The 55129-nt window shown below is 65.0% G+C and carries 56 protein-coding genes, 1 tRNA gene, 3 pseudogenes and 1 riboswitch (2 of these 61 only partly in view); of the genes and pseudogenes, 41 read left to right on the top strand and 19 right to left on the bottom strand.

Annotated features, from left to right (window positions below):
- Positions 1–16: the end of a benzoyl-CoA 2,3-epoxidase subunit BoxB gene (gene boxB / locus IVB12_RS36765; RefSeq protein ID WP_247308150.1), read on the top strand. The gene continues 1421 nt to the left of window position 1, outside the view; the window shows 16 of its 1437 coding nt (coding positions 1422–1437); the start codon falls outside the window, past its left edge; its stop codon occupies positions 14–16.
- A 166-nt stretch (positions 17–182) separates the two neighbouring features.
- On the opposite strand, the gene IVB12_RS36770 is transcribed toward boxB, so the two are convergent.
- Together IVB12_RS36770 and IVB12_RS36775 are read right to left on the bottom strand one after the other, a co-directional pair.
- Positions 183–992: an SDR family oxidoreductase gene (locus tag IVB12_RS36770; protein ID WP_247307724.1), complete on the bottom strand. Its 810-nt coding sequence runs from the start codon at positions 990–992 to the stop codon at positions 183–185.
- A gap of 132 nt (positions 993–1124) precedes the next feature.
- Positions 1125–2183, bottom strand: coding sequence for a polysaccharide deacetylase family protein (locus IVB12_RS36775; protein ID WP_247307726.1), 1059 nt, complete (start codon positions 2181–2183; stop codon positions 1125–1127).
- 164 nt (positions 2184–2347) lie between these two features.
- On the opposite strand from IVB12_RS36775, the gene IVB12_RS36780 reads away from it, so the two are divergent.
- The 12 genes from IVB12_RS36780 (at position 2348) to phoB (ending at position 13101) form a co-directional block, all read left to right on the top strand.
- The gene (locus tag IVB12_RS36780) at positions 2348–3742 is read left to right on the top strand and encodes an OmpA family protein (RefSeq protein ID WP_247307728.1); all 1395 of its coding nucleotides are present in this window, start codon (positions 2348–2350) and stop codon (positions 3740–3742) included.
- A gap of 2 nt (positions 3743–3744) precedes the next feature.
- A complete protein-coding gene (locus IVB12_RS36785; protein ID WP_247308152.1) occupies positions 3745–4044 on the top strand; it encodes a hypothetical protein in 300 nt (99 codons plus the stop codon).
- A gap of 143 nt (positions 4045–4187) precedes the next feature.
- Positions 4188–4415: a SelT/SelW/SelH family protein gene (locus IVB12_RS36790; protein WP_247307731.1), complete on the top strand. Its 228-nt coding sequence runs from the start codon at positions 4188–4190 to the stop codon at positions 4413–4415.
- A gap of 19 nt (positions 4416–4434) precedes the next feature.
- Complete coding sequence (locus IVB12_RS36795; protein WP_247307733.1) at positions 4435–4866, top strand: GNAT family N-acetyltransferase; 432 nt, start codon at positions 4435–4437, stop codon at positions 4864–4866.
- Positions 4867–5288: 422 nt separating this feature from the next.
- A complete protein-coding gene (locus IVB12_RS36800; RefSeq protein WP_247307737.1) occupies positions 5289–6344 on the top strand; it encodes a lysylphosphatidylglycerol synthase domain-containing protein in 1056 nt (351 codons plus the stop codon).
- Between the two features lie 33 nt (positions 6345–6377).
- Entirely contained in the window at positions 6378–7676 is a 1299-nt protein-coding gene (locus IVB12_RS36805) for an ATP-binding protein (RefSeq protein WP_247307739.1), read from the top strand.
- Between the two features lie 144 nt (positions 7677–7820).
- On the top strand, positions 7821–8834 hold the full coding sequence (gene pstS, locus IVB12_RS36810) for a phosphate ABC transporter substrate-binding protein PstS (RefSeq protein WP_247281833.1): 1014 nt from the start codon (positions 7821–7823) through the stop codon (positions 8832–8834).
- A gap of 159 nt (positions 8835–8993) precedes the next feature.
- Positions 8994–9983: a phosphate ABC transporter permease subunit PstC gene (gene pstC, locus IVB12_RS36815; RefSeq protein ID WP_247308154.1), complete on the top strand. Its 990-nt coding sequence runs from the start codon at positions 8994–8996 to the stop codon at positions 9981–9983.
- Between the two features lie 4 nt (positions 9984–9987).
- On the top strand, positions 9988–10833 hold the full coding sequence (gene pstA / locus IVB12_RS36820; RefSeq protein ID WP_247281832.1) for a phosphate ABC transporter permease PstA: 846 nt from the start codon (positions 9988–9990) through the stop codon (positions 10831–10833).
- Positions 10830–11651, top strand: a complete 822-nt coding sequence (pstB, locus tag IVB12_RS36825; RefSeq protein WP_008541003.1) for a phosphate ABC transporter ATP-binding protein PstB — start codon at positions 10830–10832, stop codon at positions 11649–11651. Before pstA ends, pstB begins: the two co-directional genes overlap by 4 nt.
- 11 nt (positions 11652–11662) lie before the next feature.
- Positions 11663–12379, top strand: coding sequence for a phosphate signaling complex protein PhoU (phoU, locus tag IVB12_RS36830; protein WP_091884957.1), 717 nt, complete (start codon positions 11663–11665; stop codon positions 12377–12379).
- A 14-nt stretch (positions 12380–12393) separates the two neighbouring features.
- On the top strand, positions 12394–13101 hold the full coding sequence (gene phoB, locus IVB12_RS36835) for a phosphate regulon transcriptional regulator PhoB (RefSeq protein ID WP_008143479.1): 708 nt from the start codon (positions 12394–12396) through the stop codon (positions 13099–13101).
- Positions 13102–13352: 251 nt separating this feature from the next.
- Here phoB and IVB12_RS36840 read toward each other — a convergent pair whose 3' ends face one another.
- Entirely contained in the window at positions 13353–13865 is a 513-nt protein-coding gene (locus tag IVB12_RS36840; RefSeq protein ID WP_247281831.1) for a GcrA family cell cycle regulator, read from the bottom strand.
- A gap of 468 nt (positions 13866–14333) precedes the next feature.
- Here IVB12_RS36840 and IVB12_RS36845 point away from each other — a divergent pair, with 468 nt between their 5' ends.
- From IVB12_RS36845 to IVB12_RS36855, 3 genes are all read left to right on the top strand, one after another.
- A complete protein-coding gene (locus IVB12_RS36845; RefSeq protein WP_247307744.1) occupies positions 14334–15542 on the top strand; it encodes an aspartate aminotransferase family protein in 1209 nt (402 codons plus the stop codon).
- On the top strand, positions 15542–16465 hold the full coding sequence (gene argF, locus IVB12_RS36850) for an ornithine carbamoyltransferase (protein WP_247307747.1): 924 nt from the start codon (positions 15542–15544) through the stop codon (positions 16463–16465). Before IVB12_RS36845 ends, argF begins: the two co-directional genes overlap by 1 nt.
- Before the next feature lie 154 nt (positions 16466–16619).
- Positions 16620–17627, top strand: coding sequence for an Hsp33 family molecular chaperone (locus tag IVB12_RS36855; protein WP_247307750.1), 1008 nt, complete (start codon positions 16620–16622; stop codon positions 17625–17627).
- Positions 17628–17814: 187 nt separating this feature from the next.
- On the opposite strand, the gene apaG is transcribed toward IVB12_RS36855, so the two are convergent.
- The gene (apaG, locus tag IVB12_RS36860) at positions 17815–18207 is read right to left on the bottom strand and encodes a Co2+/Mg2+ efflux protein ApaG (protein ID WP_247307753.1); all 393 of its coding nucleotides are present in this window, start codon (positions 18205–18207) and stop codon (positions 17815–17817) included.
- Between the two features lie 196 nt (positions 18208–18403).
- On the opposite strand from apaG, the gene IVB12_RS36865 reads away from it, so the two are divergent.
- From IVB12_RS36865 to IVB12_RS36875, 3 genes are read left to right on the top strand one after another with little or no spacing between them, the layout of a single operon-like run.
- The gene (locus tag IVB12_RS36865) at positions 18404–19660 is read left to right on the top strand and encodes an OpgC domain-containing protein (protein ID WP_247307757.1); all 1257 of its coding nucleotides are present in this window, start codon (positions 18404–18406) and stop codon (positions 19658–19660) included.
- Positions 19660–20439, top strand: a complete 780-nt coding sequence (locus tag IVB12_RS36870) for an SGNH/GDSL hydrolase family protein (protein ID WP_247307760.1) — start codon at positions 19660–19662, stop codon at positions 20437–20439. The genes IVB12_RS36865 and IVB12_RS36870 overlap by 1 nt, the downstream gene beginning before the upstream one ends.
- A 12-nt stretch (positions 20440–20451) precedes the next feature.
- Complete coding sequence (locus IVB12_RS36875) at positions 20452–21438, top strand: SGNH/GDSL hydrolase family protein (RefSeq protein ID WP_247307763.1); 987 nt, start codon at positions 20452–20454, stop codon at positions 21436–21438.
- 66 nt (positions 21439–21504) lie between these two features.
- Here IVB12_RS36875 and IVB12_RS36880 read toward each other — a convergent pair whose 3' ends face one another.
- Positions 21505–22692, bottom strand: a complete 1188-nt coding sequence (locus tag IVB12_RS36880) for an O-succinylhomoserine sulfhydrylase (RefSeq protein ID WP_247307767.1) — start codon at positions 22690–22692, stop codon at positions 21505–21507.
- Positions 22693–22765: 73 nt separating this feature from the next.
- Positions 22766–22845: riboswitch (SAM riboswitch) on the bottom strand.
- Between the two features lie 110 nt (positions 22846–22955).
- Between IVB12_RS36880 and IVB12_RS36885 the strand changes: the two genes are divergently transcribed.
- From IVB12_RS36885 to IVB12_RS36900, 4 genes are all read left to right on the top strand, one after another.
- On the top strand, positions 22956–24062 hold the full coding sequence (locus tag IVB12_RS36885; RefSeq protein ID WP_247307769.1) for a 2'-deoxycytidine 5'-triphosphate deaminase: 1107 nt from the start codon (positions 22956–22958) through the stop codon (positions 24060–24062).
- Between the two features lie 180 nt (positions 24063–24242).
- Positions 24243–24656: a PAS domain S-box protein gene (locus tag IVB12_RS36890; protein ID WP_247307771.1), complete on the top strand. Its 414-nt coding sequence runs from the start codon at positions 24243–24245 to the stop codon at positions 24654–24656.
- Positions 24657–24760: 104 nt separating this feature from the next.
- A complete protein-coding gene (locus IVB12_RS36895) occupies positions 24761–25819 on the top strand; it encodes a hypothetical protein (RefSeq protein WP_247307773.1) in 1059 nt (352 codons plus the stop codon).
- A 163-nt stretch (positions 25820–25982) separates the two neighbouring features.
- Entirely contained in the window at positions 25983–27428 is a 1446-nt protein-coding gene (locus tag IVB12_RS36900) for an MATE family efflux transporter (RefSeq protein ID WP_247307775.1), read from the top strand.
- Here the strand turns inward: IVB12_RS36900 and IVB12_RS36905 are convergent.
- The 5 genes and pseudogenes from IVB12_RS36905 to IVB12_RS36925 form a co-directional block, all read right to left on the bottom strand.
- Positions 27425–27889, bottom strand: coding sequence for a hypothetical protein (locus IVB12_RS36905; RefSeq protein WP_247307777.1), 465 nt, complete (start codon positions 27887–27889; stop codon positions 27425–27427). The two genes, IVB12_RS36900 and IVB12_RS36905, sit on opposite strands and share 4 nt — an antisense overlap.
- A 100-nt stretch (positions 27890–27989) precedes the next feature.
- On the bottom strand, positions 27990–28391 hold the full coding sequence (locus IVB12_RS36910; protein ID WP_247307779.1) for an SRPBCC family protein: 402 nt from the start codon (positions 28389–28391) through the stop codon (positions 27990–27992).
- 240 nt (positions 28392–28631) lie between these two features.
- The gene (locus IVB12_RS36915) at positions 28632–28991 is read right to left on the bottom strand and encodes a VOC family protein (protein WP_247307781.1); all 360 of its coding nucleotides are present in this window, start codon (positions 28989–28991) and stop codon (positions 28632–28634) included.
- A 57-nt stretch (positions 28992–29048) separates the two neighbouring features.
- The gene (locus tag IVB12_RS36920; RefSeq protein ID WP_247307783.1) at positions 29049–29888 is read right to left on the bottom strand and encodes an AraC family transcriptional regulator; all 840 of its coding nucleotides are present in this window, start codon (positions 29886–29888) and stop codon (positions 29049–29051) included.
- A 9-nt stretch (positions 29889–29897) separates the two neighbouring features.
- Positions 29898–30472 (bottom strand): annotated as a pseudogene (locus IVB12_RS36925) (methylated-DNA--[protein]-cysteine S-methyltransferase).
- 171 nt (positions 30473–30643) lie between these two features.
- On the opposite strand from IVB12_RS36925, the gene IVB12_RS36930 reads away from it, so the two are divergent.
- Positions 30644–30717, top strand: a tRNA-Gly gene (locus IVB12_RS36930).
- A 4-nt stretch (positions 30718–30721) separates the two neighbouring features.
- On the opposite strand, the gene IVB12_RS36935 is transcribed toward IVB12_RS36930, so the two are convergent.
- Complete coding sequence (locus tag IVB12_RS36935) at positions 30722–31714, bottom strand: alpha/beta hydrolase (RefSeq protein WP_247307785.1); 993 nt, start codon at positions 31712–31714, stop codon at positions 30722–30724.
- Between the two features lie 177 nt (positions 31715–31891).
- Between IVB12_RS36935 and IVB12_RS36940 the strand changes: the two genes are divergently transcribed.
- Together IVB12_RS36940 and IVB12_RS38565 are read left to right on the top strand one after the other, a co-directional pair.
- Positions 31892–32473, top strand: a complete 582-nt coding sequence (locus IVB12_RS36940; RefSeq protein WP_247307786.1) for an XRE family transcriptional regulator — start codon at positions 31892–31894, stop codon at positions 32471–32473.
- A gap of 37 nt (positions 32474–32510) precedes the next feature.
- Positions 32511–32973, top strand: a pseudogene (locus tag IVB12_RS38565) (GNAT family N-acetyltransferase).
- Positions 32974–33004: 31 nt separating this feature from the next.
- On the opposite strand, the gene IVB12_RS36955 reads toward IVB12_RS38565, so the two are convergent.
- On the bottom strand, positions 33005–33535 hold the full coding sequence (locus tag IVB12_RS36955) for a DUF1003 domain-containing protein (protein WP_247307789.1): 531 nt from the start codon (positions 33533–33535) through the stop codon (positions 33005–33007).
- Positions 33536–33645: 110 nt separating this feature from the next.
- Between IVB12_RS36955 and IVB12_RS36960 the strand changes: the two genes are divergently transcribed.
- The 8 genes from IVB12_RS36960 to IVB12_RS36995 all read left to right on the top strand — a co-directional run bounded on the left by IVB12_RS36960 (position 33646) and on the right by IVB12_RS36995 (position 42361).
- Positions 33646–34689 (top strand): LacI family DNA-binding transcriptional regulator, encoded by a 1044-nt coding sequence (locus IVB12_RS36960; protein ID WP_247307790.1) that lies wholly within the window; start codon positions 33646–33648, stop codon positions 34687–34689.
- 81 nt (positions 34690–34770) lie between these two features.
- Positions 34771–36225 carry a xylulokinase gene (gene xylB, locus IVB12_RS36965; RefSeq protein ID WP_247307791.1) on the top strand — a complete coding sequence of 485 codons (1455 nt, stop codon included), beginning with the start codon at positions 34771–34773 and terminating at the stop codon, positions 36223–36225.
- A complete protein-coding gene (gene xylA, locus IVB12_RS36970) occupies positions 36226–37548 on the top strand; it encodes a xylose isomerase (protein ID WP_247307792.1) in 1323 nt (440 codons plus the stop codon).
- 12 nt (positions 37549–37560) lie between these two features.
- On the top strand, positions 37561–38319 hold the full coding sequence (locus tag IVB12_RS36975) for an ATP-binding cassette domain-containing protein (protein WP_247307794.1): 759 nt from the start codon (positions 37561–37563) through the stop codon (positions 38317–38319).
- On the top strand, positions 38319–39401 hold the full coding sequence (locus IVB12_RS36980; RefSeq protein WP_247307797.1) for an ABC transporter permease: 1083 nt from the start codon (positions 38319–38321) through the stop codon (positions 39399–39401). Before IVB12_RS36975 ends, IVB12_RS36980 begins: the two co-directional genes overlap by 1 nt.
- Positions 39402–39496: 95 nt before the next feature.
- The gene (locus tag IVB12_RS36985) at positions 39497–40429 is read left to right on the top strand and encodes a sugar-binding protein (protein ID WP_247307798.1); all 933 of its coding nucleotides are present in this window, start codon (positions 39497–39499) and stop codon (positions 40427–40429) included.
- 108 nt (positions 40430–40537) lie between these two features.
- Positions 40538–41515, top strand: a complete 978-nt coding sequence (locus IVB12_RS36990; protein ID WP_247307800.1) for an aldo/keto reductase — start codon at positions 40538–40540, stop codon at positions 41513–41515.
- Between the two features lie 3 nt (positions 41516–41518).
- On the top strand, positions 41519–42361 hold the full coding sequence (locus IVB12_RS36995) for an amidohydrolase family protein (protein WP_247307801.1): 843 nt from the start codon (positions 41519–41521) through the stop codon (positions 42359–42361).
- A 210-nt stretch (positions 42362–42571) separates the two neighbouring features.
- Here IVB12_RS36995 and IVB12_RS37000 read toward each other — a convergent pair whose 3' ends face one another.
- The 4 genes from IVB12_RS37000 to IVB12_RS37015 form a co-directional block, all read right to left on the bottom strand.
- Positions 42572–42937: a nuclear transport factor 2 family protein gene (locus IVB12_RS37000; RefSeq protein ID WP_247307803.1), complete on the bottom strand. Its 366-nt coding sequence runs from the start codon at positions 42935–42937 to the stop codon at positions 42572–42574.
- A gap of 110 nt (positions 42938–43047) precedes the next feature.
- Positions 43048–43398, bottom strand: coding sequence for a RidA family protein (locus IVB12_RS37005; RefSeq protein ID WP_027575148.1), 351 nt, complete (start codon positions 43396–43398; stop codon positions 43048–43050).
- A gap of 132 nt (positions 43399–43530) precedes the next feature.
- Positions 43531–44448 (bottom strand): PHB depolymerase family esterase, encoded by a 918-nt coding sequence (locus tag IVB12_RS37010; RefSeq protein ID WP_247307805.1) that lies wholly within the window; start codon positions 44446–44448, stop codon positions 43531–43533.
- 3 nt (positions 44449–44451) lie between these two features.
- The gene (locus IVB12_RS37015) at positions 44452–46110 is read right to left on the bottom strand and encodes an FAD-binding dehydrogenase (protein WP_247307807.1); all 1659 of its coding nucleotides are present in this window, start codon (positions 46108–46110) and stop codon (positions 44452–44454) included.
- Between the two features lie 265 nt (positions 46111–46375).
- Here IVB12_RS37015 and IVB12_RS37020 point away from each other — a divergent pair, with 265 nt between their 5' ends.
- The 5 genes from IVB12_RS37020 to IVB12_RS37040 all read left to right on the top strand — a co-directional run bounded on the left by IVB12_RS37020 (position 46376) and on the right by IVB12_RS37040 (position 50799).
- Positions 46376–46846 (top strand): hypothetical protein, encoded by a 471-nt coding sequence (locus IVB12_RS37020; RefSeq protein ID WP_247307809.1) that lies wholly within the window; start codon positions 46376–46378, stop codon positions 46844–46846.
- Between the two features lie 194 nt (positions 46847–47040).
- A complete protein-coding gene (locus IVB12_RS37025) occupies positions 47041–47235 on the top strand; it encodes a hypothetical protein (protein WP_247332360.1) in 195 nt (64 codons plus the stop codon).
- Between the two features lie 23 nt (positions 47236–47258).
- The gene (locus IVB12_RS37030; RefSeq protein ID WP_247307814.1) at positions 47259–47849 is read left to right on the top strand and encodes an SCO family protein; all 591 of its coding nucleotides are present in this window, start codon (positions 47259–47261) and stop codon (positions 47847–47849) included.
- A 179-nt stretch (positions 47850–48028) separates the two neighbouring features.
- Positions 48029–48964, top strand: coding sequence for a transporter substrate-binding domain-containing protein (locus IVB12_RS37035; RefSeq protein WP_247307817.1), 936 nt, complete (start codon positions 48029–48031; stop codon positions 48962–48964).
- A 191-nt stretch (positions 48965–49155) separates the two neighbouring features.
- The gene (locus IVB12_RS37040) at positions 49156–50799 is read left to right on the top strand and encodes a lysine--tRNA ligase (RefSeq protein WP_247307819.1); all 1644 of its coding nucleotides are present in this window, start codon (positions 49156–49158) and stop codon (positions 50797–50799) included.
- A 220-nt stretch (positions 50800–51019) separates the two neighbouring features.
- Here the strand turns inward: IVB12_RS37040 and IVB12_RS37045 are convergent, their stop codons facing one another.
- Entirely contained in the window at positions 51020–51673 is a 654-nt protein-coding gene (locus tag IVB12_RS37045) for a helix-turn-helix transcriptional regulator (RefSeq protein WP_247307821.1), read from the bottom strand.
- A 281-nt stretch (positions 51674–51954) separates the two neighbouring features.
- Here IVB12_RS37045 and IVB12_RS37050 point away from each other — a divergent pair, with 281 nt between their 5' ends.
- Positions 51955–52299, top strand: a complete 345-nt coding sequence (locus tag IVB12_RS37050; protein ID WP_247307823.1) for a DUF952 domain-containing protein — start codon at positions 51955–51957, stop codon at positions 52297–52299.
- Entirely contained in the window at positions 52296–53393 is a 1098-nt protein-coding gene (locus IVB12_RS37055; protein ID WP_247307825.1) for a quinone-dependent dihydroorotate dehydrogenase, read from the top strand. Before IVB12_RS37050 ends, IVB12_RS37055 begins: the two co-directional genes overlap by 4 nt.
- Before the next feature lie 129 nt (positions 53394–53522).
- On the opposite strand, the pseudogene IVB12_RS37060 reads toward IVB12_RS37055, so the two are convergent.
- Positions 53523–54847 (bottom strand): annotated as a pseudogene (locus IVB12_RS37060) (MATE family efflux transporter).
- A gap of 1 nt (position 54848) precedes the next feature.
- A protein-coding gene (locus IVB12_RS37065) for an MBL fold metallo-hydrolase (protein ID WP_247307827.1) crosses the window boundary here: on the bottom strand, positions 54849–55129 show its end. The gene runs 454 nt beyond the window's last position; 281 of the gene's 735 nt are visible here — the last part of the coding sequence; its start codon lies off the right edge, out of view; its stop codon occupies positions 54849–54851.

Below are 55129 nucleotides of genomic sequence, written 5' to 3' on the forward strand. Positions count from 1 at the left end.
GAAGATCGAGTCGTAACCGCCAGGGCCTGAGGCTCGCGCAACACAAACGGTGTCATCACCCGCGAAAGCGGGTGATGCAGTATTCCAGAGGCGTCGGTGTTGAACCGAGAAGCCGCGGCGTACTGAATGCCCTGGTCAAGCCGGGGCATGACGGCGCGAAAACATCGAGCCCCCGCAGCCCCTCAGCTATCCCATCCGCTCCCCTTGATCCCCGGATTCGCATAGACGATGCCGCCGTCGACCGCGATGGTGGTGCCTACGACGTAATCCCCCGCGCGCGAGGCGAGATAGATCGCGGCGCCCGCCATGTCCTCGTCGGTGCCGATGCGCCCGGCGGGCACCCGCGTTGCGACCTCGTCGCCATGGTCGCGCGCGGCGCGGTTCATGTCGGACTGGAACGGCCCCGGCGCGATCGCCGTGACCACGACGTGGTCGGAGATCAGCTTGACCGCCATGCGCCGGGTCAGATGGATCAGTCCGGCCTTGCTCGCGGCATAGGAATAGGTCTCCATCGGATTGACGAAGATGCCGTCGATCGAGGCGATGTTGATCACCTTCGCCGGCCGTTCGGCGGAGGCTGCCGCGCGCAAGGGGCTGGCCAGCGCCTTGGTCAGGAAGAACGGCGCCTTGACGTTGAGGTTCATCACTTTGTCCCAGCCGCTCTCCGGAAACTCGTCGAAATCCGCACCCCAGGCCGCGCCCGCATTGTTGACGAGGATGTCGAGCTTCGACTCACGCTTGCTGAACTCGGTCGCCAGCAGTTCGGCGCCGGCAACCGTCGAGATATCGATCGGCAGCGCGATGCATTCGCCCTCATATCGCGCGGTGAGCTCCTTGGCGGTCTGCTCGCATGGTCCTGCCTTGCGCGCGGTGATGTAGACCTTCGCAGCACCTGCACTGAGAAAGCCCGCCGCGATCATCTTGCCGATGCCGCGCGAGCCACCGGTCACGAGCGCAACGCGGCTATTGAGCGAAAACAGATCGTTGAACATGGTGCCTCCCTTCGGTTGTCACGCGTTGTGGGCGCGGCCGGGAGGGGAGTCAATCTTGTCGTCTCGGAGCGCTTGGGCGCATTGATCCGCTCGGTGTCGTCCCGGCCGCCGCCCGGACGGATGCGGTTGATGCTAGGCCGCCGCAATCCTGCGAAAGCCGTTCCACATCGCGGTCGCGGCGCCCGAGGTCAGCACCGGCAGAATTCGTGTGTCCTGGTAGTTGCCGTTGAGCGAGACGCGCGGCAGCGCGGTCATTTGGCCGGCGTTTTCGGCGAACAGCATGCCGGGCCGCGTGGTCACTGCCGTCTTGAACCCGGCTGCCGCAGCGAGCGCGAATTCACGCGCGCCCGCCGCTTCACGGTCGCCATAGGGATAGGCGAAGTGCTGCACGGGACGGCCGAGGGTTTGCTCGATCCGTGCGCGGCTCACCGCCATCTCGTGCGCGGCGATCCCCTCTGCCTGTTTGGCGAGATTGCAATGGGTGATGCTGTGTGCGCCGATCGTGACCAGGGGATCGGCGGCCAATGTCTTCACCTCGTCCCACGACAGGCAGAGGCTGCGGCATAGAGCTTCCATGTCGACGCCGTAATTCGTGCAGAGGCCTTCGATCTCGCGCTTGAGATCGTGTTCGCCCGGCAGCGCGCGCAGCCAGTCGTGCAAGCGGTTGAATGCCGCCTGCTTGGCGGCGGGCGTCGTCGCATCCAGCCGCAGCGTGGAATGGCCTATTTTCACGTCGATCTGCTCGGCCTTGGCGATCACCGCTTCCAGCGCCGTCCACCACAGACGTCCGGTGCCCTCGGCGAAATCGCTCGCGACATAGACCGCGAGAGGCGCGTCAAATTCGCGCAGCACCGGCAGCGCATGATCGAGATTGTCGCGATAGCCGTCGTCGAGAGTGAAGGCGGCGAAGCGGCGATCGAACCGGCCCTGCACCAGCCGCTCATGCAGCTCGTCCATGTCGATGATGTCGATGTCGCGCGCGCGCAGATGGCACAGCGTGGCGCGCAGGAATTCGGGCGTGACCTCGAGATGACGGTTCGGCTGGAATGCGGCCTCGCGGGCCGGCCGCACATGGTGCAGCATGAAAATGGCACCGACGCCCGACAAAAGCGGGCGCAACAGATGGTGCGCCCCGCTGAAATAGAGTGCTTCCAGCCCGGCGCGGATGACGTTGTTACGCAGTTGCTTCATGGCCGGCTGGCGGACTCTGGCATTCCGCCTTCAACTTACGGGAGAACCCTTGAACAAAAAGTTATTCCAATTGTCGACGCCGGGCCGCCAGAAGGGCACCATTTCCGGTTTGACAGCCTGCCAAGGGTTTGTTTTGTCTCCGGTTCCAGAGTTCGGGTCGTCGAATGCAGAAGCTTTTCAGGTGGGCCAGCAAATGGTGGCCGGGGCTGATCCCCCTTGTCGTCATGTGGGGATTTGCGGCCTGGAACAACACGTTGCCGGTCGAGGCGGACCTGTCGGCCCGCAGCGCGGCGGCGCTCAAGGATACCGTTTTGGACAAGACCTGGATCGCGGTCGACGGCCGCGACGTCAGCCTGGCGGCGGATGCGTTCTCCGAGGAGGGACGCCGCGACGCCGTGATGGCGGTCGAAGCCGTCCCCGGTGTGCGGCTGGTCGACGACCGGACCCGTCTTGTTCCCGAGGCCAAACCCTTCGTCTGGAATGCCGAACGTGACGTGGTGCGGGTGACCCTGTCGGGCTCCGCGCCGCTGCCCTCGATGCGGGCGCGTCTGACCGAGGCAGCGCGCAAGGAAGTCGCCGGCGTCGAGGTGACCGATCGGATGGGCCTGGCGCGCGGTGCGCCGCCACGGTTCGAGGCCGCCGCGACCTTGCTGCTCGATCAGATCGGCAAGCTCAAGGACGGCAAGATCACGATAACGGACACCAAGGTCAACCTGTCGGGCATGGCGCGCGAACTCGGTGGTCGCGAGGCGATTGCGGCCGCACTGAAAAACCTGCCAGAGGGTTTTTCGATCGCCGCCAACGACGTCAAGGCGCCGCCCTACATCTTCCAGGCCTACAAGGATCCGGTGGCCGCGACGGTGACGCTGACAGGCTATGTCCCGGACAGCAATGTGCACGCGGCAATCGCAACCAGCGCCTCGCGAAAGTTCTTCAACGAGAAGGTCGTGGACAATCTCAAGGCCAGCATCGGCGCGCCCGGCTCGTTCAACACCGCCGTTGTCGCAGCGCTCGGCGCGCTGTCGCGGCTGTCCACCGGCACGCTCGTGGTCACGGATCGCGAGGTGAAGCTGTCGGGCGATGCACTCTATGAAGGTGCCGCCAACGACATCCGCGCAGGGCCAGGCAAGGACTTCCCGAAGAACTGGCAATACAAGCCGGAGATCACGGTGAAGCCTGCGGCAGGCCCCGTCGACGGCACCGTGTGCCAGCAATTGTTCTCGGATCTCCTGGCCAAGGGCAAGATCCGCTTCACGGCGAAGCGCGCCGATATCGATCCGGATTCCGCCGGCATTCTCGACCATCTGATCGAGACGGCGTTGCGCTGCCCCACCGCCAATATCGAGGTCGTCGGGCATACCGACGGCGACGGCGAGGATTCCTTCAACCTGGCTCTCTCGGAGAAGCGCGCGCAGGCGGTGATCGATTATCTGGTCAAGGCAGGCCTGCCCGCCAGCCGCTTCACTGCGGTCGGCCACGGCAGCACGCAGCCCCTCGCCGGCAACGACACCGACGAGGGCAAGGCGCAGAACCGCCGCATCGAATTTCTGGTGAGGTGATGATGCCCTACCTGGCTTCGTTCCATATGGGTTGGCTGGTCGGCTCGCTGCTGCTGGGCTTCTGCATGGGCTGGATCTCCGTGGTCCAGCGCGGCAACGGCACCTCGAAGGTGACCGCGCGGTGGCTCGCCGCGCTTGCCGCCGCCATGGTCGCGGCTTCGTTTGCGCACGTGGTCCCCGGCCGCTTCGGCTATTGGCTCGACCTCGGCCTGATCATGTTCGCGTGTTATCTCGTGGGTTGCACCATCGGTGCCTGGCTGCGCGACAGGGTGGTCTCGCGAAGCACGCCGCCAGCGGCCTGAAGCCCCTGACCGATTGGCGGAGCTTGCCTCTGTCATCACTATCTTCAGGAGGATCACGCTGAAGCGATTGGCCGCTCGGTCGCCGGCTGGATCGCCGGCATCGAAGCGGTGCGTCCGCAACTCGCGGCTTGAAGGAGGACGAGATGTCTGACGTGACCATCATTTGTTGCCGCCCGTGCGGATACGAGAAGCGCGCCAGAGACGTGGCTGCGGCGCTCCGCCGGCAACTGGCGCTGGAGTCGGACCTCGTCCCCGGCAAGAGCGGGATCTTCCAGATCAGGCTCGGCGACCGGATCGTCGCCAGCCGCAGCAAGGGGCACTTTCCCGACGACGATGATATCGTCGCGGCGGTCGCGGCCGCGCGGCACTGACGCGGGGAGGGCTTTGCAAATGTCGATTGCCTGGACCGACGATCTCGCCGCCGTGGATTGGCATGAGCTTTCCGAGCTCTATCGCATCGCGCCGCTCGGCCACAAGACGCCGGCCGATCTTGCGCTCGTGTTCGGCAACAGCATGTTTCGCACCTTTGCCTGCGACGAGGGGCGGCTGATCGGTGCCGGGCGCGTGCTGGCCGACGGTCGCGACTGCGCCTATCTCTGCGATGTTGCCGTGCACCCTGATCGTCAGGGACAGGGCCTCGGCCGCGAGATCATCGAGCGCTTGCTTGTGCGATGCCGGACCCATCGCAAAATCATCCTCTACGCGGTCCCCGGCAAAGAGGGTTTTTACGAACGTCTGGGCTTCCGGCGGATGACCACGGCCATGGCGATTTTCGAGGATCAGGCCGGCGCTCATCGCCGCGGCTATGTAACCGCGCCTTGAGTCCATTCTGCGCCCAGCACCCTCCGGCGCATTCGAATCCGTGAACAATATCCGGGTCGGCCCCTCTTTCAACAGGCCGGCGTGCCCAATAGATTGACGTCGGCTTAAGCCGTGACGGAACATTGTGCGGTTGAAATCATCAAAACTTCATGGCGTCTGCGCAGGATTGCCAAGGAGATTCGCATTAAGCCTTGCCGCCGAAAGCGCCAAACCTTGCATCAGGAGCCCCCAACCTGCCTAAAACATTGAAGGCACGTGTTTTTGTTCGAATTGGCGAATTCCACTTCGTCCGAAAACGCGCTAGTGGAGGGGCAGGGGGCATGCGCGATGCCGGAGCCGGCGGCGAGGCTTCGTCGAGTGCCCGTGCGTCGTCCGCCTGTCCGCCGGCCACCCTGGCCGCTGAAGCGTTGTTCGAGGTCTAGATGCTGGAAGCCATCCGCAGGGCGATGACGTTTCTGCGCCAGAAGCAAGTCCTGCATAAGCTTGGAGTTGCGATCAGCGTCGCGGTCATCGGCATCGCTTGCTATGTGCTCTACCACATGCTGCGAGGCATCGATCGCAACGAGGTCATCGAGGCGATCAAAAGCACCGAGCCGAGCCAGATTGCGATGGCGGCGCTGTTCGTGGCCGCGGGCTATTTCACCCTGACCTTCTACGACATGTTCGCCACGCGGGCGATCGGGCACGCCCACGTGCCCTACCGGATTAACGCGCTTGCCGCCTTCACCAGCTATTCGATCGGCCACAATGTCGGCGCCAGCGTCTTCACTGGCGGTGCGGTGCGCTACCGCATCTATTCGGCCTATGGGCTGAACGCGATCGACGTCGCCAAGATCTGCTTCCTCGCCGGCCTGACCTTCTGGCTCGGCAATGCCGCCGTGCTCGGCCTCGGCATCTCCTACCATCCGGAGGCCGCCGCCGCGATCGACCAGCTGCCGGCCTGGCTGAACCGGACGCTGGCGCTGATGATCATCGTGGGGCTGGTCGCCTATGTGGTCTGGGTCTGGACCCAGCCGCGGGTGGTCGGCCGCGGGCCTTGGACCGTGGTGCTGCCGGGCGGCCCGCTGACGCTGCTCCAGATCGCGATCGGCATTGTCGATCTCGGTTTCTGCGCGCTCGCGATGTACGTGCTGGTCCCGGACGAGCCCAATCTCGGCTTCGTCGTGGTCGCAGTGATCTTCGTCTCGGCGACACTGCTCGGCTTTGCCAGCCATTCACCCGGAGGTCTTGGCGTGTTCGACGCCGCCATGCTGGTCGGCCTCTGGCAGATGGACCGGGAGGAGCTTCTGGGTGGGATGCTCCTGTTCCGCGTCCTCTATTATCTGTCCCCCTTCGTCATATCTGTAATCTTGCTGACGTTTCGCGAAGTTATAATCGGCGCACGTTCGAAGCGCTTGCAGCAGGCGGCGCTCAAGCTCGACCCCGGACCGGCGCGTGAGGCCGCCTATGTGAGAGAGCGCAGCGACAGCGGCGCCTGACCGGCGCAGGCCTTTTAGGAGAAGCCCTCCCCGATGGCGATCGACGCCCCATCTTCTCCCTCCAGCCAGCCCTGGTCCGACCGGCTGCGACACTCGACCATCGTCCTGATCGCCGCGGCGCTGGCGCTGTCCGTCGTGGTTTCGCTCGGCGAATTGTCGGTGCTGCACGCTGCCATCGTATTCCTCTGCATTGCAGCCGCGGCGCTGATTCCCTGGCGCCTGCACGATCCCGCCGCCTCGCGCGACGACGTCAGGCGCATCAATCCGGTCGAGAGCGCGGCGGTGGCCGCAGTCGTCGCCGGCATGCCGGATCCTGCGGTGCTGCTCGACCGCGCCGGCCGCGTCATCCACCTCAATGCCGCCGCCGCCCAGCTCGCGCCGGCGCTGCGCAGGAACGAGCTTGCCCAATTCGCGCTGCGCTCGCCGGAGATTATCACGGCCTTGCGCGAGGCGATCGCGACCACCGAGCCGCGGCGCGCGACCTATCTCGATCATGTTCCGGTCGATCGCTGGATGGAGCTCATGATCACGCCGGTGCCGGTGCCGACCACCTTCGGCGGCGCCGACAAGTGCATGCTGATGACCTTCCACGACCAGACGCCGCTGCGGCGCGTCGAGGAGATGCGGGCCGATTTCGTCGCCAATGCCAGCCACGAGCTGCGCACCCCGCTCGCCGCACTGTCGGGCTTCATCGACACACTCCAGGGCCAGGCCAAGGACGATCCAAAGGCGCGCGAGCGCTTCCTCGGCATCATGCACAACCAGGCCACCCGCATGGCGCGCCTGATTGACGATTTGCTGTCGCTGTCGCGGGTCGAGCTGTCGGCCCATGTCCGCCCCGACACCCTGGTCGACCTCTTGCCGATCATCCGCCAAGTCGCGGACGGGCTCGAACCGCTGGCGCGGGAGCGTCAGGTCGATGTCGAGACCCATCTGCCGGAAGCCGCCGTGATGATCGCGGGCGACCGCGAGGAGCTGCTCCGCCTGTTCGAGAACCTGATCGAGAACGCGCTCAAATACGGCGCATCGGGCGGACGCGTCATTGTGTCGCTGACCTCAAGCGCGGTCACTGATGGGGCTCAGGAAATCCGCGTCATGGTCCGGGATTTCGGCCCCGGCATCGCACCGGAGCACCTGCCCCGGCTGACCGAGCGCTTCTATCGGGTCGACGTCGGCGACAGCCGCGCGCAGGGCGGAACCGGGCTCGGATTATCGCTGGTGAAACATATTCTTAACCGTCATCGCGGCCGGCTTCTGATCGAAAGCGTCCCCCGGCAGGGCGCCACTTTTACAGCCTGTTTTCCCCAGACTAGGACTTCGGTTGCGACGTAAAAATCAAGCGATTCCAATCGCTTGAGGGTGTCATCCAGCTGTCACGAAACCTTCGTAAAAGCACAGCCGACCGCTCCTAAAGGGGCGGCGCGGGGAGCGCGATCGGGCGCGGATGGCGCTTCGCTCCCCTGTATGGAGACCAGCATGAATTTCCTCAAAACGATCGTCGCGGCCGGCTTGGTCGCCGCCTCGGCGACGGCGGCCTTTGCTGCCGATATCACGGGTGCCGGTGCGACGTTCCCGTTCCCGATCTATTCGAAGTGGGCTGATGCCTACAAGAAGGAGACCGGCAACGGTCTGAATTACCAGTCGATCGGCTCCGGCGGCGGTATCAAGCAGATCCTGGCGAAGACCGTGACCTTCGGCGCCAGCGACGCGCCGCTCAAGGCCGAGCAGCTCGAGAAGGACGGCCTCGTGCAGTGGCCGATGGTGATGGGCGCCATCGTCCCCGTCGTCAACCTCGAGGGCGTGAAGCCCGGCGAGCTGGTGTTCGACGGCGAGACGCTGGCCAACATCTATCTCGGCAAGATCACCAAATGGGACGACGCCGCGATCAAAAAGCTCAACCCGAACGTGAAGCTGCCCGCGGAGGCGATCACCGTGGTCCGCCGTTCCGACGGTTCGGGCACCACCTTCAACTTCACCAACTATCTCTCCAAGGCCAGCGCGGACTGGAAGAGCAAGGTCGGCGAAGGCACCGCAGTGGAGTGGCCGGTCGGCGTCGGCGCCAAGGGCAACGAAGGCGTGTCGGGCAACATCAGCCAGACCAAGAACTCGATCGGCTATGTCGAGTACGCCTATGCCAAGCAGAACAAGCTGACCTACACCGGTCTCGTCAACAAGGCCGGCAAGCCGGTGCAGCCGACCGTCGAGGCCTTCCAGGCCGCCGCCTCCAACGCCGACTGGGCCAAGGCTCCTGGCTATTACGTCATCCTGACCGACCAGCCGGGCGAGAAGTCCTGGCCGATCACTGCGGCGACGTTCATCCTGATGCACAAGTCTGCGACCGACAAGGCCGCCTCCCAGGAAGCCATCAAGTTCTTCCGCTGGGCGTTCAAGAACGGTGGCAAGGCGGCTGAAGAACTCGACTACATCCCGATGCCGGACAGCGTCGTCCAGCTGATCGAGAAGACCTGGGCCGCCGAGATCAAGAGCTGAGGCGAACGGCTCTCATGTCCCGGACGCGCAGCAGCGTGAAACGCTGCTGCGCAGCGCCGGGACAACAACCGGGCCCCGATCAGCGTCGTGCTGTGTCGGGGGCGCGGGACCGGCAACAAGCGTCTATAAATCTGGGTACAGGGGATCGGCGTGGCAGAGATGGCCGTTCAGAGCGATGTAATCGACGACGCCGGACCATATGACCGCGCCAAGGCCTTGAGCGCGTTCAAGCTCGGCGACGTCACCTTCTACTGGATCACGCGACTTTCCGCGATCTCGGTGCTGCTGATCCTCGGCGGCATCATCATTTCGCTGATCGTCGGCGCCTTCCCCGCGATGAAGGAATACGGCCTCTCGTTCCTGTGGACGCAGCGCTGGGCGCCGTCGGCCGATCCGCCCGTGCTCGGCGCGCTCGGGCCGATGTATGGCACGCTCGTCACCTCCTTCATCGCGATGCTGATCGCCATTCCGGTCGGTCTCGGTATTGCGATCTTCCTCACCGAGCTTTGCCCGCAATGGCTGCGCCGCCCGATCGGCATGGCGATCGAGCTGCTCGCCGGCATTCCCTCGATCATCTACGGCATGTGGGGCTTCTTCGTGCTGGGCCCGTTCCTGGCCAACACCTTCCAGCCCTTCATGATACGGGTCTTCGACGGCGTCCCCGTGCTGGGGGCGATCTTCGCAGGTCCGCCGTCCTATCTCAGCCTGTTCAATGCCGCGCTGATCCTCGCCATCATGGTGCTGCCCTTCATCACCTCGATCTCGGTCGACGTGTTCAAGACGGTGCCGCCGGTGCTGAAGGAAGCCGCCTACGGCGTCGGCTGCACCACCTGGGAAGTCGTCCGCAGCGTGGTGATCCCCTACACCCGCATCGGCATCATCGGCGGCGTCATGCTGGCGCTAGGTCGCGCGCTCGGCGAGACGATGGCGGTGACCTTCATCATCGGCAACTCGTTCCGCATCTCCTCGTCGATCTTCGCTCCGGGCACCACGATCTCGGCGGCGATCGCCTCCGAATTCGCCGAGAGTGACGGCCTGCACCAGTCCGGCCTGATCCTGCTCGGCCTGCTCCTGTTCGTACTGACGTTCTTCGTGCTCGCCGCCGCGCGGCTGATGCTGATGCGGCTGGAAACCAAGGCCGGAAAGTGACGCCATGAACCCGATCTATTCGCGCCGTCGCCGCTGGGACATCGTCATCCGCGGTCTCTGCATCGCAGCCGCCGCCTTCGGCGTCACTTGGCTCGCGTTGATTTTGATCACGCTGCTTTACAATGGCCTGGCCGGGCTCAACTACCAGGTCTTCACCGAGAACACGCCCCCGCCCGGATCGAACGAGGGCGGTCTGCTCAACGCCATCGTCGGCTCGCTGATCATGACCGTGATCGGCGTCGGCATCGGCGCGCCGCTCGGCCTGTTCGCCGGCACCTATCTCGCCGAGTACGGCCGCAACGACAAGCTGACCTCGGTGATCCGCTTCATCAACGACATCCTGCTCTCGGCGCCTTCGATCATCATCGGCCTGTTCATCTACGGCGCGGTGGTGGTGCCGATGCGCGGCTTCTCGGCGATCGCCGGCGCGCTGGCGCTCGCCGTGATCGTGATCCCGGTCGTGGTGCGCACGACCGAAGACATGTTGCTGCTGGTGCCGAACCCGCTGCGTGAAGCCGCCAGCGCGCTCGGCCTGCCGCGTTCGCTGGTGATCAAACGGATCGCCTATCGTGCCGCGCGCTCCGGCCTGATCACCGGCGTGCTGCTGGCGACTGCGCGCGTCGCCGGCGAGACCGCGCCGCTGCTGTTCACGGCGCTATCGAACCAGTTCTTCAGCCTCGGTCTCGACAAGACGATGGCCAACCTGCCTGTCACCATCAACAACTTCGTGCAGAGCCCCTACGCCTATTGGAAGCAGCTCGCCTGGAGTGGGGCGCTGCTCATTACCCTGACCGTGCTTGCCCTGAACATTGGCGCGCGCATCCTTGGCGCCGAGAGGACTGCAAAATGAGTGAAATGTCTGTTTCCGTAAGTGCGCCGACCGTTCATCCCGGCTCACAGCCGCTACCCGAGGCGCCTGCCAAGGTGACCGCGCGCAACCTCAATTTCTACTACGGTGAGCACCACGCGCTGAAGAACATCAATCTGGCCCTCGGCACCAACCGCGTCACGGCCTTCATCGGCCCGTCGGGCTGCGGCAAGTCGACCCTGCTGCGCATCTTCAACCGGATGTACGATCTCTATCCAGGCCAGCGCGCCACCGGCCAGCTGTTGCTCGACCAGACCAACATCCTTGATCCCAAGCTGGACCTCAACCTGCTGCGCGCCCGGGTCGGCATGGTGTTCCAGAAACCGACGCCGTTCCCGATGACGATCTACGAGAACATCGCCTTCGGCATCCGCCTCTATGAGAAGATCTCGAAGTCCGAGATGGACGACCGCGTCGAGAAGGCGCTGCGCGGCGGCGCGCTGTGGAACGAGGTCAAGGACAAGCTCAACGCGTCCGGCCTGTCGCTCTCCGGCGGCCAGCAGCAGCGCCTCTGCATTGCCCGCACGGTCGCGGTACGGCCCGAAGTGATCTTGTTCGATGAGCCCTGCTCGGCGCTCGACCCGATCTCGACCGCCAAGGTCGAGGAGCTGATCCAGGAATTGTCCGAGAACTACACGATCGCGATCGTCACCCACAATATGCAGCAGGCGGCGCGCGTCTCTGATAAAACCGCCTTCATGTATCTCGGCGAGCTGATCGAGTTCGATGACACCAGCAAGATCTTCACGTCGCCGAGCGATCGGCGTACGCAGGATTACATCACCGGCCGGTTCGGCTGAGGAGACGGGACATGGGTACTGAACATACCGCAAAGGCCTTCGATACCGACCTCCAGGAGCTCACTCGCCTCGTCGCCGAGATGGGCGGCATCGCCGAGCGCATGATCGTCGATTCCGTCGACGCGCTGATCCGCCGCGACGTCGCGCTCGGCCAGCGCGTCGTCACCACCGATGCCGAGCTCGACGCGCTTCAGAAGCGCATCGAGGAGCGCGCCGTGCTCACCATCGCCCGCCGCCAGCCGATGGCGGTGGATTTGCGCGAGATCGTCGGCGCCATGCGCGTTGCCACCGATCTTGAGCGCATCGGCGACCTCGCCAAGAACATGGGCAAGCGCGTTGCGGCGCTGGAGACAGACTTCCATCCGCTGAAACTGTTCCGCGGCCTGGAGCACATGACCGACCTCGTGCAGCAGCAGGTCAAGTCGGTGCTTGATGCCTATGCCGCGCACGATTTGCCGGCGGCGATGGCAGTGTGGAAGGGCGACGAGGAAGTGGACGCCATCTGCACCTCTCTGTTTCGCGAGCTCCTCACTTATATGATGGAGGATCCGCGCAACATCTCGTTCTGCATCCATCTGATGTTCTGCGCCAAGAACATCGAGCGGATCGGTGATCACGCCACCAACATCGCCGAGACCGTGTTCTACATGATCGAGGGGCAGGCGATCACCGACAAGCGGCCGAAGGGCGACATGACGACCTTCGCCACGACGGTACCGAATACCTAGGGAGCGACGACAACATGGGCGCACGCATTATGGTGGTTGAGGACGAGGAAGCTCTCACCGAGCTTCTGCGTTACAACCTCGAAGGCGACGGCTATGACGTGGAGACGGTGATGCGCGGCGACGACGCCGACACCCGCCTTAAGGAACACATCCCCGATCTGATCGTGCTCGACTGGATGCTGCCGGGACTGTCCGGCATCGAGCTGTGCCGGCGGCTGCGCACCCGTCCCGAGACCAAGCAGCTCCCGATCATCATGCTGACCGCGCGCGGCGAGGAGAGCGAGCGGGTGCGGGGTCTTGCGACCGGCGCCGACGACTACATCGTCAAGCCGTTCTCGGTGCCGGAGCTGCTCGCGCGCGTGAAGGGCCTTCTGCGGCGCGCAAGCCCCGAGCGGCTCGCCACCGTGCTCGCCTATGGCGACATCGAGCTCGATCGCGACAAGCGCCGCGTCGCGCGTTCGGGCCGGCCGATCGATCTCGGCCCGACCGAATATCGCCTGCTGGAGTTTTTCCTGGAGCATCCCGGTCGCGTGTTCTCGCGCGAGCAGCTGCTCGACAGCGTCTGGGGCCGCGACATCTACATCGACGAGCGCACCGTCGACGTCCATATCGGCCGCCTGCGCAAGCTGCTCAATCTCGGCCGCGAGCAGGACCCGATCCGTACCGTCCGCGGCGCGGGTTATGCGCTGGATGATCGGTTTGCAAAGGCGGAGCAGACGTAGGCCCAGCTGCGTCAACAATCTCGGCCGTCGTCCCGGACAAGCGTAGCTCCGGCAACGCGCAGCGTTGTCCGGAGCGAAGCGCCGATCCGGGACCCGGGCCCATTGTTGCGCGAAAAAGGTAACTCCGAGGCCCCGTAACCACGGCTTGCGGTGGCTATCGGTCCCGGATCGGCGCTACGCTTGTCCGGGACGACATCGGGTTTGTTGCGCCGTCACCGCGTGACGGCTGCCGGCTCGATCTCAGGAAATAATCACCGCGTGCTCGGCTTCGGTGCCGCCCGCCGGCGATCCGCTGCCGGCTGATAGGCGACGCGCGAGTGCTGGGCGCAGTAGGGCAGGCCTGACAGCGCCTTGCCGCCACAGAAGAAGAAGTCCGGGCTGGAGGGATCGCCGACCGGCCAGTGGCACGTCGCCTCGTTCAATTCCAGCAGCGACAGCCGCTGGCTCATCGGCACCACGTTGTCGTAGGTGACCGGTTCGGCCTCCACCTCGACCTCGAAGGCCTGCGCCAGCGCGGTGTTGCCGCGCGAGATCGGCCGGGTCACCCGCATCATATGCTGCGCGGGCCGCGCCTTGCGCGGCCGCGGCGCTGCCGATGAAGGGCTCTTGGCGCGGCCCGACAGGCCAAGCCTGTGCACTTTGCCGATCACGGCATTGCGGGTCACATTGCCGAGCTCGGCCGCGATCTGGCTGGCCGAAAGTCCGGCCTCCCAGAGCTTCTTCAGCTGCTCGACGCGATCATCGGACCAGGTCAAAACCGTCATTGCACCCTTTCCCTCGTTGCGCGCCGCCATCCTGGGGCCTCACAGCGAATGCTTAAGCCTTGAAAAACCCGTGCCGTCAGAATCCCTTAAGGCTCGCCGGGCGCGTGACTGACGCCCGAACGTTTACGCCGGTACATGAGGACTCTTGGGATCAGAACCGCTGCACGAGATGTCGTATCTGACAGTCCAAACGCTACAATATGGCGTGACTCCCGCGCAAGAGTCCGCCGACTCGCTTCCACATGTTCCGTGGTGAAAACCCTGCAAGATCGGCACCGCAAGACTACGGATTCGGCGTTTCGCGAGGCTTTCCGGGCGGCATTGACACCCGTCTTGCCAGGCATAAGATGGTGACGCGTGCCGCCCTTAAAAGGCGGCACGTTTCGTTTTCCGGACCGGTCAATGGTGCGCTGCGCAAGGCATGCCAGGCAGGTCTCAACGTCCAAATGCAACATCCAAGTGATGGTCATGACCAACAGCGCCGCGCCGCATCTGCTTCCCGTTTTCGCCAGGGCGGACCTTGGCTTCGAGCGCGGCGAAGGCTGCTGGCTGATCGCGACCAATGGCGATCGCTATCTCGATTTCACCTCGGGCGTCGCGGTGAACGCGCTCGGCCACGCCCATCCCGCATTGGTCAAGGCGTTGCAGGAGCAGGCGACCAGGCTCTGGCACATGTCGAACCTGTTCCAGAGTCCCGATGGCGAACGGCTTGCAACGCGTCTGTGCAACGAAAGTTTCGCGGACTTCGTGTTCTTCTGCAATTCCGGCGCCGAAGCGTTGGAATGCGTGATCAAGGTCGTGCGGCGCTATCACGCCGCCAAGGGCCATCCCGATCGCTATCGCATGATCACCTTCGAAGGCGCCTTCCACGGCCGCACGCTGGCGACGCTGGCGGCGACGGGCTCGGCAAAATATCTTGAAGGTTTCGGCCCGCCCATGGATGGCTTCGACCAAGTCCCGCATGGCGACATCGAGGCCGTGAAGAAGGCGATCGGTCCGCAGACCGCCGGCATCCTGATCGAGCCGATCCAGGGCGAGGGCGGCGTGCGTTCGTCAACACCCGCCTTCCTCAAGGCGCTGCGTCAGCTCTGCGACGAGAAGGGGCTGTTGCTCGCGTTCGACGAGGTGCAGACCGGCATGGGCCGCACCGGCGATCTGTTCGCGCATCGCCGTCTCGGCGTTACCCCCGACGTGATGTCGCTGGCGAAAGCGCTCGGTGGCGGCTTCCCGATCGGCGCTTGTCTTGCCACCGCGGAAGCGGCTTCCGGCATGACGCCCGGCTCGCACGGCTCGACCTTCGGCGGCAATCCGCTCGCGATCTCCGCTGCGAACGCCGTGCTCGACGTCATGCTCGAGCCCGGCTTTTTCGATCACGTGCAGAGGATGTCGCTGCTGCTCAAGCAGAAGCTCGCCTCGGTGATCGATCGCTATCCTGATATCGTCAGCGAAGTCCGCGGTGAGGGGCTCCTGATCGGCATCAAGGCGGTCGTGCCTTCGGGTGATCTCGTTGCCGCCCTGCGCAACGAAAAGCTGCTCACCGTCGGCGCCGGCGACAATGTCGTGCGCTTCCTGCCGCCGCTGATCGTCACCGAAGCCGAGATCGAGGACAGCGTCGGGCGGCTCGAGCGCGCCTGCGCGGCGATCTCGTGCAGTCAGACCAAGCGGGCGGCAAGCTGATGAGCAAGTCGCCAAAGCACTTCCTCGACATCAACGAGCTCCCGCTGTCGGAGCTCAAGCGCATGCTCGCCGCATCCTCCGCCATGAAGGCGAAGCAGAAGGCGCATCAGCCGGTCAGGCCGCTCGAAGGCAAGACGCTGGCGATGATCTTCGAGCGCCCCTCGACGCGGACGCGGGTGTCGTTCGACGTCGCCATGCGCCAGCTCGGCGGCGAGCCCATCATGCTCACCGGCGCCGAAATGCAGCTCGGCCGGGGCGAGACCATCGCCGACACCGCGCGCGTGCTGTCGCGCTATGTCGACGCCATCATGATCCGCATCCTCAATCACGAGGCGCTGCTGGAGCTTGCGGCCTATGCGACCGTGCCCGTCATCAACGGCCTGACGCGCCGTTCGCACCCTTGCCAGGTGATGGCCGACCTCATGACCTATGAGGAGCATCGCGGCCCGATCGAGGGCAAGACGGTGGCCTGGACAGGCGACGACAACAACGTGCTGGCGTCCTGGGCCCACGCCGCCGAGCGCTTCAAGTTCCAGCTCAACGTCGCAACGCCGCCGGAGCTCGCGCCGAAAAAGGCGATGCGCGACTGGATCAAGATGACCAATGCGCCGATCGTGCTCGGCACCGATCCGGAAGCCGCCGTAAAGGGCGCCGACTGCATCGTCACCGACACCTGGGTGTCGATGGGCGACAAGGAAGGCGAGCACCGCCACAACGTGCTCAAGCCCTACCAAGTCAATGCCAAGCTGATGTCGCTGGCCAAGCCCGACGCGCTGTTCATGCACTGCCTGCCTGCCCATCGCGGCGAGGAGGTCACGGATGAAGTGATCGACGGCCCGCAATCGGTCGTGTTCGACGAGGCCGAAAACCGCCTGCATGCGCAGAAGGGCATATTGGCCTGGTGCTTTGACGCGGTGAAGTAGCGCAGCCTGGTGAAGGCGAAGTGGGTTTGGTTCGTCGTCCTGGCGAAAGCCGGGACGACCCCGAATTAGCAGTATCGTGTGTGATCATAACTGCCTCGGGAACACTCCCTCGCGCCCCCTTCCATTTCCCACCTCCGACCCCAGATACACGGCCATGGTTTCCCAATCCCCTGACATGAAAACCGGGCCAGAAGGCCCGGTTCGCGCGCCATCACCGGTTCCGATCGATGACGCCGTGCTGCCCTACGAGGTCGACGCACTCGACGTGCGCGGCCGCCTGGTGCGGCTCGGTCCGGCGCTCGACGACATTCTCACCAAGCACGATTATCCCGCTCCCGTCGGCAAGCTGCTCGGCGAGGCCATCGTGCTGACGACGTTGCTCGGCTCGGCGCTGAAATTCGAGGGCCGCTTCATCCTTCAGGCCCAGACCGACGGTCCGGTGTCGTTCCTGGTCGTCGACTACATGGCGCCGGATCGCCTGCGCGCCTATGCGCGCTTCGATGCCGCGCGTCTGGGTGACGCCAAAGATTCCGGCACGCTGCTCGGCCGCGGTCATCTCGCCATGACCATCGACCAGGGCCCCGACATGAGCCGCTACCAGGGTCTGGTCGCGCTCGACGGGGGCAGCCTGGAAGAGGCCGCTCACGAATATTTCCTCCGCTCCGAGCAGATCCCGACGCGCGTGCGTCTTGCGGTCGGCGAGGAATGGCGCAGTAGCGACGGCGGCAAGCATCGCTGGCGCGCCGGTGGCATGTTGATGCAGTTTCTGCCCAAGGCGCCGGAGCGCGCGCGGCAGGCGGACCTGCATCCCGGGGATGCGCCCGAGGGCAGCGAGGTGCACAGCGTCGCCGAAGACGACGCCTGGGTCGAGGCGCGCTCGCTGATCGAGACCGTCGAGGACGTCGAGCTGATCGATCCCGAGCTCTCCGGCGAGCGGCTGCTATTCCGCCTCTTCCACGAGCGCGGTGTGCGCGTATTCAATTCGCAGGTTCTCGAAGCGCGGTGCTCCTGCTCGCGCGATGCGGTTGCCTCCATGCTCAAGAGCTTCTCGCCCGACGATCGCGCCGCGATGGTCAAGGACGACAAGGTCGTCGTCACCTGCGAGTTCTGCTCGTCGGTCTACCAGTTCACGCCGCACGAGGCGGGCGTGGAGGACGCCTAGGCATCGCGCATAGCTAGGCTAGGAATGACGAGGCTGGGGAGGCTGCTCGCACGTACTCGCTGTCATCGCCCGGCCGTGATCGGGCGATCCATTAGTCCGAGACGACAGTGATTGAGCCGAACAGTGATTGAACCGATAGGCCGCGGCTTGCTGGATTCTCCGCCTTCGCGAGCAATGACATCGGAGGCTAGTTCAACACCCGCTTGTTGTCCGGACTGTCCAGCGAGAACGTCGGCACGTCGATCTCGAAGCGCTCGCCGCTTTCGCTGACCATCTGGTAGCGGCCGGTCATGAAGCCGGAGGCGGTCGTGAGCGGCACGCCGGAGGTGTATTCGAAGCGCTCGCCGGGGGCCAGGATCGGCTGCTCACCCACGACGCCCTCGCCCTTCACCTCCTGCTGGCGGCCGGAGGCGTCGGTGATGATCCAGTGCCGCGTCTTCAGCTGCACGGTCTCGTCGCCGGAATTGGTGATGACGATGGTGTAGGACCAGAAATAGCGGGAGCGGTCGGCCGACGACTGCTCCGGAACAAAGCTCGGCTCGACGGTCACTTCGATCTGGCGGGTCACGGCGCGGTACATGATGGCCCATCATAGCGAAATCCTCCTGGGGAACCAAACGCCGGAGACGGCTTTGGCGACATCGTCCCGCCAGAATTCGCGGGGAAGGGACTCCCAAGGGGAGACAACCTTATGTGATCCGGCCGCTTTGCGAGACGACGGCCGGACCGGTAAACTCCATTGAACGTCGCGATTTGCGGAAGGGTTTTTGGCCCCGATGACCATTGCCGACCAAGTGACGGGATCGACGATCGCGGGAACCGCCGGTGCCAAACCCGCAGGAACCAAGCCGCGCGCCGCCGCGCCAGCCATTACGCTGCCGGCGATCGGCGAGCGCGAGCTCCGGCTCGATCTGTTCCGCGGGCTGGCGCTGTGGCTGATCTTCATCGACCATCTGCCAACCAGCCTGCTGACGTGGTTCACCATTCGCAATTACGGCTTCAGCGACGCCACCGAGATCTTCATCTTCATCTCCGGCTATACCGCCGCCTTCGTCTACGGCCGGGCAATGCTGGAGAGCGGCGCCGTCATCGCCACGGCGCGCATCCTGCGCCGCGTCTGGCAGATCTACGTCGCCCACGTCTTCCTGTTCACGATCTTCCTCGCCGAAATCTCCTATGTGGCGACCAGCTTCGAGAACCCGCTCTACACCGAAGAGATGGGCATCATGGATTTCCTCAAGCAGCCCGACGTCACCATCGTCCAGGCGCTGCTGCTACGCTTCCGGCCCGTCAACATGGACGTGCTGCCGCTCTACATCGTGCTGATGCTGGCGCTGCCGTTGATCCTGTGGTCGATGAAGTGGAAGCCCGACGTCACGCTCGGCCTCTCGGTCGTGCTCTACGCCGTGACCTGGGAATACGACCTCTACTTCTCGGCCTATCCGAACGGCTTCTGGGCGTTCAATCCGCTGGCCTGGCAATTGCTTTTCGTCTTCGGTGCATGGTGTGCGCTCGGAGGCGCGCGGCGCATGTCGCGCATTCTGGCATCACCCGTGACGATGTGGATCTCGATCGCCTATCTCGCCGCGGCGTTCTACGTGACGCTGACCTGGTACGTGCCGCAGCTCGGCCACCTCATGCCGAAGCGGCTCGAGCAGTGGATGTATCCGATCGACAAGACCGATCTCGACGTGCTGCGCTTCACCCATTTCCTGGCGCTGGCCGCGCTCACCGTGCGCTTCCTGCCGCGGACCTGGCCGGGCCTGAAATCGCCCTGGCTGCGGCCGCTGATCCTGTGCGGGCAGCATTCGCTCGAGATCTTCTGTCTCGGCGTCTTCCTGGCTTTCGCCGGCCATTTCATCCTGGCCGAAGTTTCCGGCGGGGCAGCCATGCATGCGTTGATTAGTCTCTCCGGAATCCTGATCATGTGGGGGGTGGCGTGGGTGATTTCGTGGTACAAGCGCGTGGCTGACAAGAGCGGTGCGAAAACCAAAAACGCCGTCGGCAACGCCGATCTGGCGGGAGGGGGCTGATGAAGGCGAAGGTTCTCCTGAGCCTGATCCTGCTATGCGGTGGCCTCGCCGCGGCCACGGCGCGCGCGGGCGATGCTGCGCCTGCTGCCTCGGCCGCGCCCGCGGCCTGCGAATTGCCGTCCTATCTGCTTACCAGCGAAAGCCAGCTGCCCAAGGTCGCCGATGCCATCAAGGCCGGCAAGCCGCTCGAGATTCTGGTCATCGGAAGCCGCTCAACCACGATTCCATCCTCGGAGAGCAGCTCATATCCGGCACGCATGGAGACGATCCTCAAGGAGAAGCTGCCCGCGTCCGAAGTGGTGCACGTCTCCGTAGAAATACAGAGCAAGAAAACGGCAGGGGAGACCGCGTCCACTTTCGTTAAGCTGATGGAAGCAAAAACGCCTACTTTGGTCATCTGGCAGACCGGGACCGTGGATGCTATCCGATCCATCGATCCCGACGATTTTCGCGGCGCGGTAACAGAAGGGGTTACTGCATTGCAAAAGGCAGGGGCTGACGTCGTCTTGATGAATTTGCAGTACAGTCCGCGCACTGAAACCATGATCGCGGCGCAGCCTTTTCTCGATAATATGCGTGTGGTGGCGCAGGAGCACGACGTCCCGCTGTTCGACCGTTTCGCGATCATGCGACAGTGGAATGATCAGGGCCAGTTCGACTTGTTCAACCCGTCCCGCGGGCCTGAACTGGCGAAACAGGTCCATGATTGCCTTGGCCGGGCGTTGGCACAGTTCGTGATTGATGCTGCCCATCTGGAGCCGGCCCAGCAGCAAAATTGAGGTCTAGCGTTAATGAGTTCTCCCCGCCCTTTTTGCCTGACGTCATGGCTGGCGGTGCCCGCGGCGGCGGCGCTGCTGCTGCTGATGCCCGCTTCGCAGCCGCGCGCGCAGACGCAAGCCGCTCAGGCGACGGCCGCGCAGCCGGCTGATCCCGCTGCCGCACCGCCCTCCCAGACCACCGTCGCCGCGACGTCCCCCGAGCAGCGCGGCGTCACGGCGCGCGCCCTCGACAAGGTGAAGGAAGTCGCAAAGTCGGCCGGCGACATCTTCAGCCGCGTGCCCTGCCTGCCGCCGAAGGGCGGCCCGAAGGCGATGGGCTCGCTGCCGCGTGTCGCAAGCAAGCTCGTCGCCGGCCAGCCCGTCGTCATCGTCGCGTTCGGCTCGTCGTCCACCGCAGGATTCGGTGCGAGCTCGCCGGAGTTCAATTATCCGAACCGTCTCGCCGCACAGCTGCGCCGGCACTATCCGACCGCCGACATCACCGTCATCAATGCCGGCGTCGGTGGCGAGGATGCGCCCGAGATGATGAAGCGCCTCCAGACGCAGGTGATCGACGTGCATCCGGATCTCGTGATCTGGCAGGTCGGCACCAACGCCGTGCTGCGCAACCTCGATCCCGCCGATACCGCAAAGCTGGTCGAGGACGGCATCAGCCGCATCCAGGCCGCCGGCGGCGCCGACATCGTGCTGGTCGATCCGCAATATTCGCCGGCGGTCAACCAGCGCGCCGAGAGCGCCGGCAAGATGGTGAAGCTGCTCGGCAAGGTCGCCGAGCTCCGTCACGTTGGCATCTTCCCGCGCTTCGAGGTGATGCGCGACTGGCACGAGAAACAGGCAATCCCGGTCGAGAGCTTCGTCATCGCCGACGGCCTGCACATGAACGATTGGGGCTACGCCTGCTTCGCCCAGCTCCTCGCCGACGACATCATCCGCTCCGTCGGCCAGATCAAGCTCGGTGTGAACGTGCCCGCTGATGTGCGCACGTATCGGCCGATGTAGGGGCGAATAGGGAATGGCGAATAGCGAATGGGGTCTATTCGCCACTCACTATTCGCCATTCGCCCGTCACGCCTTCTCCAGCGCCGCGGTCAGATCCTCGATCAGATCTTCCGCATGCTCGAGGCCCGCGGAGAAGCGGATGAAGCCCTCGTTGATGCCGAGCGCGGCGCGGTCGTCCGGCTTCAGACGCTGATGCGTCGTAGTGGCCGGATGCGTGACGAGGCTCTTGGCGTCGCCGAGATTGTTCGAGATCTTCGCCAGCTTCAACTCATTGAGCACGCGAAACGCCGCCTGCTTGCCGCCCTTCACCTCGAAACCGACCAGCGTCGAGCCGCCACGCATCTGCTTCTTCACCAGCGCGGCCTGCGGATGATCGGCGCGGCCGGGATAGACCAGCCGCGAGATCTTGGGATGGCTCGCCAGCACCTCGGCAATGCGCGCTGCGGTGTCGGTCTGCGCGCGCACGCGCACGCCCAGCGTTTCCAGGCCCTTGAGCAGGACCCAGGCGTTGAACGGCGAGATCGACGGGCCGGTCTGGCGCATGAAATTGTGGATGTGCTCCGCGATGAAGGCTTCCGAGGACAGGATGATGCCGCCAAGACAGCGGCCCTGGCCGTCGATGTGCTTGGTCGCGGAATAGACCACGACGTCGGCCCCGAGCGCGAGCGGGCTCTGCCAGATCGGGGTTGCGAATACGTTGTCGACGACGAGTCGCGCACCGCCCTTGTGCGCGATCTCGGCGATCGAGGGAATGTCCAGCACATCTAACGTCGGATTGGTCGGGCTCTCCAGGAAGAACGTCTTGGTGTTCGGCTTGAGGGCGCGCTGCCATTGGTCGAGGTCGAGGCCGTCGACCAGCGTGGTCTCGATGCCGTAGCGCGGCAGCAGATCCTGCACCACATAGAGGCACGAGCCGAACAGCGCGCGCGACGCCACCACATGATCGCCCGCCTTCAGGGGCGCCAGGATCGCCGTCGTCACCGCGGCCATGCCGGTTGCCGCCGAGCGAGCGGCTTCGGCGCCTTCGAGTTCGATCATGCGGCGCTCGAACATCGCGACGGTCGGATTGGAATAGCGCGAATAGATGAAGCCGGGGTCCTCGCCCTTGAACCGCGCCTCGCACTCCTCGGCGCTGTTGTAGACGTACCCTTGCGTCAGGAACAGCGCCTCCGACGTCTCGCCATATTGCGAGCGCAGGGTGCCGGAATGGACCAGGCGGGTTTCGGGACGGTAAGTGGCAGGCGACTTCGACATAGGACCTCCGACATGACCATTCGAGCAAAAATGGTCACAAAAAAACCGGCCTGGATATCTCCACGGGCCGGGATCACAGAGGTCCCCGGCCTGTTTAGCGACTTATTTAACGTGGCTGCAAGCCGGCCGGCTCAAATCACCACGGGATAAGTGATGCTCATATTCCGCAATGCCCTTTCCGTCAAGGCGTCCATCGGATAGCCGTAAAAGGCTAGTATTTCCCGTATCTCGGGATGCGTTTGCCCCTTGATGAGGACCCCCGGTTGACGTTCACGGTCGCTGCCGATGCCAATGGTATCCTGCCTGACCGCATGATTGCGGCGATGGCAGAGGCGGGGCTGATCCTGCCCGCCTACGACTTCGTCGAAAGCCAGATCCAGCCGGCGAGCCTCGATCTGCGCCTCGGCGACATCGCCTATCGCGTCCGCGCCAGCTTCCTGCCCGGTCCCGGCGCCACCGTCGCCGAGCGCATTGACGAATTGAAGCTGCACGAGTTCAGTCTTGCCGACGGCGCGGTGCTCGAGACCAACTGCGTCTACATCGTGCCGCTGCTGGAGAGCCTCGCGCTCCCGCCGGAAATCGTCGCGGCCGCGAATCCCAAGAGCTCGACCGGCCGGCTCGACGTCTTCACCCGCGTGATCGCCGACGGGACCCGCCGCTTCGACATGATCGGCGCCGGTTATCACGGCCCGCTCTATGCCGAGATCAGCCCGAAGACGTTTCCGGTGCTGGTGCGCGAGGGCTCGCGTCTGTCGCAGGTGCGCTTCCGCACCGGTGACGCCATCCTCAATGCCGACGAACTCGATGGCTTGCATGCGACCGAGCGCCTCGTCGACATCGACGATGCCGACCTGGCCGGCGGCGTCGCCGTCTCGGTCGACCTCTCCGGCGAGAAGGCCAACGGCTTCGTCGGTTACCGCGCCAAGCGCCACACCGGCGTCGTCGACGTCGACCGTCGCTCCGGCTATGCGGTGGAAGATTTTTGGGAGCCGATGTCGGCCCGTCCCGATGGCAGCCTGATCCTCGATCCCGGCGAGTTCTACATCCTGGCCTCGAAAGAGGCCGTGCAGGTTCCGCCCGATTACGCCGCGGAGATGGTGCCGTTCGATCCCTTGGTCGGCGAATTCCGCGTGCATTATGCCGGGTTCTTCGATCCCGGCTTCGGCTATGCCGGTGCCGGCGGGCAAGGCGCGCGCGCCGTGCTGGAGGTGCGCTCGCGCGAGGTGCCCTTCATCCTCGAGCATGGCCAGATCGTCGGCCGCCTCGTCTACGAGAAGATGCTGGCGCGTCCCGATGCGATGTACGGCCAGCGCATCGGCTCGAACTACCAGGCGCAGGGGCTGAAGCTGAGCAAGCATTTCCGGGTGTAGCGCTAGTCCCACGCTCCGCTGTCATGCCCCGGCTTGTCGGGGGCATCCAGTACTCTGCGGCGGTAGTTCGTTTCAAAAATGTCCGCCGCGGAGTACTGGATCGCCCGATCAAGTCGGGCGATGACACCGAGTATGTGTCAGGATGCGGGCCGAGATCCGGGCTACATGCGAGGTGGTGTCATGAGCAATCCATCCCAACTTGACGCGAGAATCATCGACGACGTCGCGGACGCGCTGATCTATTCGGATCGCTCCGGCACGATCACGCGCTGGAATCGGGCATCGGCCGCCTTGTTCGGTTTCTCCGCCGCGGAGGCGCTCGGCCAGAACCTCGATCTGATCATTCCCGAGCATCTGCGCGCCGCGCACTGGAAAGGCTTCGAGGCTGCGCTGGCCAGCGGCACGATGAAGCTTGCAGGCAAGCCGACATTGACCCGCGCGCTGCACAAGAGCGGGCGCAAGCTCTACATTGAGATGACCTTTGCGCTAGTACGGAATGCTGGCGCAGCCGTGCTCGGATCGGTCGCGATGGCGCGCGACGTGACGGAGCGCATTGAGCGCGAGCGCGCGGCCAAGGCTGCGCAAAATTCGTGATGCGGAATTGACGGGCCGTCGTGCAGGGCGGCCTGCATGCGTGGCATGTTGCCTGTCACCCGGTGCAGTGACACATTCGATCAAAACAATGATCGGGAGCGAACATGACCGCCATATCAGACACAGCGCAGGAAGCCCAATGGAAACGCTGGCGCGCGGTCGCCGATCTCTATCACGCCTACTTCACCGGCCTGATCCTCACCGTGGTCACGCGGCGCGGCACGGCGGATGCCGCTGAATTCGTCTTCCGCGTGTTCCGCCGCCAGCAGCAGGAGCGCTTCCTGCCTGGCTTGCAAAAGCTCGGCCTCCGTCATCTGCCGCCGGCGGTGGCTGCCGCGCAATATCACTATCTCTCCAACTGGATCGGCGGCGTGCATGTCGAATACATGTATGAGAGCGACACCAAGGCCTGGATCCGCTACCCGCCGCCGCGCTGGATCTGGAGGGGCACCGCAATCTGCGGCGTGCCCGGCGAAGTCTCTCGCGCGATGCTGCGTGGCTGGCACGCCAACAACGGCGTAGCGCTCGGCGATCTCCGCCTCGGCTTCGTCTGCACCAAGCAGAGCGTCGACGGCCAGGATGGGCTCGAAGGCTATTATCATCAATACGACCATCCGCTCGATCTCGACCAGCGCCTGGTGTTCGCGCGGCATCTGGAGGCCCCTACGTTCGATGCGAAGACCGCGCCGGCTTTGCCGGTGACGAGCTGGCCGAAACCGCGGCTCGAGAAAGCCTATCGCAACTACGCCATGGAATATGTCCGCACCGCCGCGCCCGTGATGGTGCAGCTGTTCGGCCCCGAGGACGCCGGCTATCTCCTGCATCTCACCGGCAAGCTGATCGGCATGCAATATTTCGACGAGGTCGCGGCGGCGCTGGCGATGGGCCGCGGCCGCGGTGGTGCGGGCGAATTCGCATCGTTCCTGAGCGCGCTGTTTGCCGCGCAGGACGATGCCGCCGAGACCTCGCAATCCGAAGGCGCCTTTGCAATCCATCAGCGGAGCTGGAAGCTGATGGACGATGTCGCCGACTATCACCCCACCTGCGCCAAGGTGCTGGAAGGATTGTTCGAGGGCCTCGCTGCAGGATGCGGAAGAAACATAGGCGTGCGCATGCGGACCGCGAAGGGCGGCCGCCCGCCGCTGGTCTGGACGATTGAATAGGCGAGGGTGACAAGCCGCTGCCGCAGGGCACGCCTGCACCTGACGCAGGAGGAATCGGCGCCCGCCATGCTAACAAGCCCTGCCGCGCCCTGCGCGCGAATAGATTTATTGGCACACCTGTTTATTGCCGCGCCGCAAATGGCGCTCGTGTCCGGGAGAAGACATGTCCGACATCGCCGAAATCCCGGTCGATGAACAGGAGCGCCCGCTGCCGCCGCCTCCGCGTCCCGTCAGGAGCGCGCTGACCGACGGTCCGATTCTGCGCACCCTGCTTGGGCTCGCTTGGCCGAACGTGATCGGGTTGTCGGCCGGCATGTGCGTGGTGATCGCCGAGACCTCCTATGTCGGCCGGCTCGGCGTCGAGGCGCTGGCCGCGATGGCGCTGGTGTTTCCGACCGTGATCCTGACCATGACGATGTCGGGCGGCGCCATGGGCGGCGCGGTGGCCTCCGCCATCGCGCGTGCGCTGGGCGCCGGGGATCGCGAGCGCGCCGGAAACCTCGCCGTGCACGCGATTCTGATCGGCATCAGTTTCGGTCTCGTCTTCATGCTGGGCATGCTGATCTTCGGGCCGCGCCTGCTGGAATTGCTCGGCGGCCGTGGCAATGTGCTGACCCACGCCATCGCCTACACGCAGGTGTTTTTCGGCGGCGCGGTGCTGCCCTGGCTGCTCAACACCCTGGCGGGCGTCCTGCGCGGCACCGGCAACATGAAGCTGCCGTCGCTGTTGATCCTCAACTCGGCGGTCTGGCAGATCGTGCTGGGGGGCACGCTGGGCCTTGGGCTCGGGCCGGTGCCGCAGCTCGGCATGCGCGGCGTCGCGGCCGGCGCGCTGATCGCCTATTGCATGAACATCGGCGTGATGGGCTGGTACCTGTTCTCCGGCCGCGCCCGAATCGTCCTGAAGCTGCGCGGCCTGCGCATCCAATGGGCGATGTTTTTCGACATCCTGAAGGTCGGCGCCATCGCCTGCTTCTCGCCGTTGCAATCGGTGCTGACGATCTCGATCTTCACTCACATGCTGGCGCAGTTCGGCACCGCGATCCTCGCCGGCTACGGTATCGGCGCGCGGCTGGAATTCCTGCTGACCTCGATCGCATTCTCGTTCGGCATCGCCTGTGTGCCGATGGTCGGGATGGCGATCGGCGCGGGCCGCATCGCGCGCGCCCGGCGCATCGCCTGGATCGCCAGTGCTGCGGCTTTCGTGGCAGTCGGCGCGCCGGCATGCCTCGTTGCGATCTTCCCCGATCTCTGGGTCAACATCTTCACCGACAGCGTGGCCGTGCGTGCGGCGAGCCATCAATATCTCTCGACGGTCGGACCGTTCTACGCCTTCTTCGGCCTCGCAACGACGATGTATTTCTCCTCGCAGGGCGCCGCCAAGGTGATCGGGCCGGTGCTGGCGCAGACCGCGCGATTGATCTACATCGCCGCTTGTGGCTGGTGGCTGTCGGCCCACGACGCCAGCGCGCAGAGCTTCTTCTGGCTCGCCGCAAGCTCGATGGTCGTGCTCGGCCTGCTGTCGTGCTCCAGCGTGGTGCTGACCCGCTGGGGACCGCGCAAGACGAAACCTGCGATCAGGCCAGCTCTGTCAGCTGTTGCCGACTAGCGATGCCTGTGGCGGCGATGGCCGCCGCCGGCATTGGCGAGCCGCATCAATTGCGGGATCATCGCCATCATGTCTCCGCCTCCGGCGCCACCGAGCATGCCCATAATGTCGCCGCTGCCCATACTGCCGATCCCGACTGGCATATAGCCGCCGCTCATCGGCGTGTAGCCGCCGTAGTTCGGCGCACCGAAGCCTCCGCCACCCATCATGCCACCAAGCCCGCCGCCGTTCTCCATCATGCGACTCATCATCGGGCCCATGGTCTGCATCAGCATGGCGAAGCGGCGCTTGCCCATCTTCGCCTTCATCATCTCCAGCATTGGCGCCATCTGGGTCATCATGTCCTCGCCGCCGGCACCGCCACCAAAACCCGCAAGCTGCGCCTTCGCCGGCGTGCTCGCGACGGAAAACAACAGCAGCACGGCGGCCGCCTGGCAGATCACCTTGTCCGCACCTCTCATGGCATGCTCCTCGCGTGCGCGGCTCCGCCGGGAGAGCGGAGCCAACCGGACGCACGTCGCCATGGTTACGGCTGGCGAGGGCGGATCGCTGTGAGAAAGGTCACGCCGCGGCGGGCGGAAAGGCCTTGTGCAACGCGATCACGGCTTCGCTGGTCTGCCCCTGAACATAGGACGCAAGCTCGTTCGGCAACATGTCGATGGTCCAGACCAGACGGCACCTCGTCTCGCCCTCGGCGATCACCTGCACGCAGGCGCTGTAGTGCTTCAGCCGCTCGTTGTTGATCGCATAGACCAGCCGTCGCCGCGCGTCGTCGCAATCGACCAGCACCTCGCGTGCCACCGAACCGTTGGCAAAGGTGACGATGCGCGCATCGCCGTCGAGGTTGCAGGCGGTGACGAAGCCCGGCACCAGCCGCTGATGCAGCGCGCCGAAGTCGCGCACGGCGTCCCAGACGTCGCGCGCGGAGGCGGGAAGGGGAATGTCATTGTGGATGGAGGCCATGGGGATTCCTATTTCCTATAATGTGGAGAGGCGGGCGATAGGGCCGTCATCGCCCGACTTGATCGGGCAATCCAGTATTCCAGAGACCGACGTGATAGGATCGCGAAGCCGCGGCGTACTGGATGACCCGGTCCCGGCTCCGCCAACGCTACGCCGGGGCCTCAAGGGCGCTCGGCCGCCGAAGTTTTAGCGAAGGCGGCAAGCCGGGGCATGACGGCTTGTAGCGAGGCGCGAGCACGCTCACGCACAAACCGCCTCGACATTGTTGCCATCAGGGTCGATCAAAAACGCCGCATAATAGGTCGGGCTGTAATCCTTGCGTGGGCCGGCGCCGCCATTGTCGCGACCGCCGCTCTTCAGCCCTTCGCTGTGGAACGCCTTGACCGCGTCGTGATCCTTGGCGCGGAAGGCGATATGCGCGCCATCGGCCTTGCGTCCCTTGTTCAGGTGCAGCCACAGCGCCGGCTCGCCCTTCGGCCCGAAGCCGGCATAGCCGTCGCCGCTTGAGCACAGGATATAGCCGAGCGGCGCCAGCACTGCGCTGTAGAAGCGCGTGGCGGCATCGAGGTCGGCAACGCGCAATCCGATGTGGTCGTACATGATCGTCTCCATTTGCACTGCGCGCCGCTTGATGGCGCGCGCCGGAGACGAACCTAGTCAGTTGAGGGCAAGCTGCTCTTGGAGAATCTTGCGCTCCCCCTTCGAGGCCTGCCGGAACTTGGTCGGGGATACGCCGGCGGCGCGATGGAAGGTGCGGACGAAGTTGGAGAGATCGCCAAAGCCGACGTCATAGGCGATGTCGGTGACCGCGGTATCGTCCTCGGTGAGCAGCCGCGCGGCATGTCGCAAGCGCGAGCGCACCAGATATTGATGCGGGGTGACGCCGAGCACCGCCGAGAACAGCCGGAGAAAATGAAACGGGCTGAGGCCGGTCTGCTTTGCTGCCTGCTCGAGGTCGAGCTCGGATTGCGAGTTCTCGTCGATCCACAGCGCGGCTTCCACCGCGCGCCGGCGGTCGCGCGCGGTGGGCGGCGCCGGCTTGCGCGTCTTGCCTGAGACGACCTCAATGAAGCGGCCGGCCAGGATTTGGCCGACTTCGTCGAGGCCGAGATCGCTGTTGCCATCTGCCGCCGTCTGGGCCAGCTCGCCCAGCACCATCAGCTCGGGCAGCGGCGGCGTCGCGCCGACGTGCCAGACCTCACGCCGCCCGCCGAGAGTCTCGACCAGGTCCTCGCTCAGGAAGAACGAAAGGCAGATATCGCCGCACACGTGCTCATGCGTGCAGGTGTATTCCTCGCCGGGCGTGCCGACCAGCATTGATCCCGCCACCAGTTCGAAGAAGCCGGCGCGGCAATGGCAGCCGAAGCTGCCGGAGCGGACATAGGCGATGGAATGCCCGGTGCGGCATTCTGCAAAGGGTGTGTCCTCCGGTCCCGCATCGCAGCGAAATTCGGAGACCGTCATCGATGGCGTCGTCAGCAGCGTGGTCGCGTCCATGCCGCCTATCTAGGTGGGAACGCGTGGCGGGGCAACCGGCAGCAGCACCTCGAACAGCGTCTTGCTGGCGATGGGATGGGCGCCCTCGAGCGCCAGCAGCCGTCGCTTGGAGATCACGCCGGCGTAGGGCGAGCGCCGGTCGGTGTAATTGCTGGCCTCCAGCACCCGGTGGCAGGGGACGATCAGCATGAACGGATTTTTCGCGATCGCCTGCGCCACCGAATGCGCGGCACCGGAGGCGCCCAGCGCCTTGGCAATCTCGTGATAAGTGCGCGTGTCCCCGCGCGGAATGGTGCAGGCGTATTCGTAGACGCGCCGGTTGAAACCGGCCCGCCGGCGTCCAGGCTGACGTTGGAAAAATCGGGGTCGCTGCCCTGCAGCAGACCCACGATGCCCTCGATTGCAAGCTCGGCGTTTTTGGACGGCCGTTGCTCACGCGCCTCGGGATGGAGCGCAAAAATCCGGCGTCGGGTGTCGATCTCCCGCGCCTCCGGCAATTGCACGGCGACCACGCCGGTGCTGCTCCAGACGATGCCGCAGCGCCCTATGGCCGTGTCGAAGATCGCGTAACCACGCCCCACCATGCACACGCCCCACTCAGTGCACGTCTCCCCAGACACGAAATCATAACACCGCCACAATCCGGCGCACCTGGAATCTTGCCAAACCGTTAAGAAGCGTCAGGTTGCCTGCGCCAAAGCGCTTGGCGCGCGGCGCTGTCTCGGCTAATCAGGAGGTGCGCGAAGCACCCGCGCGCGGGCGTAGTTCAATGGTAGAACGGCAGCTTCCCAAGCTGCATACGAGGGTTCGATTCCCTTCGCCCGCTCCAGGCTTCAGTTCGGCAGGCTTCGCAGGAATTCCACGATCGCCGCGTTCACCTCCGCCGGCCGCTCCTGCTGCGTCCAATGTCCGCAGCCCGGCAGCATCTTGATCTCGCGCAGCTGCGGCACCCATTGTCTCATGTTGGCGAGATGCTCGGCGGCACCGGGAAAGGCAATGACCATGTCACGATCGCCGGCGATGAAGAGTGAGGGCACGGTCACCTTCACCCCCTCGAAGGCCGCCATCAGCTCCCAGTTGCGATCGATGTTACGGTAATAGTTGAGCGGCCCGCGAAACCCACTGCGGGCAAATTCGACGCCGTAATGGTCGAGGTCGGCGACGCTCAGCCATGAGGGGAGCGGCACCTGCACCTTCGGCAACATGCCATCCTTGCGCGAGACCATCCCGACGCCGACGGTCCTGCCGGCACGCTCGGCATTGGCGCGGATCGCCGCCGCCCCTTCGCCGGAACCGCCGAAGAGCATGGCGCCGAGCGTTGCGCGCGGATCCCGTTCGAACTCCGCTTCGGCGACACCGGGCTCCTGAAAGTACAGCTGATAGAACTGCGCATCCGCTGTCCGCGGCATGACGCTGGTCGGCCGCACGGGACTGCGCGGGCGATAGGGTACGCTGAGAATGGCAGCGGCACGGAAGCGATCGGGACGCAGGCGCGCCGTGTGCCAGGCGATTGTCGCGCCCCAATCATGCCCGACGATCACGGCGTCCTTCGCCTCGAACGCGTCGAGCACGCCGACGAGATCGCCGACCATGTGCAAGATCGTATACTGGTCGATCGCTTCGGGCCGGTCGCTCTTGCCATAGCCGCGCATGTCGGGCGCAACAGCGCGGTAGCCGGCCGCTGCCAGCGCGTCGAGCTGGTGGCGCCAGGAGTACCAGCCTTCCGGAAAGCCGTGGCAGAGCAGCACCATTGGCCCATCGCCCTGCTCGGCGACGTTGAGGCTGATACCGTTGGCCTTGATCGTCCGCTGCGTCGGCTCGCCCACGTCGCCTCCCGGTCGTGATTATGGGAAGCATCCTAATCGGGTGTCCTGGCTGCGCAAAGATTCTAATATATTGGACTGGCGCTCCCCGCATTCGCCTCTCGCCCGGCTTAGGTTGGTCGAGGCGGCATGCGGTCCTTGCACTGGGCAATGTTTGGATGAAGGCCGGGGCTGAAAAAAATGGACCAGCAGAAACTCGATCGCGCGATCGGCCGCCGCCTGAAGACGCTGCGGACCCAGGCCGGCATGACGTTGAACGAACTGGCGGCTCGGTCCGGCGTCAGCCGGGCCATGATCGGGCGGGTGGAGCGGGCGCAGAGCAGTGCGACGGCTGCGCTGCTCGGAAAACTCTGCGCAGCGCTCGACGTGTCGCTCAGCGATGTCGTTGCGCTGGCCGAGAAGCCGCCCGAGCGCTTGGTGCGACTTGCCGATCAGCCGCATTGGCGCGATCCCGACAGCGGCTATCGAAGGCGCCACGCCTCGCCGACCGATGCGGCGAGCGGGATCGAGATCATCGTCGTCGACCTGCCGGCCGGCGCGCGGGTGCCATACAGTCCCTGGGGCCGCAACGCGTTCACCCAACAGCTGTTGATGCTGGAGGGCGCCATCGCCGTGCATATCGACGCCAAGGCGGTGCGGTTGCGCGAGGGCGATTGTCTGGATTTCGACGTGATGCGCGCGGTGATTTTCGAGAACGAGACCCGGCAGGATGCGCGCTACGTTGTCATCACGCGGCGCGGCGCTTCCTACGGCAAGATGTGAGGGCACCGATGCGAGACCCTGGAGTGAGGCCCTGACGATGCACATCCGCCCCGGCGACACCTTTGATCCCCGCGTCATCGCGCTGCTCGATCACCACGTCACGGCGGCGCGGGCGCAGACCGCGCCCGGTAGCGCCCATGCACTTGATCTCTCCGGTCTTCGTGGACCCGACATCGCATTCTGGACCGGCTGGGACGGCGAGACACTGGTCCCACCGGCGCGCTGAAGACGCTTTCGGCCGACCACGGCGAGGTGAAGTCGATGCACACCTGCAGACCACGCGCCGGCGCGGCTTCGGCGGCCAGATGCTCCGCCACATCATCAGTGAAGCCCGCATGCGCGGCATGACGCGGCTCAGCCTGGAGACCGGCTCCTGGGATTATTTCAAACCCGCGCACGCCCTCTACCAGGCCCACGGCTTCGTCGCCTGCGGTCCATTCGAAGGCTATGTCGAGGATCCCAACAGCCTGTTCCTGACGCTGGATCTAACCACCAGCTGAGCCTGCCGACTGGCGCAAGGTGCATGCAGCCTCAACTTCTTCGCGTCTCCTCGATCTTGTCGAGCACGCGTTCGGGGGCGATGTCCCGGGCCGCTTCCTCCAGATCGCGCTTCGAGTCAGGTTTGACGTCGAGCCGCTCGGCGATCTGCGTGAGCAGGCGGGCAACCTTGGTCAGTTCATGCTCGGCGAGCAGGCTGATCTGGAGGTCGAGATCGGCGCGCTTGTCCGCGGCGGCGGTCATGCGGTTCTGCGAGATCAGCACGAAGGTGGAGAGGAAAATCGCTTCCACCGAGGCGATCATCGCCAGCACCACAAAACTCTCGTCCCAGGCCCGGATCCCTGGCAGCCAATTCAGGTTGGCGATGATCCAGAAACCAAATATGGCCAGGTGGAGATAAACAAACGGCATGCTGCCGGTGAAGGCCGTGATCGCGTCGGCGAGTTTTTCCTGGCCCGTCGCAGCCCGCTGCTCCCCACGCCGCCGCGCGACCAGCGCCTTGATGTTGCGCTCGAGCGTCGGGCTCAGGCCCTCGCCGGGATCATGGGTGATGTCGTTACGCACGCGGCGGCAACGGCCAAGTGAAGGTCCTGTTCCTGGGAGGAGGGAGCCAAATGATTATCGTCCATCAAAATGAGTTGCGTACCTCAAAACACCTCTGCTAGCCTTCAGCCATGGCCGAGACGCTCACCCCGACTGCGCTGACGCTGAAGGATATCGCCCGCGAGGCCGGCGTCAGCCTCGCCACGGTCGACCGCGTCCTCCACAACCGCCCGGGCGTGCGCCCGGACACGGTGCGGCGCGTCAAGGCGGCGATCGAGCGCAATTCGTTCCAGCCGCACGTTGCCGCCGCCGAGCTCGCCCGCAGCCGCGCCCGGCGCTTCGCTTTCGTGATGCCGTCCGGCTCGAACCCGTTCATGCAGCAGATCGAAGCCTATCTCGGCGAAATGTCGGCCTGGCTGTCGGCCCGCCGCCTCAGCGTCGAGATGGTGGCGACCGACGTCTTCGACCCCTCCGCGCTCGCAGGCACGCTGGAGGCGCTATCGGGCGATTACGATGGCATCGCCGTGGTGGCGCTGGACCATCCGGGTGTCCGCGCCGCCATCAACGATCTCGTCGATGCCGGCGCCAAGGTGGTGACGCTGGTCTCGGACGTGCCGTCCTCGCGCCGCCATCATTATGTCGGCATCGACAACATCGCTGCGGGTCGCACCGCCGGCGCGCTGGTCGGGCGGCTGGTCGGCCAGAGGTTCGGCAAGGTCGCGATCGTCGCGGGCTCGCAGGGCCTGCGCGACCACGCCGAGCGCATCTTCGGCTTCAACCAGGTGATGGCGACGGAATTCCCGGATCTCAGCGTGCTGCCGGTGCTGGAAGGGCGCGACGAGGACGAGCGTTCGGAGCAAGTATTGGCGCGGCTGTTCGGCAGGCATGCTGACATTGTCGGCCTTTATAACGTCGGCGCCGGCACGCAAGGCGTCGCCAAGGCTTTGACCGATGCCGGCCGCGATAAGCAAGTGGTGTTCGTCGGGCATGACGTCACCGCGTTGACACGGCGGCTGCTGTTGCAGGGCGTGATGGATGCGGCGATCTCGCAGAACCCGGGCCATGAGGCGCGTGCTGCCGTGCGCGTTCTGCTCGCGCTCGCCCGCGGCGAGCCGATCTTGCGCGAACAGGAGAAGATCAGGATCGACATCGTGATGCGGGACAATCTGCCCTAGTGGCAGCTGGATTTCAAAATGGTCGGCAGCGGTGAATGCGACGTCAAGCTCGCGCACCGCGACAGGTAAAGGGAGGATGGCGTGTATCTCGGACTAGACATCGGCACGTCCGGTGTGAAAGCGGTGCTCGTGAGCGAAGCCGGCGCGATTGTCGCGACGGCCGCGCGCGAGCTTGCGCTGTCGCACCCGGCGCCGCTGTGGTCCGAGCAGGATCCGGACGCCTGGGTCGATGCGGCGATCGGCGCGGTGGACGATCTCGCCGCCCGCCATCCGCGCGAGGTCGCGCGGGTCGCCGGCATCGGGCTGTCGGGCCAAATGCACGGCGCGACGCTGCTTGGCGAGGATGGGCGGCCGCTGCGTTCCGCGATTCTCTGGAACGACGGCCGCTCGCACGCCGAATGCGCCATGCTGGAGCGGCGCTGTCCGTCGTTGCACGCGATCGCCGGCAATCTCGCCATGCCTGGCTTCACCGCGCCGAAGCTGCTCTGGGTGGCGCGGCATGAGCCAAAGATCTTCGATCGCGTCGCAAAGGTGCTGCTGCCCAAGGCCTATGTCCGCTATCGCCTCACCGGCGAAATGGTCGAGGATATGTCGGACGCCGCCGGCACGCTGTGGCTGGATGTTGGTCTGCGCCGCTGGTCGGCACTGTTGCTGCATGCCACCGGGCTCGATCTGCATCACATGCCGCGCCTGGTCGAGGGCAGCGAGGTGAGCGCGGTGCTTGCGTCGGAATACGCGCAGCGCTGGGGCATGACTGCGGATGTCGTGGTCGCCGGCGGCGCCGGCGACAATGCGGCGAGCGCGATCGGGCTTGGCGCGATCGCGCCGGGCAATGCCTTCCTGTCGCTGGGCACGTCGGGCGTGGTCTTCCGCGTTACCGACCGCTTCGCGCCGGCGCCGGCTTCGGCCGTGCATGCCTTCTGCCATGCGCTGCCCGGCCTCTGGCATCAGATGGGGGTGATGCTGTCGGCCGCGGCCTCGCTCGCCTGGCTGTCTGGCGTGATGGAGACTCCCGCCGCAGCGCTCTTGGCGCCGCTCGGCGAGCGTGTCGACGGGCCCAGCCCCGTCTCTTTCCTGCCGTATCTCGATGGCGAGCGTACGCCGCACAACGATGCCGCCGCCAGCGGCGCCTTTGTGGGCTTGCGCGGTGCGACCGGGCGATCGCAGATCGTCCAGGCCGTGCTCGAAGGCGTCGCCTTTGCCGCGCGCGACAATCTGGCCGCGCTGAGCGCGGCGAGTGGGCCGCTTGCTGAGCTCGATCTGGTCGGCGGTGGCTCGCGCTCGCCGCTGTGGGCGCAGATCTGCGCCGACGTGCTCGGCATTCCCGTTCATCGCGTTGAGGAAGGCGAAGTGGGCGCCGCGCTCGGCGCTGCGCGGCTCGGCCGTATCGCCGCGACCGGCGAGGACCCCGCAGCGGTCTGCAAACCCCCGCGGCGGCTCGCGAGCTTCACACCCCGCCCGTCCGTCACTGCGGCCTATGACGAGGCCTATCTGCGCTGGCGGGCGCTTTATCCTGCATTGAAGGAGACTGCCTGAGTGAACGCGTCAGCCAAATTCTTCGAGGCCAGCAGGCCTGTCGCCTTTGCCGGCAAAGATGCGGACAACACGCCCGCCTTCCGCTGGTACGACAAGGACCGCCTCGTGCATGGCCGCCGGCTGGAGGACCACTTACGATTTGCCGTCTGCTATTGGCATTCGTTCTGCTGGCCGGGCGCGGATCCCTTCGGCGGCGAGACCTTCCTGCGGCCCTGGCACCACGGCACCGATGCGATGGCGCTGGCGCGGGCGAAGGCCGATGTTGCCTTCGAGCTGTTCCGCCTGCTGGACGTGCCGTTCTTCACCTTCCACGACGTCGATGCGGCGCCGGAAGGCGCCTCGCTCAGCGAGTCCGTCGCCAATCTCAACGCGATTGCCGATCTGTTCGAGGCGAAGATGGCTTCCGCGAAGGTCCGTCTGCTCTGGGGCACGGCCAATCTGTTCACGCATCGTCGCTACATGGCGGGCGCCGCGACCAATCCGGACCCCGATATCTTCACCTATGCCGCCGGCCAGGTCCGCGCTGCGCTGGAGGTGACGCACCGGCTCGGCGGCCAGAATTACGTGCTATGGGGCGGGCGCGAGGGCTACGAGACGCTGCTCAACACCGATCTCAAGCGCGAGCTCGACCAGCTCGGCCGCTTCGTCTCGCTGGTGGTCGAGCACAAGCACAGAATAGGCTTCAAGGGGCCGATCCTGATCGAGCCCAAGCCGAAGGAGCCGACCAAGCATCAATACGATTTCGACGTCGCCACCTGTTACGGCTTCCTCGAGCGCTACGATCTCCTGAACGACGTCAAGCTCAACATCGAGCAGAACCACGCCATCCTCGCCGGTCACTCCTTCCATCACGAGGTTGCGCTCGCCGAGGCGCTCGGCGTATTCGGCTCGCTCGACGTCAACCGCGGCGACGATCTGCTCGGCTGGGACACCGACCAGTTCGCGATGAACGTGCCGGAGCTCGCCTTGGTGTTCCACGAGATCCTGAACCACGGCGGCTTCACCGCGGGCGGGCTCAATTTCGATGCCAAGATCAGGCGTCAGTCGATCGATCCCGACGATCTGATCCACGCCCATGTCGGCTCGATGGATGCCTGCGCGCGCGCCTTCCTTGCCGCCGCCGACATGCTCGACGCCGGCGTGCTCACCACACCGCTTGCCAAGCGCTACGAAGGATGGGCCAGGCCCGAGGGCCGGGCCATTCTCGGTGGCCAGCGTTCACTCGCCGATCTCGCCGACCGTGCGCTCGGCCCCGGCTTCGACCCGCAGCCGCGCTCGGGCCGGCAGGAATATCTGGAATCCCTGGTCAACCGTCATGTCTGAGGAAGGCCGCTGATGACAAGCGCTGAAGCAACGCCGGTGCTCGAGCTGACTGGCATCGGCAAGGAGTTCGGCGCGATCCGGGCACTGCATGACGTCGACATGCAGGTGTTCCCGGGCGAGGTCGTCGGCCTGATGGGCGACAACGGCGCCGGTAAGTCGACGCTGGTCAAGATCATCGCCGGCAATTTCCGCCCCAGCCATGGCGAGATCCGCTTTGCCGGCAGTGCGGTCCATTTCAACCGGCCGGTCGATGCCCGCGCCGTCGGCATTGAGGTCGTCTACCAGGACCTCGCGCTATCAGACAATCTGACCGCCGCCGCCAACGTCTTCCTCGGCCGCGAGCTGAAGCGCAAATTCGGACCCATTGCATTGCTCGACCACAAGGCGATGGCGGCGCGTGCGCTGGAGCTGTTCGGTGAATTGCGTTCGGAGACCCGCCCCGATGATCTCGTCAAGCAGATGTCGGGCGGCCAGCGCCAGGCGGTCGCGATCGCGCGGACGCGGCTCTCCAATGCGCGGCTGGTGATGATGGATGAGCCGACGGCCGCGATTTCGGTCCGCCAGGTCGAGCAGGTGCTCGGCCTGATCCACCGGCTGAAGGAGCAGGGTGTCGCCGTGATGCTGATTTCGCACCGCATGCCCGACGTGTTCGCGGTGTGCGACCGCGTGGTCGTCATGCGCCGCGGCGAAAAGCGCGCCGACAAGCCGATCCACCAGACCTCACCCGAGGAGGTCACCGCCCTGATCACCGGCGCGAAGGAGGCGGCGTGATGGCCATGCCTATGGAATCTCCGATCAGCTTCACCAATGTCGGCCGGATCAGATGGTGGCAGCGCGGCATCTTCGCGTCACAGACCGGCTATGTGCTGCTCGCTCTGGCGGTGTTGCTGGTGATCATGCATTTCGCCAGCCCGTACTTCTTCACCGAAGGCAACATGCAGAACGTGGCGAAGAACTTCTCCTTCATCGCCATTGCCACGCTGGGCGTGACCTTCGTGATCATCACCGGCGGCATCGACCTCTCGGTCGGCTCGATGATGTGCTTCTCCGCCATGATCACCTCGATGGTGATGACCGAATTGTCGGCGCCCGGCTCGCCGGCAGGCGCGCTGTTCGTGCACATGGCGGCCGACGGCAAGACCGTGCTCGCCAACGTGCCGGGGCTGATCCTGCTGGTCTCGATCCTCGCCGGCCTCGGCGTCGCGCTGGTCGCCGGGCTCGTCAACGGCTTCTGCATCGCCGTGCTCGGCCTGTCGCCGTTCGTGACCACGCTCGGCATGCTCTCGATCGTACGCGGGCTCGGCTACGTCGTCTCCAACGGCCGTGGCAGTTTTCCGGGCGGACCGGATGCAGATTATTTCTATGCGCTCACCTCCGGCGACGTGCTTGGCGTGCCCGTGCCTTTCATCTATCTGGTGATCCTCGCGCTGGCGATGGCCGTGGTGCTGCACCATACCTCGTTCGGCCGCCACGTCTTCGCGCTCGGTGGCAACGAGAAGGCGGCCGAGCTCACCGGCATTCCGGTGGTGCGGGTGAAGATCGAGGTCTACGTGATCTGCGCGCTCGCCGCGGGGCTCCAGGGCATCATCATCTCCGGCTGGCTTGGATCGGCGCCGGCCAACATGGCGACGTCCTACGAGCTCAACGTGATTGCGGCGGCCGTGATCGGTGGCGCCAATCTCGCCGGCGGCATCGGCGGTCCGTTGGGGGCCATCGTCGGCTGCGTGCTGCTGGAGGTGATCCGCAACGGCCTCGTGCTGGCGCAAGTCAGCTCCTACTGGCAGCAGACGCTGGTGGGCGTGATCATCATCCTGGCCGTGCTGGTCGATCGCATCCGCTCGCGGATGATCTGACGTGACGTCGTTCCGGGGAGGCAACGAAAATGCCGCCTGTCCGCTTCCCGGACGAATCTCGAAAGGATGGGCGCAAGAGAAGGGTGGAGGAGACAATGAGGAAACTTCTTCTTGCCGGCATCACCGTTGCCATGATGGCGACGCCGGCGTTCGCTGCGAATTACCGCTTCGTCATCGTGCCCAAAGCGATGAACAATCCGTTCTTCGACTTCGCGCGCGACGGTTGCCTGAAGCGCGCCAAGGAGCTCGGCAACATCGAGTGCATCTACAAGGGTCCGGTCGAGCATGAGCCAGCGACGCAGGCCCAGATCATCCAGGACTTCATCACGCAGAAGGTCGACGGTCTCGCCATCTCGGTCGCCGACGTCGCGGCAATGACCAAGTCGATCGAGGCGGCGACCGCGGCCGGCATCCCCGTCATCACCTTCGATGCCGATGCACCGGGCTCCAAGCGCATTGCCTATATCGGCACCAACAACAAGGAGTTCGGTGTCGCGCTCGGCAAGCAGTTGCTGAAAATGCGGCCCGAGGGCGGCAAATATGCGATGGTTTCGGGTGGTCCCGGCGCCAAGAACCTCGCCGAGCGCGTCGACGGCGTGCGCGAGGCTCTGAAGGGCTCGAAATGGACCGAAGTTGCGGGCTCGCCGACCTTCTGCAACGACGATCCCGCGCTCGCGGTCCAGCAGATGACGGACATGCGCACCGCAACGCCCGATCTCGCCGCCATCGTTCCCATCGGCGGCTGGCCGATGTTCGCGCCTGAAGGCTTCAAGGCGTTCGCCTCCAGGAACAAGAAGGACATCGACTCCGGCAAGTTCACGCTGGTGGTCGCCGATACGCTCAAGATGCAGCTTGAGCTCCTGCGCGACGGCTATGCCAATGCGCTGGTCGGCCAGCGCCCGTTCGAGATGGGCGAGAAGGCGATGGACACGCTGCTCGCCATCAAGAAGGGCGAGAAGGTGCCGGAGATCGTCTACACCGGTCTCGATCTCGTGACCAAGGACAACGTGGCACAGATGTTGAAGTAGGAGCGCGCCGCCAGCCCCGCGCTCCTGCGCGCCTCCCCCGCTTGCGGTTTCCGCGAGCGGGGGAGATGATTTGGGCCGCTGGAAAGACGACTCTTGGAAGGCAATGGAATGAAACGGTCGCGCCTCGGCTCTCTCGACGTCACCTCGATCGGCCTCGGCTCCGCCCCGCTCGGCGGATTGTTCGCACCCGTCAGCGATGCCGATGCGCAAGCGACGGTCGCGCGTGCCTGGTCGCTCGGGATCCGCTTCTTCGATACCGCGCCGCTTTACGGCTTTGGCCTGGCCGAGCGGCGGCTCGGCGCGTTCCTGCGGCAGCAGCCGCGTGAGTCCTATGCGATCTCGACCAAGGTCGGGCGTCTTTTGCGCGCGCCCGAGGGCGCCGCCGCCGAGGACGAGCACTACAAGGGCACGCCGCGTGAGCGGCCGGTGTTCGATTTCAGCTATGACGGCGTGATGCGTTCGCTGGAGGAAAGCCTCGCCAGGCTCTGGCTCGATCGCATCGACGTCCTGCTCGTGCATGATCCCGACGACCACTATGACGATGCCGTCAGCGGTGCCTTCCGCGCGCTGCAGCGTCTGCGCGAGGACGGCACGGTCAAGGCGATCGGCGCAGGCATGAACCAGTCGGAAATGCTGGTCCGCTTCGCCGACGCCGTGCCGGTCGACTGCTTCCTGCTCGCCGGCCGCTACACGCTGCTCGACCAGGGCGCGCTGGATGCGCTGTTTCCGGCCTGCCAGGCCAGGAACATCGGCATCCTGCTCGGCGGCGTCTACAACAGCGGCATCTTGGCCAATCCGCACACGAGCGCGAAGTTCAATTATCAGGATGCTGACGCGGCGCTTGTCGCGCGTGCGCTGGAGCTCGACGCGCTCTGTCGCAAGCACGGCACCGAGCTAAAGGCCGCGGCGCTGCAGTTCTGCATGGCCCACCCGGCCGTGACCGTCACGGTGATGGGCGCGCGCAATGCCGCGGAGGCGGCCGAGAACATCGCGATGTCGGAGGCTGCGGTGCCGCAGGCCTTCTGGCAGGAGCTGCGCGCGCGAAACCTCGTCGATGCGCGGGCGCCGCTGCCGGGCGGAGCGTGAGCCATGATCATCGACGGTCACCAGCATTTCTGGGATCCGGCGCGTGCCGACTATCCCTGGATGGACGCGGACGAGCTCACACCGATCCGCCGCGCCTTCGGCCCTGGCGATCTTGCGCCGCTGCTGAAGGCAAACGGCATCGATGCGAGCATCCTGGTGCAGTGCCGCTCCGCGCTCGAGGAGACCGAGGAGTTCCTGCGCATCGCGCATGCGACGCCCTTTGTCATCGGTGTCGTTGGCTGGGCTGATCTGACCGACGGCGCGCTTGACGAAACGCTCGATCGACTGCGCGCTGCGCCGGGTGGCGACAAGCTGGTGGGCATTCGTCACCAGGTCCACGATGAAGCCGATCCGGATTGGTTACTCCGCGAAGACGTCCAGCGCGGCCTTACCGCGGTGTTCGCCCGCGATCTCACCTACGACTTCCTCGTCCGCACCCGCGAGTTGCCGGCTGCTATCGCGACTGCGCAGGCCTTCCCACAAGCACGCTTCGTGCTCGACCACGCCGCCAAGCCGCCGATCGCTGATGGCGCAAGCGACGAATGGGCCGATGGCATCGCGGCGCTGGCCGCTTGCGGCAATGTCTGGTGCAAGATTTCGGGCTTGGCGACGGAAGCAGTCTGGAGCGATTGGAATGCGGAGCGTCTGTTTCCGTTCGTTCAGCATGCCGCGACATGCTTTGGCGAGGATCGGGTGATCTTCGGCTCGGACTGGCCGGTGTGTCTGCTTGCGGGGAGCTACGGCGAGATCAAGGGTGCGCTGGAGGCGTGCCTGATGAGGTTGGGCGCACACGTGCGCGAGAAGGCGCTCGGTGTGAATGCGAAGGCTGCGTATCGGTTGGCTTGACTGTTCAGTCGAGGGTTGCGCTCTTTCCCTCTCCCCTTGTGGGCCCCCTTGTGGGAGAGGGTGGCTCGCCGCGAAGCGGCGAGACGGGCGAGGGGTATCTCTCCGCGCACGACCCTCAAGCAGCAAGGATCGCGGAAGGAACCCCTCATCCGGCGCTTCGCGCCACCTTCTCCCACAAGGGGAGAAGGAAGAAGGCAGCGTGCCCGCCCTTCACGCGCCGGCTGGCACCTGATCCAGAAATCCCGTCACGCTCCTAATCCGGCCGTCCTTTAGGACGGCAAAATCCGTTCCCTTGATCGGGCTGTCGACGCCGTCAGGACCAAGTCCCCACGCGAAGCGCACATGGTCGCCGTAGCCGTTGGGCTCGCCGATCAGCTTGAAGGTGAAATCGGGAAAGCGCTGCTGCACGCCTGCGATCAGCGCGTCGATCCCGTCCTGGCCGTCGCCCTTCATCAGGGGATCGACATAGCTCGCATCCGCTGTCCAGTCTTGGCTGAGCAGTTCGCGCCGGCGGCCGGCGGCGCGTTCGTTCCAGAGTTCGATGTAGCGGCGGGCGATGGTGTTGGGATCGGTCATGATGTTCTCCTTCGACAATGCCGTGTTGGCTGACCGTAACTATCGAAGGAATGCGCGCGCCGATCGATTACCTCGGAGGTCATCGGCGCACGCATAATCTCATGCAGCCGTCACTTCGCCGCGGTCACCATGATCTCTACGGTGTATTGCGGCGCCGCCAGCTTGGCTTCGACGGTGGCGCGGGCCGGCGTGTTGCCAGGCGAGACCCAGGCGTCCCACACCGCGTTCATCTCGCCGAACGTTTTCATGTCGGTGATGTAGATCGTGGCCGAGAGCAGCTTCGATTTGTCGGTGCCGGCCTTGGCGAGGTGGCCGTCGATGGTCGCCAGGATGTCCTGGGTCTGCTTCGTCACGCTTTCGCCGGCAGCCTTGTTGGCGACGACGCCGGCGAGATAGACGGTGTTGCCGTGCACGACAACCTGGCTCATGCGCGGGCCGGTTTCAAAACGCTGAATGCTCATCTGGGATCTCCTGGTGGAAGGGCGGCCCTGTCTAGCCCAGCGATTCGCGCTGTGCCAGCCCGGGCACGCATGCGTTGCCAGACCCGCATGCGTTGCCCAGGCACGCATGCGTTGCCTGCGGCGATGCGCCGCTCAGCGAAACTGGCTGAAGAAAGCCCAGATCGTCTCGGCGCCGTCGATGTCACTGTTCTGTGGCCCGAGCAGGCCGGTCGCGACTTTCGGGAAACGCGCGTCAGGGGCAAATCCGGGCATGCGATGGCCGCCTCGATTGACGCGATAGAGCACGACGTCGTGTCCGGCCGGACAACGTGAGGAAATCTGCGTCACGGTGGATTGGTCGGTGGGACTTCTGTCGGGCAGGTCGGCTTCGGTCAACTCATCCGCGTCGCAGCCATTGAGCTTGCGCCAGAACGCCAGCGTCTCGTCGGTCGACCAGAACCCGTCTGCGGCATAATAGCCCGATCCGCGTCCACCTTCATAGGGCACCAGCGGGTCGGCCGTGCCGTTCATGATCAGGATCGGCAGCGGCCGTGACGGATGGCACGTGATAGCAGCCTCATCGGTGAGATTCATGATCACGCTCGCAGCTGCCGCGAACAGATCGGCGCGGGCGCAAGCCAGCGTCATCGCCATGGCGCCGCCGTTGGAGATGCCCGTCACGTAGACACGCTTTGCATCGGCGGTGCCGTCGGCCACCAGCTTCTCGACGAGCTTTGCGATAAACGCGACGTCATCGGTGCCCTCGGGCGGGCCGCGGAGCGCGGGTCCCGCCTTGGTCCTCGCATCGGCCCAGGCGTGGTTGAGTCCGTCCGGAAAGACAACGGCGAGGCCCTCGCGCCTGGCAAGCTGCGGCCACGCCGTCCGCGCGACCATGTCGGCACCGCGCTGGGTCTTGCCATGCAACACGACAACTAGCGGGGCAGGCTTTTTCGCCGGCAGCAGCGCGGTGTAGGAGCGCTTCACGCCGTTGACGTCGACCGTATCGGCAGACGCCGCCGTGACGGCGGTGAGTGCCACCAGGAACGCCCCGATATGCATCCACCGCCGCATGATCTAGCCCACCGCCTTCGCCGCGGAGCGGCCGGCATTGCGCCCGGAGAACAGGCAGCCGCCGAGGAAGGTGCCTTCCAGCGAGCGGTAGCCGTGCACGCCGCCGCCGCCGAAGCCGGCGGCTTCGCCGACCGCATAAAGGCCGGGAATGACGCTGCCGTCCTCACCGAACACGCGCGACTCGAGATCGGTCTCGAAGCCGCCCAGCGTCTTGCGGGTGAGGATGTTGAGCTTCACCGCGATCAGCGGTCCATGCGCGGGATCCAGGATTCTGTGCGGGGAGGCGGTGCGGATCAGCTTGTCGCCGATATAGCGGCGCGCATTGTGGATGTTCATCACCTGCGCGTCCTTGACGTAAGGGTTGGCGATCTCTCGGTCGCGCGCTTCGATTTGCATCCTGATGTGCTCGAGCCTGACGAGATCGCTGCCGGCAAGCTTGTTCATGGCCGCAACGAGCTCATCGAGCTTGTCGCGCACGATGAAGTCGACACCGTGGCTTTTGAACGCCTCCACCGGCCCCGGCGCGCCTTTGTTGGTGGCGCGGCGCAAGGTCATGCGCCAGCTCTTGCCGGTGAGGTCGGGGTTCTGCTCCGAGCCCGACAGCGCAAATTCCTTCTTGATGATGCTCTGCGTCAGGATGAACCAGGAATAATCGTAGCCCGTCGACATGATGTATTTGAGCTGGCCGAGCGTGTCGGAGCCCGGGAATAGTGGCGCCGGCAGCCGCGTGCCCGTGGCGTCGAACCACATCGAGGACGGGCCGGGCAGGATGCGGATGCCGTGGCGCGGCCAGATGGGTGACCAGTTCTGGATGCCCTCGACGTAATGCCACATGCGGTCGCGATTGATCAGCCGCGCGCCAGCCTTCTCCGTGATGCCGATCATGCGGCCGTCGACATGCTCGGGCACGCCCGAGATCATGAATTTCGGCGGCTCGCCGAGCCGCTTCGGCCAGTTCTGCCGCACCAGCTCATGATTGCCGCCGATGCCGCCGGAGGCGACGATCACCGCTTGCGCCTTCAGCGAGAACTCGCCGACGGCGTTGCGTGACGAGCTCTTGCCCCGCTCGATCGTATCGGGGGCGAGAACGGCGCCGCTGACGCCATCCACCGTGCCGTTGGTGATGGAGAGCGCATCGACGCGATGGCGGAATCGGAAGCTCAGCCGGGCGCTTTGGGCGGCTTCGCGCGCGCGGCGCTCGAATGGTTCGACGATGCCGGGGCCGGTGCCCCAGGTAACGTGGAAGCGCGGCACCGAATTGCCATGGCCCATTGCATCGTAGCCGCCGCGCTCGGCCCAGCCCACCACGGGGAAGATGCGATGGCCCATCGCCCGCAGCCAGCCGCGCTTCTCGCCGGCCGCGAACCCCACGTAAGCCTCGGCCCATTGCCGTGGCCAGAAGTCCTCGTCGCGGTCGAAGCCGGCGGCGCCGATCCAGTCCTGGAGCGCGAGCTCGTAGGAATCCTTGATGCCAAGTCGGCGCTGCTCCGGCGAATCGACCAGGAACAACCCGCCGAACGACCAGAACGCCTGGCCGCCGAGCGACTGCTCGCCCTCCTGGTCGACCACGATGACGCGCTTGCCCGCGTCCGCAATCTCCGTTGCGGCCACCAGTCCGGATAGTCCGGCTCCGACGACGATGACGTCCGTCTCTTCAGTCATGTGTCTCCCCCTCCTCGGGTTCCCCCCTGTAGTTGTCCGGATTGAAGCCAGCGGTTGCAACTGAGATCAAGGGTGTGGCCGGTAAGACATCATTAACTTGTTCCACTTTGGGATAGAGACCAGCCGAGTGCAGCGCGGACGCAACACTGGATTTGAATTTGTTTTGAGCAAGCCGGCGTGCCTAGACAAAACCGCAGACTCGACCGACGCTAGCCGCGCATCACCACCTGACACGCAGATTCGAATACGACTGGGGCGGGGGACAATGAAGGTTCTGACGGGGTTGCTTGCGGCGATTCTGCTGATCGCCGGCATGGGGGCTTCTCACGCGGTGGTTCGAATTGCGGATGACCGCGGCGGCAGGATCGGAACCTACGTCGACAAATACCAGGGCCTGCGGCAATCAGGCGAAACCGTCATTATCGACGGCCTCTGCGCGTCCGCCTGCACCATCGTGCTCGGCGCCATCCCACGCGACCGGATCTGCGTGACCTCGCACGCAACGCTCGGCTTCCATGCGGCGTGGGATTTCGGCAGGAACGGCCGCGCCATCACCAATCCAGAAGCTACCCAGATGCTCTATGCGATGTATCCCTCGCAGGTGAAGCGCTGGATCGCCCAGCGCGGCGGCCTCACCCCGCACATGCTCTTCCTGAGGGGCAAACAGCTCCAGGCCATGTACAAGCCCTGCTACCTGGACGCGCAGGCCTCGACCAATAAGCCGTCGTCAAGGTAGGCCCAACCTCTCCGGTTTTGGCAAACTTGCACCACGATTGAGGTGCTCTCCCGCTTGGCTTGCGGGAGTGGCGACCCTGCGGCAAGCTCGCGCTGCTACACGCTTATCGTGATCTCTGCCCCACCCCTGCGCTTGCCGGGTCGCGCGTCAGCGCCTATTTGAAAGGCAGGGAACCCTTCGCCCCGATCATGACCATGGTTCAACCACTGCACCCGGCCCATCCAGTATCGGACAATTCGCCCAATGCCGGCCGGATGCCGTCCGTGCTGCTGTGGGTGGGCGCGGGTCTCGGCGCGCTCGTCGTGGTCGCCGCCCTCACGCTCTGGTTTCACTACGGCACCCAGGTGTTCTTCGAAATGATCAGGACCGGTTTCGCCGCCTGCTTCTGATCTCGACAGGAAGTGTTCCGCCAATGAGCTCCATCGCCCGTCCGCTGGTGATCGCAACTGCCTTCGCCGCAAGCCTCATCGTCGGGCTCCTGATCATGTTCTGGGCCATGGGCGGGATGAGCAAGGTGGCGCAGCCGGCCGCGATCGGCGGCCCGTTCCAGCTCACCGATCAGAACGGCAAGACCGTCACCGACAAGAACATGAAGGGCAAGCCGACCCTGATCTTCTTCGGCTACACCCATTGCCCCGACGTCTGCCCGACCTCGCTGTTCGAGATCTCGGAAGTGCTGCGCGCGATGGGCAAGGATGCCGACAAGGTCAATGCCATCTTCATCTCGGTCGACCCCGAGCGCGACACGCCGGAAGCGATGAAGGACTATCTGTCGAGCTTCGATCCGCATCTCGAGGGCCTCTCCGGCGATCCCGCCGAGATCGCCAAGGTGATCACGTCCTACCGTGTCTACGCCAAGAAGGTCCCGACCAAGGACGGCGACTACACCATGGACCACACCGCGCTGATCTATCTGATGGACCGCGACGGCCGCTTCGTCTCGCCGTTCAATTTGAAGCGGACGCCGGACGAGGCGGCGGCAGAGCTGAAGCGGTATCTCTGAGAAGAGCGCGATCGCACCGCGACCTCACCTCCCGCCTGCGATGAAACACTCTCTCCTCCGCCTTCCCCGCACTGGGGGTAGGAGCGCACCGTCACCTTGTCCGCATTCCGCGCTCGCGTTCCGGGCCGAATGGTCTATAAGGCCCTCCGATCTCAACGATATCAGTTCATTTCCGGCCGATGACATCATCGCAACAGGCGAAATCGTCGAAATCTGCCCGTGGCTTGCTGCGCCGGCTGGCTATCGGCGGGTGCCTGCTCGCGGGCCTATCCGGCGCGAATGCCCAGACACCAGCCAAGCGGCCGCCCACCGCGCCCCAGGCCACGGCGCAAACCGCGCCCCAGGCCGCCCCCCAGGCCGTGCCCGGCTTTTGGGACCCGCGCCGCCGTCCGGAGCGGCCGGACCTCTCACGCCTGACCGTGATCCGTTTCCTGACCGAGACCGACTATCCGCCATTCAACTTCACCGGCGCCGACGGCAATCCGGCCGGCTTCAACGTCGACCTCGCCCGCGCATTGTGCGACGAGATCAAGGTGACCTGCACGGTGCAGATGCGCCGCTTCGAGACGCTGGTCGACGCGCTCACCTCTAACCGAGGCGATGCCATCATCGCCTCGATGGCGGTGAGCCCGCAGCTCCGCGCCCGCGTCGATTTCACCGATCCCTATTACCGGGTGCCGGCGCGTTTCGTCTCGCGCAAGGACGCGGTGATGCCGGAGATCCGGCCCGAATATCTCGAAGGCAAGAAGGTCGGCGTCATCGCCGGCTCCGCGCACGAAGCTTATCTCAAGGCGATGTTCACCGACGCCGAACTGCACGCCTATCCCAATGACGATGCGCTCCGCAGCGCCTTACGCAAGGGCGAGGTCGATTTCATCTTCGGCGATGCCATCTCGCTCGCGTTCTGGATCAACGGCACCGATTCCGGCGATTGCTGCGCTTTCTCCGGTGGCCCCTTCGTCGAGAGCCGCTTCTTCGGCGAGGGCATCGGCATCGCCGTGCGCAAGGGCAACGACGTGCTGCGCCAGGCCCTGAACTGGGCCTTGTTCCGCGTCTGGGAAAAAGGCCGCTACACCGATCTGTGGCTGCGGTATTTTTCGGTGAGCCCGTTTTAGGTTCTTCGCTGCGCTCAGATCCTCATCCTGAGCGCTTGCGTAGCAAGCCTCTCGACGGATGAAGGCCCCACTGATGGCCTCGCCCTTCAAGACGCGCGCGAACAGCGCGCTCCTCAGGGTGAGGTCTGATACTCGCTCACAAAATTGCATTCTGCCCGGAAATCGCTATTTTCCGCGGCCCGGAGGCCCTGATGTCCGTTATCGATCTTGCCGCGAACCCGAGCGACCTGCGTGCGCTCGCCGAACAATCCAACGCCTGGCCGTTCGAGCAGGCGAAGGCGATCGTCGCGCGGCTGAAGAAAAGCCCGAAGGACGAGGTGCTGTTCGAGACCGGCTACGGTCCCTCCGGCTTGCCGCATATCGGCACGTTCGGCGAGGTCGCGCGCACCTCGATGGTGCGCCATGCTTTCCGCGTGCTGACCGAGGACAAGATCAAGACGCGCCTGCTCGCCTTCTCCGACGACATGGATGGGTTTCGGAAGGTGCCCGACAACGTTCCCAACAAGGAGATGCTCACCGCGCATCTCGGCAAGCCGCTGACGCGGGTGCCGGATCCGTTCTCCAACGAGCACCCCTCGTTCGGACACCACAACAATGCGCGCCTGCGCGCCTTCCTCGACCATTTCGGTTTCGACTACGAGTTCGCGAGCTCGACCGATTACTACACATCGGGCCGCTTCGATGCGACGCTGCTTAAGATGCTGGCCGCCTACGACAAGATCATGGCGATCATCCTGCCGACGCTCGGGCCCGACCGCCGCGCCACCTATTCGCCATTCCTGCCGATCAGCAAGACGACAGGCGTGGTGCTGCAGGTGCCGATGATCCGGCGCGATGTCGCGGCCGGCACGGTGACCTATGTCGATCCTGACACCAACCAGGAAATCGAAACGCCGGTCACCGGCGGCAACGTCAAGTGTCAGTGGAAGGCCGATTGGGCGATGCGCTGGGTCGCGCTCGGCGTCGACTACGAGATGGCCGGCAAGGACCTCATCGATTCCGTGAAGCTGTCCGGCGCGATCGCCAGGGCGCTTGGCGCCACGCCGCCGGAAGGCTTCAACTACGAGCTGTTCCTCGACGAGAAGGGCCAGAAGATCTCGAAGTCGAAGGGCAACGGCCTCACCATCGACGAATGGCTGCGCTACGCCTCGCCGGAATCGCTGTCGCTGTTCATGTACCGTGAGCCGAAGGCGGCCAAGCGGCTCTATTTCGACGTCATCCCGCGCAATGTCGACGATTACCAGCAATTCATCGACGGTTTTGCCAAACAGGACGCCAAGCAGCAGCTCGGCAATCCGGTCTGGCACATTCATAATGGCCATCCGCCGAAGGGCGACATGCCCGTCACCTTCCAGCTCCTGTTGACGTTGGTGTCGTCGTCGAACGCGGAGAATGCCGAGACGCTGTGGGGTTTTATTGGCCGCTACCGTCCCGGCGTGAGCCCGCAGACGCATCCGAAGCTCGATGCCATGGTCGGCTATGCCATCAACTACTACCGCGACTTCGTCGCGCCCACGAAGCAATTTCGGGTGCCGACTGATAGCGAGCGCGCCGCGCTACAGGACCTGCGCGATGCGCTGTCGCAACTGCCGCAGGACGCCTCGGCCGAGGACATCCAGAACGTCGTCTACGAGGTCGGCCGCCGCGAGCCGTTCCTCGATCAGGTCAAGAAGGGCAAAGATGGCCGTCCCGGCGTCACGCTCGATTGGTTCAACATGCTCTACCAGGTGCTGCTCGGTCAGGAGAAGGGCCCGCGCTTCGGCTCCTTCGTCGCGGTCTACGGCATCCAGAACGCGGTCAACATGATCGACGGCGCGCTGGCGCGGAGTGCGTAAGTCGTAGTCCCGATTGCTTGTACTTGATGTTGCCGAGCATCAAGGGGCTGCTTTTGGCGAAGTTGAGCTGGATCGTATGCCCGTGGTTGACGATGGTGTCGGCGCGCTTGCCCCAGTTCAGCAGACGGGCAATTGCGAGAGGGACGGTGAGTCGCAAGGTCGCGGCGAAACGCGGCGTGGGTGATGTCATCGCCTGGTCACCACGCCAGGCGGGGCGCAATCACTGGCTGGCCCAGACGATCCGCGCCATCCAGGCGACATCGCTCACCGCGATCGTCCGCTCCGCCTGTGACGCATCGAACGGCTGCAAGTCCAGCACCTTTGCCGTGCGGCGCTTCAGCGTCGCCACCGTCACCTCGCCCGCTTTGGTCTTCACCACCACGCGATCGCCTTTGCGGATCGGCGTGACGGGCGAGACCAGGATGACGTCGCCATCGCGATAGGCAGGCTGGAGCGCATCGCCGGAAATCTCCAGCGCGAAGGCGTGGCCGTTCTCGGGGGTGGGAAGCGCGATTTCGGTCCAGCCCTTGCCGGATGGAAGGCCGGACTCGTCGAATGCGCCGCTCGCACCGGCGAGTGCGAAGCTGAGCAGCGGCACCGAGTGAGGCTCGCCGGCGTCCCCGTCGATCAGCCTCGCAAAGCTGTCGATCGAGGCGCCGGCCGCCGCCAACGCCTTCGCGATCGATTCCGTCGAGGGCCAACGCTCGCGGCCGTCGGAGGTGACGCGTTTGGACCTGTTGAAGGTGGTGGGATCGAGCCCCGCGCGCTTGGCAAGGCCGGATGGCGAAAGCCCGGCGCGCGCCGCCAGCCGATCCAGCGCGACCCAGATCTGGTCGTGAGTCAGCATCCTCTGCGCTTTGGCCTGTTTGACCATCGAAGCAACTCAGGAAAACTGTCCTCAAATCAAACCGGTTTTCCGTTTTTCGCGCAAGGGGTGGTGGGCAGAAGCGTTTTCAAGCGAAGTGGGTACCGGTTCGCGTCAAGAAGACGCGTCAAAACAAGAATCTAGAGCCCCGTTCCGATTTCATCGGAACGGAAAGGCTCTAGGTCTTGAGTTCGGAAGGGGGCGCCTTTACGGTCGCGGCCGGGTTTTGAGGACCCGCGACAGACGAAAAATCCCAAAAGACTCAAAGAGCAAACAGGACTGCGGTAGCGGTGGTCAAGATCTACAAAATCTGTCCGGCCTCGGCCTGGCGCGAGGCGGAACGGCAGGGTGTCTACCGTGGCAGCGCCGATGATGCGCGCGACGGTTTCATCCATTTCTCGACCGCCGCCCAGGTTCCCGAGACCCTGCGCAAGCATTATGTCGGGCAGCGCGCGCTGTTCCTGGTCGAGGTCGACGGCGATGCGCTCGGCAGCGAATTGCGCTGGGAGCGATCGCGCAATGACGAGCTGTTTCCGCACCTCTATGGCGAGCTCGATCTCGGTGCGGTGATCGCGGTGATGAACCTCAACATCCGTTCCGACGGGGGTCACGATGTTCCGGAGCTTGCCCCGTGATCCGCGCTTTCGACGCGTTTTCGCTGCCGGTGCTGCGCTGGCTCGACCCGGAGGATGCGCATCGCCTCGCGATCCAGGGCCTGCGCTTCTTGCCACCGGTGAAGCCGCGCCTTGATGATCCCAAGCTCGCGGTGCGCGCCTTCGGGCTCAACTTCCCCAATCCGATCGGCATGGCCGCGGGCTTCGACAAAAGCGCCGAGGTGCCGGATGCGCTGCTGCGGCTCGGCTTCGGCTTCGTCGAGATCGGCTCGGTGACGCCGAAGCCGCAAAGCGGCAACCCGCGGCCGCGGCTGTTCCGGCTGGAGCGCGACGAGGCCGTCATCAACCGCATGGGCTTCAACAATGACGGCGCGGACATCGCCTTGCGCCGGCTCGCGGCGCGCGCAGCGCACGGCGGCATCGTCGGCGTCAATGTCGGCGCCAACAAGGATTCACCCGATCGCGTCGGCGACTACGTCAAGCTGATCGAGACCTTTGCGCCGGTCGCGAGCTATTTCACCGTCAACGTCTCCTCCCCGAACACACCGGGTCTGCGCAATTTGCAGGAAGGCGCACTGCTAGACGATCTTCTCGCACGCGTGATCGACGCGCGCGAACGGGTGCGCCAGAAGGCCGGCGACACGCCGGTGCTGCTCAAGATCGCGCCTGATCTCAGCCTTGCTCAGCTCGACGATGTCGTGCAGGTGGCGCGCTCGCGCCGGGTCGACGGCATGATCGTGTCGAACACGACCATCGCGCGACCGAGCACGCTGCGTGAGGAGATGCGGGCCAGGGAGCAGGGCGGTCTGTCCGGACGACCGCTATTTCGCCTGTCGACCCGTATGGTCGCGGAGACCTATGTGCGGGTCGAGGGCGCATTTCCCCTGATCGGCGTTGGTGGCGTCGATTCGGGCGGGGCCGCGCTGACCAAGATCCGCGCCGGTGCCAGCTTGATCCAGCTCTATTCGTCGCTGGTCTACAAGGGGCTCGGCCTGGTCGACGAGATCAAGCGCGACCTGACTTCGACGCTGCTCCGCACCGGGCGGGATTCGCTCTCCGAGATCGTCGGCGCGGATGCGGCGACGCTCACGGCGGAAGATTGGCCGGGGATGTAAGGTGGATTCCGCGCAGCGCGCCGCCTTGTGCGGTGCGCTGCTGATCGGGGCCCACAGGGTCCCGGCTCTGCGCAGCAGCGTATCACGCTGCAGCGCGTCCGGGACACGAACATCTCGGCTACGATCTTTCTACGGCTTCGAAAACGTCGCCCTGAACTGCGCCGGATAGCGCACGGCCTGCAAGCCGCCGCGCGAGACGTAGGAGGCCATCAGGGCGCTCCACAGTCCGGCATTGCCGAACGATTGCAGCGCCCACCAGGTGCCGAGGAAGATCGCGAGCGAGGCCAGCATCAAATTGCGCATCTCGCGCGCCCAAGTCGCGCCGATATAGATGCCGTCGAACCCGAAGGCGAAGACGCCGGGTAGGGGCGCGAGTACGACGAACGGCAGGAAGTCCCGCGCGGTACGGCGGACGTCTTCGCTCGCCGTCATGAAATCGATCAGGGCCGGCCCGAACAGCGCGAACAGCACCGCGACGACGATTGCAAAGCCGAGCCCCCACAGCAGCACCAGCCGGGTCGAATCGGCAAATCCCTTGGCATCGCGTGCGCCAAGGGTACGGCCGCAGAGCTGCTGGGCCGCGTTGGCGAGACCGTCGAGGAAGAAGGCGCTGACCAGCAGGAAGTTGTTGAGCACGGAGTTGGCGGCCAGCATGACGTCGCCGGCCTGTGCGCCCTTGGCGGTGAAGAACAGGAACACGGCGATCAGCGCTGCGGTGCGGATCAGGATGTCTGAATTCACCGCCAGCATGCGCAGGAGCTTCTCGCGGTCGAGCAGCGTAGCGTACGGGACGGCAAAGCCGCCGTCGGCAAAATAGCGGCAGACGATCACGCCAAGGGCGAACCCGACGGCTTCCGACAACAGCGCGGCGCTCGCGGCGCCGGCGATGCCGGTGTCATAGACCAGCACCAGCAGGATCGTCGCCGCCATGTTGACGAGATGATGACGACCTGAAGCAACAGAGCCGAATTGGCGCGGGCCTGGCCGATCAGCCAGCCGAGGATGACGTAATTGGCGAGCGCGAACGGCGACGACCAGATCCGGATCTCGAAGTACGTCTTCGCGGCCTGCGTCACGCCCTCGCTGCCGCCCATGAGGTCGAACAGCACCGCGGCCAGCGGCAGTTGCAGTGCGATCAGCGCGGCGCCGATCAGGCCAGCAACGATGAAACCGCGCGCCAGGATCGCGGTCGGCTCGCGCGCATCACCCGCGCCCAGCGATTGCGCGGTGAAGGCGAGCGTGCTCATGCGCAGGAAGCCGAACAGCCAGAACAGGCAGTCGAAAATCACTGACGCGATCGCGACGCCGCCGAGCAGCGCCGCATCGTCGAGCCGTCCGATCGCCGTGGTCGAGACCACGCCGATCAGCGGCGTGGTGAGGTTCGCGACCATCGCAGGGCCGGCGATGGCGAACACCTGGCGGGAACCGATCCTGGGGTGAACGGGCGCGTGCATGTCAGAACACGAGCACCATGCCGTCTTCGGCGGCGAGATGCTCGATGTCGTCCAGGCGCGACAGCATGTCGTCGCTCATATGGGTGAGGACGAGGCGCTTTGCGCCGATCGCGGGCAGATGCTGTTCCAAGGTCTTCAGGCTGAGATGGTTCTTGACCGCCTTCTCGTACATATAGGCTTCGGCAATGAAAAGATCCGCGTCATGCGCCAGCGGAATGAGCGTCTCCGTCCATTCGGTATCGGCGCTGTAGGCGAGCGTGCGGCCCTCAGCCTCGACGCGAT

It is taken from the genome of Bradyrhizobium sp. 179 (assembly GCF_023073535.1).
Lineage (GTDB): Bacteria > Pseudomonadota > Alphaproteobacteria > Rhizobiales > Xanthobacteraceae > Bradyrhizobium.

Excerpts from the sequence above, each read along its gene's own strand:
- phoU (WP_091884957.1), top strand. The coding sequence starts at position 11,663 with ATGGGTACTGAACATACCGCAAAGGCCTTCGATACCGACCTCCAGGAG.
- IVB12_RS36900 (WP_247307775.1), top strand. The coding sequence starts at position 25,983 with ATGTCCGACATCGCCGAAATCCCGGTCGATGAACAGGAGCGCCCGCTG.
- IVB12_RS37045 (WP_247307821.1), bottom strand. The coding sequence starts at position 51,673 with ATGGTCAAACAGGCCAAAGCGCAGAGGATGCTGACTCACGACCAGATC.
- IVB12_RS36920 (WP_247307783.1), bottom strand. The coding sequence starts at position 29,888 with ATGGACGCGACCACGCTGCTGACGACGCCATCGATGACGGTCTCCGAA.
- phoB (WP_008143479.1), top strand. The coding sequence starts at position 12,394 with ATGGGCGCACGCATTATGGTGGTTGAGGACGAGGAAGCTCTCACCGAG.
- IVB12_RS36940 (WP_247307786.1), top strand. The coding sequence starts at position 31,892 with ATGGACCAGCAGAAACTCGATCGCGCGATCGGCCGCCGCCTGAAGACG.
- argF (WP_247307747.1), top strand. The coding sequence starts at position 15,542 with ATGAGCAAGTCGCCAAAGCACTTCCTCGACATCAACGAGCTCCCGCTG.
- IVB12_RS36780 (WP_247307728.1), top strand. The coding sequence starts at position 2,348 with ATGCAGAAGCTTTTCAGGTGGGCCAGCAAATGGTGGCCGGGGCTGATC.
- IVB12_RS36905 (WP_247307777.1), bottom strand. The coding sequence starts at position 27,889 with ATGAGAGGTGCGGACAAGGTGATCTGCCAGGCGGCCGCCGTGCTGCTG.
- IVB12_RS36910 (WP_247307779.1), bottom strand. The coding sequence starts at position 28,391 with ATGGCCTCCATCCACAATGACATTCCCCTTCCCGCCTCCGCGCGCGAC.
- IVB12_RS37035 (WP_247307817.1), top strand. The coding sequence starts at position 48,029 with ATGACATCATCGCAACAGGCGAAATCGTCGAAATCTGCCCGTGGCTTG.
- IVB12_RS37005 (WP_027575148.1), bottom strand. The coding sequence starts at position 43,398 with ATGAGCATTCAGCGTTTTGAAACCGGCCCGCGCATGAGCCAGGTTGTC.
- IVB12_RS36840 (WP_247281831.1), bottom strand. The coding sequence starts at position 13,865 with ATGACGGTTTTGACCTGGTCCGATGATCGCGTCGAGCAGCTGAAGAAG.
- IVB12_RS37000 (WP_247307803.1), bottom strand. The coding sequence starts at position 42,937 with ATGACCGATCCCAACACCATCGCCCGCCGCTACATCGAACTCTGGAAC.
- IVB12_RS36790 (WP_247307731.1), top strand. The coding sequence starts at position 4,188 with ATGTCTGACGTGACCATCATTTGTTGCCGCCCGTGCGGATACGAGAAG.
- IVB12_RS37025 (WP_247332360.1), top strand. The coding sequence starts at position 47,041 with ATGGTTCAACCACTGCACCCGGCCCATCCAGTATCGGACAATTCGCCC.
- IVB12_RS37010 (WP_247307805.1), bottom strand. The coding sequence starts at position 44,448 with ATGCGGCGGTGGATGCATATCGGGGCGTTCCTGGTGGCACTCACCGCC.
- IVB12_RS36785 (WP_247308152.1), top strand. The coding sequence starts at position 3,745 with ATGCCCTACCTGGCTTCGTTCCATATGGGTTGGCTGGTCGGCTCGCTG.
- IVB12_RS36980 (WP_247307797.1), top strand. The coding sequence starts at position 38,319 with ATGGCCATGCCTATGGAATCTCCGATCAGCTTCACCAATGTCGGCCGG.
- IVB12_RS36890 (WP_247307771.1), top strand. The coding sequence starts at position 24,243 with ATGAGCAATCCATCCCAACTTGACGCGAGAATCATCGACGACGTCGCG.
- IVB12_RS37015 (WP_247307807.1), bottom strand. The coding sequence starts at position 46,110 with ATGACTGAAGAGACGGACGTCATCGTCGTCGGAGCCGGACTATCCGGA.
- pstB (WP_008541003.1), top strand. The coding sequence starts at position 10,830 with ATGAGTGAAATGTCTGTTTCCGTAAGTGCGCCGACCGTTCATCCCGGC.
- IVB12_RS36775 (WP_247307726.1), bottom strand. The coding sequence starts at position 2,183 with ATGAAGCAACTGCGTAACAACGTCATCCGCGCCGGGCTGGAAGCACTC.
- IVB12_RS36805 (WP_247307739.1), top strand. The coding sequence starts at position 6,378 with ATGGCGATCGACGCCCCATCTTCTCCCTCCAGCCAGCCCTGGTCCGAC.
- IVB12_RS36895 (WP_247307773.1), top strand. The coding sequence starts at position 24,761 with ATGACCGCCATATCAGACACAGCGCAGGAAGCCCAATGGAAACGCTGG.
- IVB12_RS36880 (WP_247307767.1), bottom strand. The coding sequence starts at position 22,692 with ATGTCGAAGTCGCCTGCCACTTACCGTCCCGAAACCCGCCTGGTCCAT.
- pstC (WP_247308154.1), top strand. The coding sequence starts at position 8,994 with ATGGCCGTTCAGAGCGATGTAATCGACGACGCCGGACCATATGACCGC.
- IVB12_RS36870 (WP_247307760.1), top strand. The coding sequence starts at position 19,660 with ATGAAGGCGAAGGTTCTCCTGAGCCTGATCCTGCTATGCGGTGGCCTC.
- IVB12_RS36995 (WP_247307801.1), top strand. The coding sequence starts at position 41,519 with ATGATCATCGACGGTCACCAGCATTTCTGGGATCCGGCGCGTGCCGAC.
- IVB12_RS36855 (WP_247307750.1), top strand. The coding sequence starts at position 16,620 with ATGGTTTCCCAATCCCCTGACATGAAAACCGGGCCAGAAGGCCCGGTT.
- pstS (WP_247281833.1), top strand. The coding sequence starts at position 7,821 with ATGAATTTCCTCAAAACGATCGTCGCGGCCGGCTTGGTCGCCGCCTCG.
- apaG (WP_247307753.1), bottom strand. The coding sequence starts at position 18,207 with ATGTACCGCGCCGTGACCCGCCAGATCGAAGTGACCGTCGAGCCGAGC.
- IVB12_RS36800 (WP_247307737.1), top strand. The coding sequence starts at position 5,289 with ATGCTGGAAGCCATCCGCAGGGCGATGACGTTTCTGCGCCAGAAGCAA.
- IVB12_RS36985 (WP_247307798.1), top strand. The coding sequence starts at position 39,497 with ATGAGGAAACTTCTTCTTGCCGGCATCACCGTTGCCATGATGGCGACG.
- IVB12_RS37040 (WP_247307819.1), top strand. The coding sequence starts at position 49,156 with ATGTCCGTTATCGATCTTGCCGCGAACCCGAGCGACCTGCGTGCGCTC.
- IVB12_RS36845 (WP_247307744.1), top strand. The coding sequence starts at position 14,334 with ATGACCAACAGCGCCGCGCCGCATCTGCTTCCCGTTTTCGCCAGGGCG.
- IVB12_RS36795 (WP_247307733.1), top strand. The coding sequence starts at position 4,435 with ATGTCGATTGCCTGGACCGACGATCTCGCCGCCGTGGATTGGCATGAG.
- IVB12_RS36915 (WP_247307781.1), bottom strand. The coding sequence starts at position 28,991 with ATGTACGACCACATCGGATTGCGCGTTGCCGACCTCGATGCCGCCACG.
- IVB12_RS37030 (WP_247307814.1), top strand. The coding sequence starts at position 47,259 with ATGAGCTCCATCGCCCGTCCGCTGGTGATCGCAACTGCCTTCGCCGCA.
- IVB12_RS36990 (WP_247307800.1), top strand. The coding sequence starts at position 40,538 with ATGAAACGGTCGCGCCTCGGCTCTCTCGACGTCACCTCGATCGGCCTC.
- pstA (WP_247281832.1), top strand. The coding sequence starts at position 9,988 with ATGAACCCGATCTATTCGCGCCGTCGCCGCTGGGACATCGTCATCCGC.
- IVB12_RS36770 (WP_247307724.1), bottom strand. The coding sequence starts at position 992 with ATGTTCAACGATCTGTTTTCGCTCAATAGCCGCGTTGCGCTCGTGACC.
- IVB12_RS36975 (WP_247307794.1), top strand. The coding sequence starts at position 37,561 with ATGACAAGCGCTGAAGCAACGCCGGTGCTCGAGCTGACTGGCATCGGC.
- IVB12_RS36960 (WP_247307790.1), top strand. The coding sequence starts at position 33,646 with ATGGCCGAGACGCTCACCCCGACTGCGCTGACGCTGAAGGATATCGCC.
- IVB12_RS37020 (WP_247307809.1), top strand. The coding sequence starts at position 46,376 with ATGAAGGTTCTGACGGGGTTGCTTGCGGCGATTCTGCTGATCGCCGGC.
- IVB12_RS36865 (WP_247307757.1), top strand. The coding sequence starts at position 18,404 with ATGACCATTGCCGACCAAGTGACGGGATCGACGATCGCGGGAACCGCC.
- IVB12_RS36875 (WP_247307763.1), top strand. The coding sequence starts at position 20,452 with ATGAGTTCTCCCCGCCCTTTTTGCCTGACGTCATGGCTGGCGGTGCCC.